This is a genomic window from Proteus sp. fly-1067 (assembly GCF_040139345.1).
Taxonomy (GTDB): Bacteria; Pseudomonadota; Gammaproteobacteria; order Enterobacterales; family Enterobacteriaceae; genus Proteus; species Proteus vulgaris_B.
In genome coordinates, this window is record NZ_JBEEUL010000001.1 from 799,189 (window position 1) to 856,859 (window position 57,671).

At 36.6% G+C, this 57,671-nt stretch carries 54 protein-coding genes and 2 pseudogenes; 28 read left to right on the forward strand and 28 right to left on the reverse strand.

The features are described 5' to 3' along the window. Window positions 1-133 precede the first annotated feature (133 nt). From rsxD to ABN217_RS03675, 6 genes are all read left to right on the forward strand, one after another. Window positions 134-1,210 carry an electron transport complex subunit RsxD gene (rsxD, locus tag ABN217_RS03650; RefSeq protein ID WP_109408770.1) on the forward strand — a complete coding sequence of 359 codons (1,077 nt, stop codon included), beginning with the start codon at window positions 134-136 and terminating at the stop codon, window positions 1,208-1,210. Between the two features lie 18 nt (window positions 1,211-1,228). Then, the gene (rsxG, locus tag ABN217_RS03655) at window positions 1,229-1,855 is read left to right on the forward strand and encodes an electron transport complex subunit RsxG (RefSeq protein ID WP_196553101.1); all 627 of its coding nucleotides are present in this window, start codon (window positions 1,229-1,231) and stop codon (window positions 1,853-1,855) included. Between the two features lies 1 nt (window position 1,856). After that, window positions 1,857-2,561, forward strand: coding sequence for an electron transport complex subunit E (locus ABN217_RS03660; protein WP_036937069.1), 705 nt, complete (start codon window positions 1,857-1,859; stop codon window positions 2,559-2,561). A gap of 12 nt (window positions 2,562-2,573) precedes the next feature. Continuing rightward, window positions 2,574-3,212, forward strand: a complete 639-nt coding sequence (gene nth, locus ABN217_RS03665; protein ID WP_109408768.1) for an endonuclease III — start codon at window positions 2,574-2,576, stop codon at window positions 3,210-3,212. Window positions 3,213-3,325: 113 nt separating this feature from the next. Then, window positions 3,326-5,272: an exoribonuclease II gene (locus tag ABN217_RS03670; RefSeq protein WP_349459080.1), complete on the forward strand. Its 1,947-nt coding sequence runs from the start codon at window positions 3,326-3,328 to the stop codon at window positions 5,270-5,272. A gap of 173 nt (window positions 5,273-5,445) precedes the next feature. Next, window positions 5,446-5,994: an RNA 2'-phosphotransferase gene (locus ABN217_RS03675; RefSeq protein ID WP_349459081.1), complete on the forward strand. Its 549-nt coding sequence runs from the start codon at window positions 5,446-5,448 to the stop codon at window positions 5,992-5,994. A gap of 72 nt (window positions 5,995-6,066) precedes the next feature. Here ABN217_RS03675 and ABN217_RS03680 read toward each other — a convergent pair whose 3' ends face one another. The 6 genes from ABN217_RS03680 to pgpB form a co-directional block, all read right to left on the reverse strand. Beyond that, window positions 6,067-6,477, reverse strand: coding sequence for a hypothetical protein (locus tag ABN217_RS03680; protein WP_340896437.1), 411 nt, complete (start codon window positions 6,475-6,477; stop codon window positions 6,067-6,069). Between the two features lie 101 nt (window positions 6,478-6,578). Beyond that, window positions 6,579-6,902 carry a stress response translation initiation inhibitor YciH gene (yciH, locus tag ABN217_RS03685; RefSeq protein WP_072068012.1) on the reverse strand — a complete coding sequence of 108 codons (324 nt, stop codon included), beginning with the start codon at window positions 6,900-6,902 and terminating at the stop codon, window positions 6,579-6,581. 78 nt (window positions 6,903-6,980) lie between these two features. Continuing rightward, window positions 6,981-7,709: an orotidine-5'-phosphate decarboxylase gene (pyrF, locus tag ABN217_RS03690; protein ID WP_196553105.1), complete on the reverse strand. Its 729-nt coding sequence runs from the start codon at window positions 7,707-7,709 to the stop codon at window positions 6,981-6,983. Between the two features lie 45 nt (window positions 7,710-7,754). Beyond that, entirely contained in the window at window positions 7,755-8,924 is a 1,170-nt protein-coding gene (lapB, locus tag ABN217_RS03695; RefSeq protein WP_196553106.1) for a lipopolysaccharide assembly protein LapB, read from the reverse strand. A gap of 12 nt (window positions 8,925-8,936) precedes the next feature. After that, a complete protein-coding gene (locus ABN217_RS03700) occupies window positions 8,937-9,254 on the reverse strand; it encodes a lipopolysaccharide assembly protein LapA domain-containing protein (RefSeq protein ID WP_196553107.1) in 318 nt (105 codons plus the stop codon). 159 nt (window positions 9,255-9,413) lie between these two features. Next, complete coding sequence (gene pgpB, locus ABN217_RS03705) at window positions 9,414-10,133, reverse strand: phosphatidylglycerophosphatase B (protein WP_164526288.1); 720 nt, start codon at window positions 10,131-10,133, stop codon at window positions 9,414-9,416. 265 nt (window positions 10,134-10,398) lie between these two features. Between pgpB and ribA the strand changes: the two genes are divergently transcribed. Together ribA and nlpA are read left to right on the forward strand one after the other, a co-directional pair. Further along, window positions 10,399-10,998, forward strand: a complete 600-nt coding sequence (gene ribA / locus ABN217_RS03710; RefSeq protein ID WP_072068007.1) for a GTP cyclohydrolase II — start codon at window positions 10,399-10,401, stop codon at window positions 10,996-10,998. Window positions 10,999-11,244: 246 nt separating this feature from the next. Continuing rightward, window positions 11,245-12,060 (forward strand): lipoprotein NlpA, encoded by an 816-nt coding sequence (nlpA, locus tag ABN217_RS03715; RefSeq protein WP_196553108.1) that lies wholly within the window; start codon window positions 11,245-11,247, stop codon window positions 12,058-12,060. Window positions 12,061-12,167: 107 nt separating this feature from the next. On the opposite strand, the gene acnA is transcribed toward nlpA, so the two are convergent. Next, on the reverse strand, window positions 12,168-14,840 hold the full coding sequence (acnA, locus tag ABN217_RS03720; protein WP_197269237.1) for an aconitate hydratase AcnA: 2,673 nt from the start codon (window positions 14,838-14,840) through the stop codon (window positions 12,168-12,170). A 219-nt stretch (window positions 14,841-15,059) separates the two neighbouring features. Between acnA and ABN217_RS03725 the strand changes: the two genes are divergently transcribed. Next, window positions 15,060-15,890: an Evf family palmitoylated virulence factor gene (locus tag ABN217_RS03725; protein ID WP_196553110.1), complete on the forward strand. Its 831-nt coding sequence runs from the start codon at window positions 15,060-15,062 to the stop codon at window positions 15,888-15,890. Between the two features lie 60 nt (window positions 15,891-15,950). Here the strand turns inward: ABN217_RS03725 and cysB are convergent, their stop codons facing one another. The 3 genes from cysB to topA all read right to left on the reverse strand — a co-directional run bounded on the left by cysB (window position 15,951) and on the right by topA (window position 20,443). Next, the gene (cysB, locus tag ABN217_RS03730) at window positions 15,951-16,925 is read right to left on the reverse strand and encodes an HTH-type transcriptional regulator CysB (RefSeq protein WP_072068003.1); all 975 of its coding nucleotides are present in this window, start codon (window positions 16,923-16,925) and stop codon (window positions 15,951-15,953) included. Window positions 16,926-17,163: 238 nt separating this feature from the next. Next, complete coding sequence (gene sodC, locus ABN217_RS03735) at window positions 17,164-17,688, reverse strand: superoxide dismutase family protein (protein WP_197269238.1); 525 nt, start codon at window positions 17,686-17,688, stop codon at window positions 17,164-17,166. 157 nt (window positions 17,689-17,845) lie between these two features. Continuing rightward, complete coding sequence (topA, locus tag ABN217_RS03740) at window positions 17,846-20,443, reverse strand: type I DNA topoisomerase (RefSeq protein WP_072068002.1); 2,598 nt, start codon at window positions 20,441-20,443, stop codon at window positions 17,846-17,848. 307 nt (window positions 20,444-20,750) lie between these two features. On the opposite strand from topA, the gene ABN217_RS03745 reads away from it, so the two are divergent. Then, window positions 20,751-20,999, forward strand: a complete 249-nt coding sequence (locus ABN217_RS03745) for a YciN family protein (protein WP_072068001.1) — start codon at window positions 20,751-20,753, stop codon at window positions 20,997-20,999. A 480-nt stretch (window positions 21,000-21,479) separates the two neighbouring features. Here the strand turns inward: ABN217_RS03745 and sohB are convergent, their stop codons facing one another. Next, on the reverse strand, window positions 21,480-22,526 hold the full coding sequence (gene sohB / locus ABN217_RS03750) for a protease SohB (RefSeq protein ID WP_072068000.1): 1,047 nt from the start codon (window positions 22,524-22,526) through the stop codon (window positions 21,480-21,482). Window positions 22,527-22,739: 213 nt separating this feature from the next. On the opposite strand from sohB, the gene ABN217_RS03755 reads away from it, so the two are divergent. Together ABN217_RS03755 and cobO are read left to right on the forward strand one after the other, a co-directional pair. Continuing rightward, on the forward strand, window positions 22,740-23,501 hold the full coding sequence (locus tag ABN217_RS03755) for a YciK family oxidoreductase (protein WP_349459114.1): 762 nt from the start codon (window positions 22,740-22,742) through the stop codon (window positions 23,499-23,501). 19 nt (window positions 23,502-23,520) lie between these two features. Next, window positions 23,521-24,111 (forward strand): cob(I)yrinic acid a,c-diamide adenosyltransferase, encoded by a 591-nt coding sequence (gene cobO, locus ABN217_RS03760; protein ID WP_196553113.1) that lies wholly within the window; start codon window positions 23,521-23,523, stop codon window positions 24,109-24,111. Between the two features lie 27 nt (window positions 24,112-24,138). On the opposite strand, the gene ABN217_RS03765 is transcribed toward cobO, so the two are convergent. The 4 genes from ABN217_RS03765 to rnm all read right to left on the reverse strand — a co-directional run bounded on the left by ABN217_RS03765 (window position 24,139) and on the right by rnm (window position 28,097). Next, the gene (locus tag ABN217_RS03765) at window positions 24,139-25,089 is read right to left on the reverse strand and encodes a hypothetical protein (RefSeq protein ID WP_196553114.1); all 951 of its coding nucleotides are present in this window, start codon (window positions 25,087-25,089) and stop codon (window positions 24,139-24,141) included. Window positions 25,090-25,265: 176 nt separating this feature from the next. After that, window positions 25,266-26,189 (reverse strand): 23S rRNA pseudouridine(2605) synthase RluB, encoded by a 924-nt coding sequence (gene rluB, locus ABN217_RS03770; protein WP_036937111.1) that lies wholly within the window; start codon window positions 26,187-26,189, stop codon window positions 25,266-25,268. Between the two features lie 402 nt (window positions 26,190-26,591). Further along, window positions 26,592-27,212, reverse strand: coding sequence for an L-threonylcarbamoyladenylate synthase (locus tag ABN217_RS03775; RefSeq protein WP_072067997.1), 621 nt, complete (start codon window positions 27,210-27,212; stop codon window positions 26,592-26,594). A 24-nt stretch (window positions 27,213-27,236) separates the two neighbouring features. Beyond that, on the reverse strand, window positions 27,237-28,097 hold the full coding sequence (gene rnm, locus ABN217_RS03780; protein ID WP_072067996.1) for an RNase RNM: 861 nt from the start codon (window positions 28,095-28,097) through the stop codon (window positions 27,237-27,239). Between the two features lie 308 nt (window positions 28,098-28,405). Between rnm and ABN217_RS03785 the strand changes: the two genes are divergently transcribed. The 6 genes and pseudogenes from ABN217_RS03785 (at window position 28,406) to ABN217_RS03810 (ending at window position 35,562) form a co-directional block, all read left to right on the forward strand. Continuing rightward, window positions 28,406-29,983, forward strand: a complete 1,578-nt coding sequence (locus ABN217_RS03785; RefSeq protein WP_349459082.1) for an anthranilate synthase component 1 — start codon at window positions 28,406-28,408, stop codon at window positions 29,981-29,983. Beyond that, window positions 29,983-31,576, forward strand: a pseudogene (trpD, locus tag ABN217_RS03790) (bifunctional anthranilate synthase glutamate amidotransferase component TrpG/anthranilate phosphoribosyltransferase TrpD). The gene ABN217_RS03785 and the pseudogene trpD overlap by 1 nt, the downstream one beginning before the upstream one ends. 4 nt (window positions 31,577-31,580) lie before the next feature. Beyond that, complete coding sequence (gene trpCF, locus ABN217_RS03795; RefSeq protein WP_349459083.1) at window positions 31,581-32,936, forward strand: bifunctional indole-3-glycerol-phosphate synthase TrpC/phosphoribosylanthranilate isomerase TrpF; 1,356 nt, start codon at window positions 31,581-31,583, stop codon at window positions 32,934-32,936. A 39-nt stretch (window positions 32,937-32,975) separates the two neighbouring features. Further along, window positions 32,976-34,166 carry a tryptophan synthase subunit beta gene (gene trpB / locus ABN217_RS03800; RefSeq protein ID WP_036937130.1) on the forward strand — a complete coding sequence of 397 codons (1,191 nt, stop codon included), beginning with the start codon at window positions 32,976-32,978 and terminating at the stop codon, window positions 34,164-34,166. Continuing rightward, window positions 34,166-34,972 carry a tryptophan synthase subunit alpha gene (gene trpA / locus ABN217_RS03805; RefSeq protein ID WP_349438916.1) on the forward strand — a complete coding sequence of 269 codons (807 nt, stop codon included), beginning with the start codon at window positions 34,166-34,168 and terminating at the stop codon, window positions 34,970-34,972. The genes trpB and trpA overlap by 1 nt, the downstream gene beginning before the upstream one ends. 275 nt (window positions 34,973-35,247) lie before the next feature. Beyond that, window positions 35,248-35,562, forward strand: coding sequence for a BON domain-containing protein (locus ABN217_RS03810; protein WP_072067989.1), 315 nt, complete (start codon window positions 35,248-35,250; stop codon window positions 35,560-35,562). 673 nt (window positions 35,563-36,235) lie between these two features. Here the strand turns inward: ABN217_RS03810 and ompW are convergent. Beyond that, window positions 36,236-36,883 carry an outer membrane protein OmpW gene (gene ompW / locus ABN217_RS03815; RefSeq protein WP_072067988.1) on the reverse strand — a complete coding sequence of 216 codons (648 nt, stop codon included), beginning with the start codon at window positions 36,881-36,883 and terminating at the stop codon, window positions 36,236-36,238. Between the two features lie 433 nt (window positions 36,884-37,316). Between ompW and ABN217_RS03820 the strand changes: the two genes are divergently transcribed. Further along, the gene (locus ABN217_RS03820) at window positions 37,317-38,087 is read left to right on the forward strand and encodes a YciC family protein (protein WP_072067987.1); all 771 of its coding nucleotides are present in this window, start codon (window positions 37,317-37,319) and stop codon (window positions 38,085-38,087) included. A 110-nt stretch (window positions 38,088-38,197) separates the two neighbouring features. Here the strand turns inward: ABN217_RS03820 and ABN217_RS03825 are convergent, their stop codons facing one another. Next, on the reverse strand, window positions 38,198-40,015 hold the full coding sequence (locus ABN217_RS03825; RefSeq protein ID WP_349459084.1) for a SulP family inorganic anion transporter: 1,818 nt from the start codon (window positions 40,013-40,015) through the stop codon (window positions 38,198-38,200). Between the two features lie 310 nt (window positions 40,016-40,325). Here ABN217_RS03825 and ABN217_RS03830 point away from each other — a divergent pair. Continuing rightward, window positions 40,326-40,874: pseudogene (locus ABN217_RS03830) on the forward strand (septation protein A); the annotation flags it as partial. Between the two features lie 205 nt (window positions 40,875-41,079). Continuing rightward, window positions 41,080-41,511, forward strand: a complete 432-nt coding sequence (yciA, locus tag ABN217_RS03835) for an acyl-CoA thioester hydrolase YciA (protein ID WP_072067984.1) — start codon at window positions 41,080-41,082, stop codon at window positions 41,509-41,511. Window positions 41,512-41,624: 113 nt separating this feature from the next. Here yciA and tonB read toward each other — a convergent pair whose 3' ends face one another. Next, window positions 41,625-42,344 carry a TonB system transport protein TonB gene (gene tonB, locus ABN217_RS03840; RefSeq protein WP_196553121.1) on the reverse strand — a complete coding sequence of 240 codons (720 nt, stop codon included), beginning with the start codon at window positions 42,342-42,344 and terminating at the stop codon, window positions 41,625-41,627. A gap of 113 nt (window positions 42,345-42,457) precedes the next feature. Then, window positions 42,458-42,640, reverse strand: a complete 183-nt coding sequence (locus ABN217_RS03845; RefSeq protein WP_072067982.1) for a YciY family protein — start codon at window positions 42,638-42,640, stop codon at window positions 42,458-42,460. Between the two features lie 306 nt (window positions 42,641-42,946). Here ABN217_RS03845 and cls point away from each other — a divergent pair, with 306 nt between their 5' ends. After that, window positions 42,947-44,407 (forward strand): cardiolipin synthase, encoded by a 1,461-nt coding sequence (gene cls, locus ABN217_RS03850; protein WP_072067981.1) that lies wholly within the window; start codon window positions 42,947-42,949, stop codon window positions 44,405-44,407. 115 nt (window positions 44,408-44,522) lie between these two features. Then, entirely contained in the window at window positions 44,523-44,846 is a 324-nt protein-coding gene (locus ABN217_RS03855) for an HI1450 family dsDNA-mimic protein (RefSeq protein ID WP_115349680.1), read from the forward strand. 357 nt (window positions 44,847-45,203) lie between these two features. Here ABN217_RS03855 and ABN217_RS03860 read toward each other — a convergent pair whose 3' ends face one another. The 5 genes from ABN217_RS03860 to ABN217_RS03880 form a co-directional block, all read right to left on the reverse strand. Next, on the reverse strand, window positions 45,204-45,635 hold the full coding sequence (locus ABN217_RS03860; RefSeq protein ID WP_196553122.1) for a carboxymuconolactone decarboxylase family protein: 432 nt from the start codon (window positions 45,633-45,635) through the stop codon (window positions 45,204-45,206). 170 nt (window positions 45,636-45,805) lie between these two features. Continuing rightward, window positions 45,806-46,087, reverse strand: coding sequence for a hypothetical protein (locus ABN217_RS03865; protein ID WP_072067979.1), 282 nt, complete (start codon window positions 46,085-46,087; stop codon window positions 45,806-45,808). 182 nt (window positions 46,088-46,269) lie between these two features. After that, window positions 46,270-46,725, reverse strand: coding sequence for a GNAT family N-acetyltransferase (locus ABN217_RS03870; protein ID WP_197269243.1), 456 nt, complete (start codon window positions 46,723-46,725; stop codon window positions 46,270-46,272). A 229-nt stretch (window positions 46,726-46,954) separates the two neighbouring features. After that, window positions 46,955-47,494, reverse strand: coding sequence for an Ail/Lom family outer membrane beta-barrel protein (locus ABN217_RS03875; protein WP_197269244.1), 540 nt, complete (start codon window positions 47,492-47,494; stop codon window positions 46,955-46,957). A 326-nt stretch (window positions 47,495-47,820) separates the two neighbouring features. Further along, entirely contained in the window at window positions 47,821-48,357 is a 537-nt protein-coding gene (locus ABN217_RS03880) for an Ail/Lom family outer membrane beta-barrel protein (protein WP_072067976.1), read from the reverse strand. Between the two features lie 452 nt (window positions 48,358-48,809). Here ABN217_RS03880 and gloA2 point away from each other — a divergent pair, with 452 nt between their 5' ends. Beyond that, window positions 48,810-49,199 carry an SMU1112c/YaeR family gloxylase I-like metalloprotein gene (gene gloA2 / locus ABN217_RS03885; protein WP_196553125.1) on the forward strand — a complete coding sequence of 130 codons (390 nt, stop codon included), beginning with the start codon at window positions 48,810-48,812 and terminating at the stop codon, window positions 49,197-49,199. A 46-nt stretch (window positions 49,200-49,245) separates the two neighbouring features. Here gloA2 and ABN217_RS03890 read toward each other — a convergent pair whose 3' ends face one another. After that, window positions 49,246-49,845: a pentapeptide repeat-containing protein gene (locus tag ABN217_RS03890; protein ID WP_196553126.1), complete on the reverse strand. Its 600-nt coding sequence runs from the start codon at window positions 49,843-49,845 to the stop codon at window positions 49,246-49,248. 67 nt (window positions 49,846-49,912) lie between these two features. After that, window positions 49,913-50,209 (reverse strand): putative quinol monooxygenase, encoded by a 297-nt coding sequence (locus ABN217_RS03895; RefSeq protein ID WP_072067973.1) that lies wholly within the window; start codon window positions 50,207-50,209, stop codon window positions 49,913-49,915. A 484-nt stretch (window positions 50,210-50,693) separates the two neighbouring features. Between ABN217_RS03895 and leuE the strand changes: the two genes are divergently transcribed. Together leuE and ttcA are read left to right on the forward strand one after the other, a co-directional pair. Then, on the forward strand, window positions 50,694-51,335 hold the full coding sequence (gene leuE / locus ABN217_RS03900; RefSeq protein ID WP_349438910.1) for a leucine efflux protein LeuE: 642 nt from the start codon (window positions 50,694-50,696) through the stop codon (window positions 51,333-51,335). A gap of 307 nt (window positions 51,336-51,642) precedes the next feature. Beyond that, on the forward strand, window positions 51,643-52,566 hold the full coding sequence (ttcA, locus tag ABN217_RS03905; protein ID WP_196553127.1) for a tRNA 2-thiocytidine(32) synthetase TtcA: 924 nt from the start codon (window positions 51,643-51,645) through the stop codon (window positions 52,564-52,566). A 310-nt stretch (window positions 52,567-52,876) separates the two neighbouring features. On the opposite strand, the gene zntB is transcribed toward ttcA, so the two are convergent. Then, window positions 52,877-53,860, reverse strand: coding sequence for a zinc transporter ZntB (zntB, locus tag ABN217_RS03910; RefSeq protein WP_196553128.1), 984 nt, complete (start codon window positions 53,858-53,860; stop codon window positions 52,877-52,879). Window positions 53,861-54,206: 346 nt separating this feature from the next. On the opposite strand from zntB, the gene ABN217_RS03915 reads away from it, so the two are divergent. Both ABN217_RS03915 and ABN217_RS03920 read left to right on the forward strand, forming a co-directional pair. Next, on the forward strand, window positions 54,207-54,548 hold the full coding sequence (locus ABN217_RS03915; protein ID WP_072067970.1) for a DUF4377 domain-containing protein: 342 nt from the start codon (window positions 54,207-54,209) through the stop codon (window positions 54,546-54,548). Between the two features lie 258 nt (window positions 54,549-54,806). Beyond that, window positions 54,807-55,367 carry an Ail/Lom family outer membrane beta-barrel protein gene (locus ABN217_RS03920; protein WP_196553129.1) on the forward strand — a complete coding sequence of 187 codons (561 nt, stop codon included), beginning with the start codon at window positions 54,807-54,809 and terminating at the stop codon, window positions 55,365-55,367. 618 nt (window positions 55,368-55,985) lie between these two features. Here ABN217_RS03920 and ABN217_RS03925 read toward each other — a convergent pair. Then, window positions 55,986-57,605 (reverse strand): peptide ABC transporter substrate-binding protein, encoded by a 1,620-nt coding sequence (locus tag ABN217_RS03925; RefSeq protein ID WP_284551680.1) that lies wholly within the window; start codon window positions 57,603-57,605, stop codon window positions 55,986-55,988. Window positions 57,606-57,671 lie beyond the last annotated feature (66 nt).

Sequence of the window (57,671 nt, forward strand, 5' to 3'; positions counted from 1 at the left end):
TGTTGAATGCGCTGAAGCCGAAGAAGTCGATCCGCGCAAAGCTGCTGTCGCTGCGGCTATTGCCAGAGTAAAAGCGAAAAAAGAAGCCGAACAACGTCGTGCTAAAGAAGAAGTTACCTTGGACTAATCACAGATGAAATTTAGACCGATACAAAATAACAACAGTAAATTAAAAATTGCGAGTTCCCCTTTTACGCATAATCAGCAATCCACCAGCCAAGTTATGCTATGGGTAACATTAGCGGCACTACCTGGGATCATCAGTCAGATCTATTTTTTTGGTTTAGGCACTATTTACCAAATTATATTAGCCATTATCGTTGCGCTTGTGGCTGAAACTGTGTGCGTAAAACTCAAAAAAGAAGATCCATTACTTTACCTTAAAGATAACTCCGCACTGCTTACTGGTGTATTACTAGCAATTAGTATTCCGCCTTTGGCACCATGGTGGATCATTGTCTTAGGTACATTTGTTGCTGTCGTTATCGCAAAACATATTTATGGTGGTTTAGGGCAAAATCCATTTAACCCCGCAATGGTAGGTTATGTGGTTTTACTAATTTCATTCCCAGTACAAATGACATCGTGGATGCCTCCTGTTGAATTACAAGCTGTCTCTTACAATGTCATGGATAGTTTAAGTATCTTCTTTACAGGTCATACATCATCAGGTTTAACACTTGAAGATTTAAGACGCTCTGTTGATGGCATTACACAAGCTACACCTCTTGATAGTTTTAAAACTGGATTACTCACTCATTCTATTGATGAAGTGTTAGCAACACCTATTTTACAAGGTGAATTTGCCGGTATTGGATGGCAATGGGTGAATGTCGCTTATTTAGTTGGTGGATTAGTTCTGCTCTATAAACGCATTATTAGCTGGCATATCCCTGTTGCAATGATCTCAATGTTAGCCTTATGTTCTGTTATTAGTTGGGGTATCGATCCTACTCGTTACTCACAACCCTTATTACAAATTTTCTCAGGGGCAACAATGTTAGGAGCTTTCTTTATAGCGACAGATCCTGTAAGTGCCTCTACAACCCCTAAAGGCCGTTTAATTTATGCGGGCATGATAGGCTTATTAGTATGGGTTATCCGTGTTTATGGTGGATATCCAGACGCTGTTGCATTCTCAGTATTACTTGCCAATATCGCCGTACCTTTAATCGATAGCTATACACGCCCTCGTGTTTATGGGCATTAATGTGCCAAGGAGAAAATGATGATCGAGATCTTAAAACGTCATGGGCTAACATTAGCTGTCTTTGCGGCTTGTACAACAGGTTTAACCGCTGTGGTATACCACTTAACCGCAGACACCATTGCAGAGCAAGTGGCTATAGAAAAACAAAGATTATTGGATCAGGTGATCCCCAAAACAATGTATGACAATGAGCTTTCTAAAGATTGTTATCTACTTACGGCACCTGAATTGGGGAATTCAAAACCTCATAAACTTTATGTAGCGCGTTTAGAAGGTAAACCCGTTGCAGCAGCCTTAGAATCTACTGCACCAGATGGCTATTCAGGTGCAATTGAACTTCTTGTTGGCGCTGACTTTAAAGGTAACGTTCTAGGTGTTCGTGTAACTGCACATAACGAAACTCCTGGTCTGGGTGATAAGATTGAAACGCGCATCTCCGATTGGATCACAACACTGAGCCATAAATTCATTTCCAGTGAAAACGATCCACATTGGGCGGTAAAAAAAGATGGTGGCGATTTTGATCAATTTACAGGTGCGACGATCACCCCCCGTGCTGTCGTTAACTCATCAAAACGCACAGCATGGCTAATACAATCATTACCAGAGAAGCTAGAAACGCTCTCTGTCTGTGAGGCGAATTAATATGAACTCCATTAAAACGCTCTTTGCTCAAGGGTTATGGACAAACAACTCAGCTCTAGTGCAATTACTTGGCCTATGCCCTTTACTTGCGGTTTCTTCTACAGCAACTAACGCGCTAGGCTTAGGACTTGCGACAACATTAGTGCTATTTTGCACTAATGTGGCAGTTTCAAGTTTACGTCGTTGGGTTCCTTCTGAAATTCGTATCCCAATTTATGTTATGATAATCGCGTCTGTCGTCAGTGCTGTGCAATTACTGATCAACGCATACGCCTATGGTTTATACCAATCGTTGGGGATCTTTATTCCATTAATAGTCACCAACTGTATTGTTATTGGCCGTGCTGAAGCCTTCGCCGCTAAAAATGAAGTCTTTCCTTCTGCCATTGATGGGTTAGCAATGGGATTAGGGGCAACAGCCGCACTCTTTGTGTTAGGCGCGATCCGTGAAATTTTAGGTAACGGAACATTATTTGACGGTGCAGATTTACTGTTAGGTGAATGGGCTCAAGTATTAAGAATCGAAATAGTTCATTTAGATTCACCCTTCTTACTTGCCATTTTACCGCCAGGTGCTTTTATCGGTTTAGGCTTTATGTTAGCGGGAAAATACCTTATCGATGAAAGACAGAAAAAGCGCAGCGCTTCGACAATGAAAACTTATGAAAAAGAGCAAGGCTGTGGTAGTCATATCGTTAAAAATTAATTTGTGAGCATAATGAATCAAGCAAAACGTATTGAAATTCTAACTCGGTTGCGTGATAACAATCCGCAACCTACGACAGAGCTAAAATTTGACTCTCCGTTTGAACTATTGATCTCCGTGTTACTCTCTGCACAAGCGACCGATGTGAGTGTCAATAAAGCAACCGCTAAGCTTTATCCAGTTGCCAACACACCACAAGCTATCCTGAATTTAGGAGTGGATGGACTTAAAAAATACATTAAAACCATTGGCCTATATAATACCAAAGCTGAAAATGTGATTAAGACCTGTCAAATTTTGGTGGATAAACATCACAGTGAGGTTCCTGAAAACAGAGAAGCCCTTGAAGCTTTGCCAGGTGTTGGTCGCAAAACTGCAAATGTTGTTTTAAACACCGCATTTGGCTGGCCAACAATTGCTGTCGATACACATATCTTTAGAGTGAGTAATCGTACAGGTTTTGCCCCCGGCAAGAATGTCAATGAAGTTGAGCAAAAACTCTTAAAGGTTGTTCCGGCAGAATTTAAAGTTGATTGCCATCACTGGCTTATTCTTCATGGTCGTTATACCTGTATTGCACGAAAACCACGGTGTGGCTCTTGTATTATTGAAGACCTGTGTGAATTTAAAGAAAAAACAGATCCTGAATAAAAATTTGCCGATTTGTCTGTTTTTCTGATGCAATATTACTTGCGTCGCTACGCACAATCGAATAAAACTATTGCCCACTTTTATTATTAAAACTGCCGACTTTCCGGAAAAATATGTTTCAAGACAATCCGCTGCTTGCACAGCTAAAACAGCAACTCCATGCCCAAACACCGCGCGTGGAAGGCCTTGTAAAGGGAACAGATAAAGGCTTTGGCTTCCTTGAAGTTGATGGTCAGAAAAGCTATTTTATTCCCCCTCCGCAAATGAAAAAAGTGATGCACGGCGACCGTGTAATTGCCGCTGTTCATACCAATAACGACAAAGAATCAGTTGAACCTGAAGAATTAGTTGAACCCTTTTTAACTCGTTTTGTCGGCCGTATTCAGAAAAAAGAAGGTGATAACCGTCTGTGGATAATACCAGACCATCCTCTACTAAAAGATGCTATTCCTTGCCGACCAGCCCAAAGCTTAACCCATAGTTTTGTCGATCAAGATTGGGCTGTTGCGGTCATGCGTCGTCATCCACTGAATAAAGGTGATAAAGGTTTTCAGGCAGAAATTACCGACTATATTACAGATAAAGACGATCACTTCGCCCCTTGGTGGGTAACCCTAATGCGCCATCAACTTGAGCGCGATGCACCAGAAATGGGCAACGAAGCACTTACATTACATGATGCGTTACCTCGTGAAGATCTGACTTCTCTCTCCTTTGTCACTATTGATAGCGCATCAACAGAAGACATGGATGACGCACTCTTTATTCGTAAAGAAGAGAATGGTCAATTAACGCTCTTTATCGCTATTGCCGATCCTACGGCTTATATTCTGCCAAATAGTGAATTAGATAAAATTGCGGCACAACGCGCACTAACTAACTATCTGCCGGGCTTTAATATCCCAATGTTGCCTCGTGAGCTATCTGATAACATCTGCTCATTACGCCCTAATGAAAAGCGCCCAGCACTAGTTTGCCAAGTCAGCATTGCACAAGATGGTGCATTACATGAAGATATTCACTTCTATTCAGCATGGGTAGAATCAAAAGCTAAACTGGTTTATGACCATATTTCAGATTGGTTAGAAGGCGGTAACAGCGATTGGAAACCAGAGAATGACATCGTTTATGAACAAGTAATGTTATTAAAAGAGATGTGTGAAAAACGTCATGAATGGCGTGAAAAACATGCTCTGGTCTTTAAAGAACGCCCTGATTACCGCTTTATTCTCGATGAAGGCGGTAATGTATTAGATATCGTGGCTGAAAATCGTCGTATTGCAAATCGTATTGTCGAAGAAGCAATGATCACTGCCAATATCTGCGCAGCTAAAGTATTAGCGAAAAACTTAGGCTTTGGTGTCTATAACGTTCACACTGGTTTTGATCCACTTTATATCGATCAAGTTGTACAAACTTTAAAAGATAATGGCATTGAAACCACTTCTGAAAGTTTGTTAACCCTTGAGGGTTTCTGCCAATTACGCCGTGAACTCGATAACCAACCGAATCAATTTCTTGATAGTCGTATTCGTCGTTATCAAAACTTTGCCGAAATCAAATCAGAGCCAGGTCCACACTTTGGTTTAGGGCTAGAAGCATATGCAACATGGACATCACCGATCCGTAAATACAGTGATATTTTAAACCATCGGTTACTGAAAGCGATTATCAGTAAAGAACCTGCTGAAAAACCACAAGAAGAAGATGGTATTCGCATTGCAGAACGCCGTCGTGCTAATCGTATGGCTGAACGAGATGTAGGTGATTGGTTATATGCACGTTTCTTAAAACCTTTTGCGGGTACTGAAACGCCATTTAACGCTGAAATTATCGATATTACGCGTGGTGGTATTCGTGTTCGTTTAGTTGAAAATGGCGCAGTAGCCTTTATTCCAGCTCCTTTCTTACATGCTGTACGTGATGAAATTCAATGCAGTCAAGAAACGGGTACAGTGATTGTGAAAGGTGAAAGTGCTTATAAACTCAATGATATCATTCCTGTTCGCATCGAAGATGTAAAACTTGAAACACGTAATATTGTTGCTCGCCCTATCTAATTAGTCTGTAGTCGGTATACAATAAAACTGATGGTTCATTTTGAGCCATCAGTTTTTTTATACCTCTTATCTTTGCTAGAAATTTAAAGGGAATAAAAAGGAATATTTTTATGGTATTAAGGAAATAAAATACTCACACCATAAATTTAGTAAATCACAAATGGATTGAATTAATGAAAGATAAAGTACAAATTAGCCGTTTTTTAAGCTATATATTGCGACACGCTCCTGAAAGTATCGGTTTATCACTTGATGATCAAGGATGGGGTGAAATATCACAATTGATCTTGTTAGCGCAGAAAAAAGGCACGCCACTAACCATTGAACTTATTAACGATGTGGTTAAAACGAATGATAAAAAACGTTTCGCTATTTCAGAAGATGGGCTTTTTATTCGTGCCGTTCAAGGACACTCTCTTAAGACTACCGTTGATTACCAAGCTATTACTCCTCCTAAAATACTTTATCACGGCACAGCAACTCGCTTTATCGACAGTATTTTTAATCAAGGTTTAATACCTAATGGTCGCCAATATGTTCATTTATCACAAGATCACAAAACAGCCGTGAATGTCGGCAATCGTCATGGAAAAGCTGTTGTTTTAATTGTTGATAGTGAAAAAATGTTTAGTGACGGTTTTGAATTTTATCAGGCTGATAATGGCGTATGGTTAACACTTTCCGTGCCTGTGAAATATCTAAAAATCGAAGAGAAAGAATAAAATGAAATATAAGCAATTAGGTGACATTGTCACCTATAATCTTGCTTATGCTGTTCTCTATTTGACTAATACTTAATCAGGATGACCAGTAATGGTTATTTTAGTACCCTTCTGATCTTCTTCTAACAACATTTCGGTAAAACCACCTGCAAACTGCTGTTCTATTATTAATTTTTTCGGGTTTTCCCAATTATAGTCAACAGAGACTGCATCATTTGTGTACTCTTTTTGGGCGTTGTTATTCACTTTAATGACTTTTTCAAGATAAGTTTCATCGTGTTCATCCACATATTTTTTATACGCATCAGTGATTGAAAGCCCCGCATAAATACAGTTGGTTATTGCCCCATGCTCGTAGACTTCATCCATTGTCTGCTCTGGTGAAGAACAATATTTATCATGAACAATCACTTTATCCATTTTACTTTCTGCCAAAAGCACAGAAGAATACAGCAATGTTACGATCATCAAATACGCTTTCATAAAATACCTTTAAAAAGACAGCTATTAATGACAATAAAAAATGCGCTAATCTCAATAGAAAATCAGCGCATCATTATTCATTTCGTTGCTAGCTAACTAAATCAGCCACCAGCCAGTTTAACTTTCATTCCTTTGGCTTCTAATAGCGATTTAATTAAATCACGTTTATCACCTTGGATCTCAATTAAACCGTCTTTTACACTACCACCACAGCCACATTTTTTCTTCAGTTCGGCAGCAAGCTTGGCCAGCTCAGCATCATCCAGATCGATACCTGAAACAACACAAACACCTTTACCTTTGCGCCCACTAGTTTGACGCTGAATACGCACAATGCCATCACCGACAGGACGTACAGGCTTTTGTTCTTCTTCTTTAATGCGACCCGCATCTGTGGAATAAACCAAACGAGAGTTATTATCCATGTTAATTACATACCTTGTATATATTCGTCATACTTTTAAGATCCAGTGCATTGCCAACTTAGCTAAACCTTGAATTATTTAGAGTATAGAACGATTAATTTGTTGTAATGTTTCAAGAGGATTATCACTACGTGTAATAGGACGTCCAATCACCATATAATCAACGCCTGCAGCAATGGCTTGTTCTGGTGTCATTACTCGACGCTGATCACCGACATCACTCCCTGCTGGGCGAATACCTGGTGTCACTAATAAGAAATCATCACCACAAACTTGTTTAAAACGTGTCGCTTCATGTGCAGAGCAAACAACACCATCAAGACCACAAGATTTTGTCAGCAATGCCAAGCGCTCCGCTTGTTCTGCTGGTGTTAATGTTATACCCAATTCAATCAGATCAGATTTATCCATACTTGTTAACACCGTTACGGCTGTTAAAAGTGGTGCATCTTTGCCATAGGATGTAAGGCTCTCTTTAGCTGCACGCATCATGCGACTGCCTCCACTAGCATGTACGTTCACCATCCATACGCCTAAATCAGCTGCGGCTGCAACGGCTCTTGCAACTGTATTTGGAATATCATGAAATTTTAGATCCAAGAAAATATCAAAACCGTCTTTTTGTAACTGTGTGACAAATTGAGGTCCAAAACGGGTAAACATCTCTTTACCTATTTTTAAACGGCAAGATGAGGGATCGATACGTTGTGCAAAATCTAATGCACTTTTTTGATCTTCATAGTCTAATGCCACAATAACGGGCGCGCAGGTGAACTCGGGCGATTTTTTATCACAATGAAATGACATTTTAGGGCCTTTATTTATAAAGAGACTATTAAAAAAGTGACATCGTCACTGACCATCTAAACCGCGAATAGGTTTAACGGTATCCCATGAACGACAGGATGGACAATGCCAATATAATGCATGAGAGGTAAAACCACATTTATGACAACGATAATCTGGTTTGGTACGAATTTGTTCACCAACCATATAACGCAATAAGATAAGACTTTCTTTAGCACGACCTTCTTCTGCTTCAGCTAAATGGTAACGCATTAAGCGATAGAAAAGTCGCATTGTAGGATGGCGTTCTAATTGTCGATTAATATAAAGCTGAGCGGCTTCAATACCTTCTTTGGCTTCAATAATATCCGCAAGGTAAAGTTCAGCAATTGCACCGCTATTACTATCAACACATTGGCGTAAATACGCCTCCCAACGAGAATTATCTTCTTGTGTCTGGAAACATTCAAAAAGCATAGGCAGTGTTTCACTCACCATTTCTTTATCTTGCTCGATAACTTTCATCAGCACTTCAATGGCTTTTTGTTTCTCATCACGAGCAATATAAATACGTCCATACATAATTGAAACACGAGCACAGAGAGGATCTGCTTGGCCTGCTTTTTGTAGAAAATTAAGTGCACTATCAAGATTATCACTACTCATTTCTTGAAGTGCCAACTCACAGTAAAAATGTGATATTTGTTCTTTTAATTCATGCTGACCTAATTTTACTAATTTTTCAGCTGTTTCGATGGCTTTGCTCCAATCGCTAGTTAACTGGTAAATAGCCAGCAAAGATTGTAACGCACTTTGGCGAAACTCTTGCTCATCAATAAGTTGCTGAAACATATTTTCAGCTCGATCGTAAACACCCGCAGCAACATAGTCACGGCCAAGTTGTTGAACAGCAAGGAGGCGTTGCTCAAAAGAAAGCGCCGCACTTTCCATTAAGGATTGGTGAATACGAATTGCGCGTTCAACTTCACCACGAGAGCGGAAAAGATTGCCTAACGTAAGATGTGCTTCAAAAGCAGAACTATCTTCTTTAAGCATTTCAAGGAAGAGATCAACTGCTTTATCTTGTTGATCTGAAAGTAAGAAGTTAACACCTGCCACGTATTCTCGTGACAGGCGATCAGCATTCTGCTGTTTATCCTGTTGAGCGCCACGACGCCCCATATACCAGCCGTAAGCTGCCGCGACAGGTAGTAACAGAAACAGCAATTCTAGCATCAGCTATCGTCCTTATTTCGTAGCAGAAGCAACCGTTGGGCGACTTTCTTGACTTTCTTGTTTGTTTTGAGCACTTTCAAGACGTTTAATCTTACGTTTTGCTCGGCCTAATGATAAACGGGCGCGCAAATAGAAAACACCACTTACAATCCAACCAAGAATAAAGCCTACACCAAACAGTGTGGCTAACAAGGTAGAAATACGATATTCACCTTGAGCAATAAGGTAATTGAATGTGACTACCTGATCGTTATTTGAGCCTAAAGTCATGGCAATGACCACGATGGCAAAAACAAGAATAACCAAAATAAAAAGTAGGACTTTTTTCACATTATTTCCTTTTTTATTCTCTTTTCTTTAGTGGACAGATAAAGGTAGCATTTTCACTGCGCACAAAGAAAGTCATTTCTTAGAATCAACTGATTTTCGTATATTTTTTCACATAAATACTGAAAAAGACATTCTGTATCTCAAAAATAAGGGCTATCGTCAGGATTTGAGTAATAAACGTCGCTCAATCACCTTAAATGCACACCAAACCAGCACAGTACTAATAAGAATACCTACAATCACATCGGATGCCCAGTGCATTCCCAACACAATACGCCCTACAGTGACATCGATTCCCCATAATAACCCGAGTGTTGCCAAAAAATAATGACGGCACAACATAAAAAGGACAAAAACAAACAAGGCGAGTGTTGCTGCAAATAAGCTATGCCCTGATGGAAAAGCATAACCGGTTTCCGCTTTCCAATGTTTAAGTTGCCATCCTGGGATCACAGGAGAATTTGCCAATCCATTTTGGAGCAATTGTTCCCGCTCTGATCTGGAAACTTGATAAAATTCCTCTGATGTAATGTGTAAATTGCTACTGACCCAAATAACATAAGGACGAGGTTCTTTGACTGTATTTTTAACTGCAACCTTAATTAATTGCCCAACGGCTAAGGTCGCAATAATTATCACGGCTAATTGAATAAAGTTATTACGTTTTAATTTTAAAGCCATAAACAGTAATACTAAAAACACAATAACACTAATGGCTCCCCAAGGTTTAGCTGCACTGTCTGCTATCCACAATGTGCTTATTCCCCCTAAAGGATGGTCAGTCGGTTGCCATTGCCAACCCAGCATTAACACTACACTAGGTATGCTCAAGAGCAATATACTGCCTAATAAAATTAATATTGTTATCTTCTTATTCAAATATCTACCCTTCTCAAATACAAATACTGTCTTTCGTTTATCTTTGAAGTTTATCAGTATAAACGATGCTCGTTTAGCAATAAATCATTATGCACTAAGGCTCAAAATCTGATAATTTGTGGTGGTGTGAATTTATAAGTGTGTGTTAACCCATTTCCTTGCCTATCAGACATGGAAACATTTCAGTGTTTTATTTCTCTTTGTTCTCGTTATAAAGTGTATAATCTTGAACGAGAGTTTCACCTGAAATTATGAGTCAAAAATAATGAAATTAAGACGTATCGCAGAAGCAAAACTACCTACTCCTTTTGGTGAGTTTTTAATGGTCGGTTTTGAAGAAATCGCAACAGGTAAAGATCACGTCGCCCTAGTCTATGGCGATATCTCAGGCTCAGAACCTGTATTATCTCGTATTCATTCAGAATGCTTAACGGGTGATGCCTTATTTAGTTTGCGTTGTGATTGTGGCTTCCAACTTGAAGCTGCACTTTCACAAATAAGCAAAGCAGGCCGTGGTGTCTTACTTTATCATCGCCAAGAAGGCCGGAATATTGGTTTACTGAATAAAATAAGAGCTTACGCATTACAAGATAAAGGATTAGATACCGTTGAAGCAAACCTCGAATTAGGTTTTAAAGCTGACGAACGCGATTTTACCCTTTGTGCTGACATGTATAATCTATTAGGTGTTCATGAAGTGCGGTTATTAACCAATAATCCGAAAAAAATTGAAATCATGAAAACCGCAGGCATTAATGTTATCGAGCGAGTTCCTTTGATTGTCGGGCGTAATCCAAGTAATGCTCATTATCTTGATACTAAAGCCGATAAAATGGGCCATCTTTTATTTAAGAAAGCGCAATAATAAAGTAACAGCACAGCATTAATTATTTTCAAATCCGAGTCTAAGTTGCTCGGATTTTCTATTTATTCCTTTTATTCTATTACTTTATAAATTAATTCTTTATCTATTTTTCTTTTCTTACATCTGATTTTACACCTTTTTTATCATTAAATTATATCATGTGAAAATTTATCATATGCGATTTCATTGACTCTCTATCGGTTCCTAAGTTATTTATTAATAAATAAATTTTGATAGGAATGCATTATGCCATTACATTTTTCTGGTAGGATTTTCAGCGCGCTATTATTAGTAGGAACATTATTAACAGGATGTGATAATAACGATAAAAACAGCTATTCAATCAAAGTTGGTGTGATCAATGGTGCTGAACAAGATGTGGCTGAAATTGCCAAAAAAGTGGCTAAAGAAAAATATGGCTTAGAGGTTGAATTAGTAGGTTTTAGTGGCTCATTATTACCAAATGATCCCACAGCGAATAAAGAATTAGATGCTAATGTTTTTCAACATCGTCCTTTTCTTGCTCAAGATAATCAATCTCGTGGTTATAATTTAGTGGCTGTTGGCAATACCTTTGTTTTCCCTATGGCTGGCTATTCAACAAAAATTAAACACCCTTCTGAGTTAAAGTCTGGTGACACCATTGCAGTTCCTAACGATCCAACCAATTTGGGCCGAGCTTTACTGTTATTAGATAAAGAAAAACTTATCACATTAAAACCAAATAGTGGCTTATTACCTACGGCTATTGATATTATTGATAATCCTCTTAAATTAAAAATTATGGAGCTAGAGGGCGCACAATTACCACGAGTGTTAAACGATCCTAAAGTCACCGTTGCCATTATTAGCACCACCTACATCCAACAAATTAATTTATCTCCGACAAAAGACAGTATTTTTATTGAAGATAAAAACTCACCTTACACCAATATTATTGTGGCAAGAGAAGATAATAAAGACGCTGATAATGTACGTGATTTTATCAAAGCTTATCAATCTCCCGAAGTTGCAACAGCCGCCGAAACCATTTTTAATGGTGGCGCAGTTCAAGGTTGGTAAAATTTATTAGCTTTTTTTATGACATACTCCACTTAAACTACCTAAATAAACGCCTCATTAAACTTTTATAATGAGGCGTTTGTTTTTAGATTAAACCGTAAAACGAATTACAGCATATTACGAATAACATAATGTAATATGCCACCGTGTTGGAAATAAGCGAGTTCGGTTTGTGTATCAATACGGCAACGCGCCATAATAGTTTCAGTGCGATTATCCGCAAAAGTAATATTAACCGCGACATCTTGGCTTGGTGTTAATGCATTAAGTCCGGTGATCTCAATTTTCTCATCACCTTTTAAGCCTAATGTTTGACGTGTAACACCTGCGGGGAATTCTAACGGTAAAACACCCATACCAATCAAGTTAGAACGATGAATACGCTCAAAAGAACCCGCAATCACGACACGAACACCTAATAAACGCGTTCCTTTTGCGGCCCAGTCACGGCTAGAGCCTGAACCATACTCACTCCCTGCAATGATCGCCAGTGGGGTGTTTTCTTGCTGATAACGCATTGCAGCATCATAAATTGCTAACGTTTCCCCTGTTGGAATATGTTTGGTAAAACCACCTTCAATTCCCGGAACCATTTCATTACGAATACGAATATTGGCAAAGGTGCCTCGCATCATAACTTCATGATTACCACGTCGAGAGCCGTAGGAGTTAAAATCTTTCGGTTCTACCCCATGTTCACGCAAATAACGCCCTGCGGGACTATCGGCTTTAATGTTTCCAGCAGGTGAAATATGGTCAGTTGTTACCGAATCACCTAAAATTGCCAAGATACTGGCTTGATGAATATCATTAATTGGTGCTGGCGTTTTCGTCATTCCTTTAAAGAAAGGTGGATGACGAATATAAGTAGAATCTGCCTGCCAAGTATAAACTGGCGTATTTTGTGTTTTCAGTGATTTCCATGTTTCATCTCCCTCAAACACCGCAGAGTACTCTTTATGGAACATCTCCGTTTTCACTTTTTCAACAGCATCCGCAATAGCCTTACTGTCAGGCCAAATATCTTTTAAGTAAACAGGGTTACCCTGCTTATCTTTACCTAAAGGCTCTTTAGTAAGATCGATACTCATATTTCCTGACAATGCATAAGCAACCACTAGCGGAGGCGAAGCTAACCAGTTGGTTTTCACTAATGGATGGATACGACCTTCAAAGTTACGATTACCTGATAATACCGCTGCAATAGTTAAATCATTGTCTTTAATTGCGCTTTCAATTGGCGCTAATAAAGGCCCTGAATTACCAATACAAGTAGTACAACCGTAACCCACAAGATTAAAACCTAACTCATCAAGATAAGGCGTTAATCCCGCTAAATTAAGGTAATCTGTGACGACTTTAGAGCCGGGTGCTAAAGAGGATTTAACCCAAGGCTTACGTTGCAATCCTTTTTCTACTGCATTTTTAGCCAGTAACCCCGCAGCCATTAAGACATTTGGATTTGAAGTATTTGTACAGGATGTGATTGCGGCAATAACGACAGCGCCATCAGTGAGTTTAAATTCAGGATAATTATCAATTTTTACTTCAGGAAAGTGTGAAAGTGGTTTCTTGTTTGTTTCAAGCTCCACTGCCGCTTTAAATGCATTAGGAACACTTGCTAAATTTACTCTATCTTGAGGACGTTTAGGTCCAGCTAGGCTTGCTTCAACGGTTCCCATATCAAGAGATAATGTAGAGGTGAAGATAGGCTCATCACCTGTATGACGCCATAAACCTTGTTCTTTACTATAAGCTTCAACTAAAGCAATTTCTTGCTCTTCTCGCCCAGTTAAACGCAAATAATCAAGCGTAATATTGTCTATTGGGAAAAAGCCACATGTTGCTCCGTATTCTGGCGACATATTAGCTATTGTTGCCCGATCAGCTAAAGGTAATGAGGCTAAACCATCTCCGTAAAACTCAACAAATTTTCCTACTACACCGTGGGCTCGTAACATTTGGGTGACAGTAAGCACAAGATCTGTTGCTGTAATACCTTCTCGCAGTTTGCCTGTCAGTTTAAAACCAACAACATCAGGAATAAGCATTGAAATAGGCTGACCTAACATTGCTGCTTCAGCTTCAATACCTCCAACCCCCCAACCTAAAACACCGAGGCCATTAATCATGGTTGTGTGAGAATCTGTTCCTACTAAGGTATCTGGATAAGCTACATAGCGACCATCTTTTTCTTCAGACCAGATAGCTTTACCTAAATACTCAAGGTTTACCTGATGGCAAATCCCTGTTCCTGGTGGCACAACACGAAAACGCTCAAACGATTGCTGCCCCCAACGCAAGAAAAGATAACGTTCATAATTGCGTTCCATTTCTATTTCAACGTTTTCAGCAAATGCATTTTTACTTGCGTATTCATCAACCATCACAGAGTGATCGATAACTAAATCAACAGGCGACAATGGATTAACCTTTTCCACCTGTCCGCCTAATGATTTTACTGCTTCTCGCATTGCGGCTAAGTCAACAACAGCAGGTACACCTGTAAAATCCTGCATTAAAACCCTTGCTGGTCGATAAGCTATTTCACGAGATGCATGAGCTGTTTTTTGCCAATCAACTAACGCCTTAATATCATCTTCAACAACCGTATCATTATCGAGATAACGTACTAAATTTTCTAACAGTACCTTCAGAGATTTAGGAAGACGGGTAATATCACCTAATTGACGAGCAACTTCAGTAAGGCGGTAATACTCATATTCACGTGATCCAACTAAGAGCGTGGAATGACTCTCTTTTTTCAAGTGTAACGACATAGCTCCTCCTTCTTATTTTTATACTGACAGCATGTTTAAACCATCAAAATAGGTAAGGTTATCTATTAAACATATCATATAACTTATAATTTGGCTTAAGGATCACACAATTTGTTAACGTAATGTTATGGCCGTCATGGTGTTAATAAATTTTAGTCTCAAGATTTTCATCTAATTAGGATTTAATAACGGAGTTATAACTATGAAAGGATGAAATTTATGAATAATAAACAATCTGAGTTACTAAAGAATATAATGAGTGCCGATCATTACTTTGCTGAACCTATCACGCCTCCTTTCCCGCAAACTTTATCGATAAACCCATTACATTCTCAAAATCTAAAAGATACTGAAGGCTTGGTACAATTTATTATCGCCTCACCAAAATTGTTTGAAGAATTTGAAATAGAAAAAATGTTAAAACTTAAAAATATTCAAATTGGACTTATTTCTATCATAGCGAACCATCTTGCCGCATTAAAAAAGGAAGACAACGAAGCCTATTATCGTCCTGAACATTGGTTAGAGACGCTGAATCATCTTCCTCTTTTAGGACAAAATAAGGTGGAAACAAGAAATCTCCACAAACAGACATTTGATCTTTCGGTTGCTCAAGCTTTTATTCAGTTATTACTCGGTACAGCGATTAATGCCACCTCACCTGCTTTAAGTGAGTTTATTGATTTTTTACGTACTCAAGGCCAAAAAATAGAAATTGGATTACGACAATCATTAGATAGTTATCAAACAATAACCGTTGCAGGAGTGACCGAGATCCTTAATCATAACAACCACCTTATTTTTGTACCTAAGTTAAAAATCCTGAGCTTACGTTTTTCATATCAATCAGCAAAAATGCTCCTTGCCAGTTGTATTGGACGTAAATTTACTGTGTCTTTAGAGTACAGCACGATCACCTCTATCTTTGATGCTAATGCACTAGATGATCCGGAAATTAATCAACAGTTTTATGATTTTTTAAATAAATATCGTCAACTAAGAATTACAAAATCAGACGCTTTTTTTAGTGGGGATTTTTATTTGAAATAAGTTATGCGGGGTTAAGATTGATGATTACGCTTGAAGGCGGGAATTACCCGCCTTTCAGTATTAAACTAATGGCAATTCAATATCTTTAAATAGCTCTTCAATTTCTTCATGTGTTCGCAATGTAACTGCTTGTTCAATTAAATTACGAGTTAGATGTGGGGCAAAACGCCACATAAAATCATACATATAACCACGTAAGAAACCACTGCGGCGGAACGCAATTTTCGTGGTGCTGTAGCTAAACTTATCGCGCATATCAATCGCCACCAAATCACTGTCTAGCACAGGATCAAACGCCATACTAGCAATTACACCAATACCTAAATGCAATCTTACATACGTTTTAATGACATCAGCATCTGTTGCAGTGAAAACAATTTTAGGTTTTAAACCTACTTGGCCAAAAGCATCATCAAGATCAGAACGCCCTGTAAAACCTTGGGTATAAGTCACGATGTCGTAACCAGCAAGCTCTTTCAGTGTGACTTCTCTTTTTTGTGCTAAAGGATGATCTTTAGGAACCACCACAATACGATTCCATCGATAACAAGGTAGCATTACTAAATCGTTATAAAGATGCAGTGACTCTGTCGCAATAGCGAAATCACTTTTACCTCTGCAAACATCTTCAGCTATTTGTGTTGGTGAACCTTGATTCATATGTAATGAAACATCAGGATAACGCTCAATAAAGCCTTTTATCACAGGTGGCAATACATAACGAGCTTGAGTATGTGTTGTTGCAATAGACAGTGAACCTCTATCTGGATAAGTATGTTCCCCTGCGGCAGAGCGGATAGCTTCTGTTTTTGATAAGATTTCTCTAGACAGCCTAACAATCTCTTCACCTGCGGGTGTCACATGCGTTAAATGTTTACCACTACGAGAAAATATTTGTATACCTAATTCATCTTCTAACATGCGGATCTGCTTACTTATCCCCGGTTGAGATGTATACAAACGCTCTGCCGTGGTTGATACATTTAAATCGTTATTCACCACTTCAACGATATAACGCAACTGTTGTAATTTCATAGAGAGGCTATCCCTTCAACAAAAGACTTATTATTCCGTTATTCTATTTATATTCATATAACTAAAAAGAATAATAAAGATGTAATATATAACCACTATATCACTTATTTCATTTCGGTCTAACGTAATTAATAGGGTTATTTAGGTTTTGTTATATCGAATGGTTATAAGCTATAAATAAGCATAAAAAAAGCTGACTAAATGTCAGCTTTTTTTCTAGAACAATAATGGCTTTAAATTATTTAATTACACCGCATGCCATTCTTGCACCACCACCGCCAAGCGCTTCTGGATTATCTGAATAGTTATCACCACCGACATGCACCATTATGGCTTTATCTTTCACTTGCTCAAGTTTAGTTAATTTTGGCGCTAATACTGCGTAATCAGCAACACCTTTAACATTAACAACCAATCCAGGTAAATCACCTAAGTGCCCTTCTTTATTATAAGGCCCCAAATGAACACCCGTTTTTTCAGGATCTAAATGACCACCCGCTTTTAAAGCAGGGACAGGTTTACCCTCTTTCATATCTGGCTCACAAGAGCCATTAGCATGAATATGAAAACCATGCACACCGGGGGTTAATCCTGTCAATTTTGGAGTAAATAACAGCCCATAATCGGTTTCTGTGATGGTAACAACACCAATATCGTTACCTGCACCTGTAGGAAGCGCTTCTTTCAACGTGACATCTAATGTGGCTGCACTCACCACTGAGGTGAAGAGTAAACTAGAGAGTAACAAAGGCATCAGTTTCATAGTATCTCCGTCTTATTATTAGCAAAGTAAAATATCAGACAAATAGAAATTAACCACTTATACTGTTTCAATGTACATTAATTAGCATATCTTCTTCATACAAAAAAAGCGACTAACTCTCATTAGTCGCTTTTTTATTTATCGAGTGATACCAATGTTATTTGGTTTTTTCAACCCATTTACCATCGATATAAAACGCAGACCAACCCGTTGCTTTGCCATCTTTTTCAGAAGAAACATATTGTTGTTTAGTTTTACGACTAAACCGCACAATAGTTGGATTTCCTTCTGGATCAGCCACAGGCGCTTCAGCTAAATAACGCATTTTCTCTGCTAATCTGTCTTTAAAGCGAACCAATTCTTCTACTTTTGGTGCGCGCGTTTCTCTTGATTTAGGGAAAGTATTTGCGGCTAAGAATACACCCGCGGCACCATCACGTAAGACAAAATACGCATCAGATTTTTCACACGGCAACTCAGGAAGCGGTACAGGATCTTCCTTCGGTGGCGCAATTTCACCACTTTTTAAGATTTTACGGGTATTTTTACATTCATCATTGGTGCAACCCATGTATTTACCAAAACGCCCCATTTTCAGATGCATTTCAGAGCCACATTTATCACACTCTATGACAGGCCCTTCGTAACCTTTTAAGCGGAACTCACCCTCTTCGACTTCATAACCATCACATGCCGGATTATTACCACAAACATGTAATTTACGATGCGTGTCAATCAGGTAGCTGTCCATTGCAGTACCACATTTCGGACAACGACGACGTGCACGTAATGCGTTAGTTTCTGCATCTTCCCCTTCAAGAATATTCAATAATTCATCTTCAGGGATAAGGTTAATAGTCTGTTTACAACGTTCTTTTGGTGGCAATGCGTAACCTGAGCAGCCTAAGAACACCCCCGTTGTTGCCGTTCGAATTCCCATATGACGAGAACATGTCGGACATTCAATTGAGGTAATAACCATTGGGTTTGGTCGCATTCCGCCTTCTTCAGGATCTTTTTCAGCCACTTCGAGTTGCTGACTAAAATCTGAGAAAAACGCATCTAATACCGCTTTCCAATTTTCTTCATTATTCGCAACATGGTCGAGGTGATCTTCCATTTGCGCAGTGAAATCGTAATTCATTAAATCGCTAAAATTCTCTTCTAAGCGATCAGTAACAATTTCACCCATTTTTTCTGCATAAAAACGGCGATTTTCAACTTTTACATAACCACGATCTTGAATAGTGGAAATAATAGACGCATAAGTTGAAGGACGACCAATACCGCGTTTTTCTAATTCTTTAACTAACGTAGCTTCACTAAAACGTGCTGGTGGCTTAGTAAAGTGTTGAGTTGGCTCTAATTCAACTAAAGCAAGTTTTGCGCCAACATCAACAGCCGGCAACGTCTTATCTTCATCTTTATTACGCATTGCCGGCATCACTTTCGTCCAACCTGCAAAACGTAGAGTACGACCTTTAGCACGTAATTTATAATCACCTGATTCGACTGTTAATGTCGTTGAATCATATTTTGCTGGTGTCATTTGACACGCCACAAATTGATTCCAAATTAGTTGATATAATCGTTTGGCATCGTTATCCATATCTTTTAAAGATTCTGCGATAACGTTGATATCCGAAGGACGAATAGCTTCGTGCGCTTCTTGCGAATTTTCTTTGCTCGAATAAACATTTGGCTCTTTCGGCAAATACTTAGCACCAAATTGCTCACTAATATAATCACGCGCCATTTGAATTGCATCCTGACTTAAGTTAGTCGAGTCAGTACGCATATAGGTAATATAACCAGCTTCATAAAGGCGTTGAGCTAGCATCATTGTCTTTTTCACACCAAAACTTAAACGCGTACTTGCCGCTTGTTGTAAAGTTGATGTGATAAGTGGTGCGCTTGGTTTGCTTGATGTTGGTCTATCTTCACGATCTTTTACTGTGAAGGTTGCATTTTTTAATGCATTAACCGCAACCTGTGTTTCATCAGATGAAACAGGATTGAAGGCTTTATCATTATAATGCGTGACTTCCATACGCAATGGTTGTTCATCAGGTGTTAATAATGATGCGTGTAACTGCCAATATTCTTCAGGAACAAAGGCTTTAATTTCACGCTCACGTTCAACCAATAGACGAACAGCGACAGATTGCACTCGACCCGCAGATAATCCACGAGCGACTTTTTTCCAAAGTAAAGGTGAAACCATATAGCCCACAACACGATCCATAAAACGACGTGCTTGTTGCGCGTTAACGCGGTCTATATTTAACTCACCTGGAGTTTGGAAAGCTTGTGTAATAGCATTTTTCGTGATTTCGTTAAAAACCACTCGACTAAATCTTTCATCATCACCGCCGATAACTTCGCGTAAATGCCACGCGATAGCTTCTCCTTCGCGGTCAAGGTCCGTTGCGAGATAGACATGATCAGCTTTATCAGCCAATGCTTTTAGTTCAGCCACAACCTTTTCTTTGCCGGGTAGAATTTGATAGTTCGCATTCCATCCATTATAGGGGTCTATTCCCATACGGCTGACTAAGGCTGATTTCTCATCCTTTTTAACTTTTTTCACGCCTTTCGTGGCGGATGAGTTTTCGCTCTTCTGGCTGCCAGAACCACTCTTGGGCAAATCACGAATGTGACCCACGCTAGATTTAACTACGTAGTCATTGCCAAGATATTTATTGATCGTTTTGGCTTTTGCCGGGGACTCCACGATTACAAGAGCTTTACCCATAATTACCTTTACCTAATTAAACTTTGTTATGACGGTATTGTTTAATACCCTCAACTAAAAAAATGTTTAAAATCTCTTTTTTATATTGCGTTAGTTTTGCAATATATCAACCTGTTTTTATTCAAAGCTTTTGTTTGAGCTCAAAACTCATTACTTTTTTTGAGGTATTTTAATCACCTCACTGCTTTGATCGGGCAACGGGCAAATTATATTTGCTACATATAGCGTAGCTAAGCTTTTAAAAATGCCACACTCTACCTGATAAAAAGTGAGGCGCAACAAATTATTTTTCTAAGGAGCACAAATTATGTCAACACAAACTACACCGATTACAACAGAGATGCTACTTGAAAAAGCGAATAAAATCATATGTGAACATGAAGATTATTTACAAGGTATGCATGCAGATTCTGTTGAACAAAAAGGTAATGTCCTCGTATTTAAAGGCGAATTTTTTTTAGATGAGCAAGGTTTACCTACAGCAAAAAGCACTGCGGCTTTTAATATGTTTAAGCATTTAGCACATGTGTTATCAGATAAGTATCATTTAGAATAATCGCCGTTAGGATTATTTCACACTTAATCTCACTATCGAGAAAGAGGCGTTACTTGCCAGTTATTGCTTTTTCAAAAAAATAACTAGCATAAAAAATCACATACAAAGAATAAAAATGCAAAAAAGGAAGGCGATTTATTGTTTTCTGATGTTTATGATTATACCTACCTATTAATATAATCAGTAATATCAATTATTTTTATTTTGTTTTTACCGCTATATTGGCACCTCCTAGAAAGAGGAAATATTTACCCTGTTGTTGTTAAGCAATATCAATTATTTCTTTGATTGCCAGTGAATACTTCACTGGCTTTTTTTTGCCTTATTGCAATACGATTTGCCAATAAGACATCAAAATAGCGGTTTGAAAAATTCAAGAAGTGTTGATAAACAAGAAGGGAAAATAACAGCGATACCAAGCTTTAAGTTTTAAATTCTCGGTATCGCTAAATAAAGCTTAATCTTGTGTACTCGTTTGGGTTATAGCAATGGTTTTTTACTTCTTTGAACCCAGCGCATCATCAATTTATCAACGCTTTCCATTGCACCGCCCGTCACACGTTCAACCATTTTCTTTTTAAGAACATATTGAACAGAAAAGACTTCATAGTCGTTAATGTGATTAATTAACCAGTCATCACTCACACCAACTTCATCAATTAAGCCTTTATTCAATGCTTCTGTGCCGTACCAATATTCTCCAGTCGCGACACTATCAATATCAAGTTGAGGGCGGTATTTATGTACAAAAGATTTAAATAACAAGTGTGTTTCATTTAAATCTTGTTTAAATTTCTCACGACCTTCTTCTGTGTTTTCACCCAACAAAGTTAATGTACGTTTATATTCACCAGCAGTATGTAACTCAACATCAATATCATTTTTCTTAAGCAATCGGTGAATGTTAGGGATTTGAGCAACGACACCAATTGAGCCAATAATCGCAAAAGGTGCTGCGACGATTTTATCAGCCACACAGGCCATCATATATCCACCACTTGCGGCGACTTTATCGACAACCGCAGTAAGTTTAATGCCTTTTTCTTTTAAACGTGTTAATTGCGCAGCAGCTAGCCCATATCCATGAACCATACCACCTGGGCTTTCTAAACGGAGTAAAACTTCATCACCGGTTTGGGCAACAGAAAGAATGGCACTGATCTCTTCACGTAATGCACCTACTTCATGCGCATCCATACTACCATTGAAATCAAGAACATATAAACAAGGTTTTACAACGCCTTTCTTACCTTCTTTCGCATTGTTTTTACTTTGTTTATTTTCTTTTTTCTGCTGTTTTTTAAACGCTTTGTACCAGACCTTTAATTCAGCATCATCCATTCTCGCTTGTTGCATTACCCGCTGTTTTTCTTCATAAGCTTCAGCAAGATCTGTCACTTTTAACGTGCCTTTTCGATTTTGCTTCTTATTTCCAATAACGATAAAAAACAACACAATAGCGATAATAGCCACGACAACCGTGGCGATCTCTGCTAAAAACAGTCCATATTGTAAAATATACTCCACAAAGACCTCTTTTTAAGGTTAATAACACTGACTAAAACCAATATGCCTAGTTTAACGAAATTCTGCTCTAGCGCTAGTCACAAAGGCATAATTATGGGCAATACCATAAAGAAAATAGCCATAAATTGTAAACAAAAAACTAGACTAAACTGGTCGCTAGACAAATAAGACGTTACACTTTATTTACTTTTTACTAGACAGGATATCAATATGTTGCAATATCAACCGGATTATAGCGTGCTAAAAGATAAAATTATTCTAGTAACTGGTGCTGGTGATGGCATAGGAAAAGAAGCCGCACTAACTTATGCGCAATATGGCGCAACACTTATCTTATTAGGCCGTACTTTATCAAAACTTGAAGATGTTCAAGAAGAAATCATTACATCAGGAGGACAACAACCGATGTTGTATCCCCTTGATTTACTTACAGCAACTGAAAATGATTTTCAGCAATTTGCTGATACGCTTGTTAAACGCTTTCCTCACCTTGATGGTGTGCTACAAAATGCAGGTCTGCTAGGTGTTGTTGAACCAATCATTAATCAACCAAGTAACCTTTGGCATGATGTTATGCAAGTTAACGTCAACGCGACATTCATGCTGACTAAAGCACTGTTACCTTTAATGCTAAAAGCCCCTCATGCAAGTCTTATTCTCACCACATCCAGTGTCGGGCGCCAAGGTCGTTACGGTTGGGGCGCTTATTCTGTTTCCAAATTCGCAACAGAAGGCTTTATGCAGGTACTCAATGAAGAATATAACGATAGCACCTTACGAATTAACTGCATTAATCCTGGTGGCACTCGTACCGCAATGAGAGCCAGTGCGTTTCCTGATGAAAATGCACAAAAGCTAAAAACACCTAAAGACTTAATGCCGTTGTATCTCTACTTGATGAGTGATGACAGCATTGATGTAAAAGGACAATCTTTAGATGCCCAACCAGGCCGTAAAGCTGGCCCTGCTGAATAACATAAACTCGAGGTCAAAAATGAATGATGCACAACACCAAAAACGCCAACAACGTTTAAAAGAGAAAGTAGATACCCGAATTGAGCAAGCTCAACGAGAACAAGGTATTTTGATGATATTTACAGGTAATGGTAAAGGTAAAACGACGGCAGCGATGGGCACAGCGACACGTGCTGTTGGTCATCAAAAAAAAGTCGGTGTTGTGCAATTTATTAAAGGAACATGGGAGAACGGTGAACGTAATTTATTAGAACAATTTGGTGTGCCTTTTTATGTCATGGAGACAGGCTTTACTTGGGAAACTCAAGATAAAAGTACTGATACAACTGCTTGCTTAAATACATGGCAATATGCACTCAAACTGCTTAACAACCCAGAGTATGATTTAGTTATCCTTGATGAAATTACCTATATGATTAGCTTTAACTATTTACCATTAGATGAGGTTATTTCAGCGATTAGCTCTCGCCCTGCGCACCAAAACGTTATTATTACAGGGAGAGGCTGCCATAGAAAATTAATTGAGTTAGCTGATACGGTGACAGAAATGCGTCCTGTCAAACATGCTTTTGATAGTGGGATAAAAGCACAACAAGGCATAGATTGGTAACTCTGAGTAACAAGCGCAATCTAAACATTACATAAGAATGGGCTCTCCTAAAATACCCGCACCAAATATGCGTCCATTTTTTTTAATAAAATCTAAATACATCTCTCTATCAACAAAAATATGTCTTCTTATTTGTTGATCATAGAGTATTGCCATCTTCATAATATGTTTATGATACTCATCATAAAATAATATTCTTTCAGTAGAGTTTCTCGATGTTAAATATTTTTTAACTATTTCGTGGATACTTATTGCCTCTTTCATTAAGTTTTCATCACTGAAACTAAAGTTAGCTTCTAACGGAGATAAACTATCTGTTCGTGTATTATTTTCATCGATCCAGTTAAATTGATTTTCTGCTTTATATTGGGTTAATAAATCACGCTCTGAATAAAATTTAATACCATAGGGAAACTTAATAATATATTGATGGAAATCATTTTTTGTAAAACATTTGGTCAACACATTTACTTTTTCATTACCTTCCCAATCAGATAAATAAGTAGGTAATGATTCATCGATTGGAATATCACAATTAAATATATTATTATCAATAAAGAGAGAATCTGAGCTATTTATCGCACCTCTTAAAAGTATACCATTTACCCATACAGTACGCTCCTCTATGTGCATCTCTTCAGATGGAGTATATTCTTGTTTAAATAATGCTGTAAAACTATAATATATATCCCTATTAGGATTAATTATGCCGCCCCGATTTCCCGGATAAACCATAAATATACTTTGTTTGCCTTGCCCATCAACAAGTACATGTTCACCATTATTTAGTTTGATTTTTTTTACTTCACCTTTTCCCATTACAAATTTAATATTATCAATTTTAAACTCTAAAAGTTCTAATTGGTTATTACTGATGTAGAAAACACCATTTTGCTTTTCTCTTATTGCGGGATAATCACACCCCGTGACTAAAGAGGTTATATATAATGCTGCTATCAAATAAAAATAACGATACATATTATTTTGAATACCTTATCGTTAAATATCAATTTATATCGTGGAAACAATATAACTATCATAGATATATTTATAATAAAAATAAAGTCATCAAAAAAGAGGCTCCCAATGTTTATTGGTTGCCTCTTAATGAAAAATGATATTTTAATTTAAATTAATAAATAATTATTCGAAAACTACTTATTATTTCCAGCTGACTGACGACGACTTGACGCTCTTTTTGCAGGTGACGTAGAGGTACGAGCTGATATTTTAGTATGACGCTTAACCGCACGACGAATTTGATTTGCTTTAATTCGACGTTGGTCTTTTTCTACCGCCACTTTTGTTACTGTCTCATCATTTAATTCAACCAGTTGACGCAAGTAGTTAATCTGCTCTAATCCAAGTTCTACCCAACCACCACGTGGTAAGCCTTTAGGTAAATCAATATCACCATAGCGAACACGAATAAGACGACTTACTTGAACACCAACAGCTTCCCACATACGGCGAACTTCGCGGTTACGGCCTTCTGTCAGTGAAACGTTGTACCATTGGTTAATCCCTTCACCACCACGATAAGAAACAGAGCGAAATGATGCTGGGCCATCTTCTAATTGCACACCACGAGTTAATTGACGAATTTTAGCGTCATCAATTTCACCGAAAACACGAACTGCATATTCACGTTCAACCTCACGGCTTGGGTGCATTAAACGGTTAGCTAATTCACCATCTGTTGTAAATAACAATAATCCACTGGTATTCACATCAAGACGACCAACAGCGATCCAGCGAGCACTGTTAAGACGAGGAAGACGTTGGAAAACGGTAGGACGGCCTTGTGGGTCACTACGAGTGCACAGTTCACCTTCAGGTTTGTAATACGCTAACACTCGACAAACATCTTTTTGGGCTTCGCGAATATTTAAAATACGACCATCTAAGCGGATTTTTGCTGTTGTGGTGACATCAATACGATCACCTAATTTTGCTTTTGTACCATCAATGCTGATACGTCCTTCTTGAAGGTAACCCTCAATCTCACGACGAGAGCCGTGGCCAGAACGAGCCAGAATTTTTTGTAATTTTTCAGTACGTTGCGATTTATCGCTCATGAAACAACCTCATGTGTCGCCTTCACAGGCGTCATAAAAATAGAATTAATTTTTAAAAAAATCAATTAAGTAAAAAATAACCCATGTTTATTAAATTCACTCATAAACATAGGCTTATTGATTCAATAGTGAACAATGTTGATGCTTTTCACATCAACATTGTGATAAATAGTCTCGATAAAATAGCATGACGGTTTTACTTCTTTTTGTTATGTATAGTAGCGTTTCAACGAAAACGCGCATTGACATAACCGATTTTAAAAACAAGCACCGTGATTTTTATCGCAATGTATAAATTTAACACAAGCGGTAAATCCCTTCACCTTTTATCTCTTTATCTCACGATAAATTTCTTTATTATGCATCTATCGAATCGATATTTAGTTTAATCGGCCAAATCATTTACTGAAATGGAGTAATATCTCCAGTGCCTTCTCGGATTATCACCGGGCTATCTTCTGTTAAATCAATGACTGTTGTAGGCTTTTGACCTAAATAGCCGCCATGGATCACTAAATCCACTTGTTTGCTTAATAAATCGTTGATTTCTTCAGGATCAGACTCTGCAAAATCATTACCTGGTAAAATCAGGCTAGTTGACATCAATGGCTCACCAATATTTTCTAACAATGCTAATGCAATAGGGTTAGAAGGAACACGTAAGCCAATCGTTTTACGTTTATCATTCATCAAACGTTTTGGTACATCTTTAGTTGCTTTTAAGATAAAGGTGTAATTACCTGGAGTGTTATTTTTTATTAATCGAAATACCACGTTATCAACATAAGCGTAATTAGCGATTTCTGATAGATCGCGACACATCAGTGTGAAATTATGGTTTTTATCTAATTGACGAATACGACAAATCCGCGTCATTGCATCTTTATTTTCTAAGCAACAGCCAATAGCATAGCCAGAATCTGTTGGATAAATCACCACTCCGCCTTTGCGTAAAATATCAGCACTTTGTTCAATTAAACGAGCCTGCGGATTATCAGGGTGAATATAAAAAAGTTGGCTCATACATCCCTCAACGAATATCTAATGTTACTCCTGCCATAGCGACCAAACTGGTTCAACGCCACCGGGTAACCATAAATTACGCCCCAACTCTATCCACGAGCAAGGACGATGAAAATCAGAACCTAACGAAGCTTTTAACTCATAAGATTGAGCTAATGCTGCGTGTTGTTCCCGTTCTTGTGGTGGTTGTTGGCATTGTGCCACTTCGATTGCATCACCACCTTGTTGTTTAAAATAAAGTGTTAATCGTTTTAACCATTTAGAAGATAGACCATATCGGCCCGGATGTGCTAACACTGCAACACCACCAGCAGCATGAATTGCTGTGACAGCGTCACCGATCGAGCACCATTGCGGGGGTACATAGCCCGTTTTTCCTTTCGCTAAATAACGTTTAAATACTTTATTAACTGAGGCAACATGTCCGTCATTCACTAAAAAGCGAGCAAAATGCCCTCTTGTTACTTGCCCACCATGCGCTAGCGCTTTAGCACCTTCAAAAGCATTGGCAATACCTGCTTTTTCTAATCGCTCACCTATCATTATCGCACGTGTTTCACGACATTGACTTTGTGATGAAAGGAGCGATTTCATCGCGTTATGGTCGATATCCATATTTAATCCAACAATATGGATTTCTATATTCTCCCACAAAGTCGATATTTCGACACCTGATATCAGAGTAAGAGGCAGATTTTTTTCTGTAATATAATGGTTAGCAGGTGCAATGGCCGCTGTTGTATCGTGATCCGTGATCGCTAAAACATTAATTTGACGCTCTATCGCTCTATCAACCAGTTCTTCTGGTGAAAGCTCGCCATCTGACGCGGTAGTGTGGCTGTGTAAATCATAAATCACTCTTAAATCAGATAGCCCTTCAGTCATCACGTCTCCCTTTTTACCTTAGCAAGATAATAATTTTTAAAGAGTATGCCATAAAGTACTTGACGAACCTAACGCAATCCAGTTTACTAGTACGCAACACGAGCTAGTTCACTTTCTATTTATCTGTCGTTGGCTGTAAGGAGATCTTATGAATATCAATCAACATCTTATCGCTCTTTGGTGGCGCAACACTCTTTTATGGGCGGTTTGATCTCCGGCTTAACGTCAGTGATATCTAAAACCCGCCTACGCGGGTTTTTTTATGCTTTAAAAACAGTAAATAAAGAAAATAATATAGAGCGATAACAATGAATACATCACTTGCATTCCCATTTAATACCAAGGCAACGCCACTGCCTTATCACAGCGAACCAGCTTTGCTTTTCAATACATTATGTGAAAATCAACACTACACATTATTGTTAGAATCTGCACAAATCGACACTAAAGCAAACTTAAAAAGCTTATTAATTGTTGATAGTGCATTACGCATCAGTGCAGTAAAAAATCAAGTCACTATTGATGCATTAAGCGTTAATGGGCAAGCGTTATTGCCAACATTAAAAATCGCACTAAAAGAAAAAGCTAGTTTAACGTTAGAGAGCGACAAACAGTGTGTTTTTAATTTTGCAACGCCTTCACAAGAGACTGATGAAGAAAGCAAATTAAAATCAGCTAGCGTATTTGATGCGTTACGTTTCTTTCTTGTTAATAAAGACACTAAAGATGCAAACTTTATCTTTGTTGGTGGCTTATTTGCGTATGATTTAGTCTGCGGATTTGAGTCTATTCCTGAATTAGAAAGTGATTTTTCTTGCCCTGATTATTGCTTTTATTTAGCTGAACAATTAATCGTGATCGACCATCAAAATAAAGATAGCCAGTTGGTTTCTATTGCATTTACTGATGATAAAACAGAATGTCAACGCCTCACTTTACGACAAACCGAATTAATTTCGCTAGCTAAACAACCATTAAAACACCCTATTCGCCCCGCTTTAACAGCAGAGGGTTCAGCGATACACGCCAATATGGACGATAAAGGCTATGGTGATATCGTTGAGGCAATGAAAACCTATATTCGTCGTGGTGATATTTTCCAAGTCGTGCCATCACGTCGTTTTCAAGTAGCTTGCCCTTCACCACTTGCTGCATATCAAGTGTTGAAACAGAAAAACCCAAGCCCGTATCTGTTTTATATGCAAGATGCTCTATTCACTGTTTTTGGTGCATCACCAGAAAGCGCACTGAAATATCAGACCAGTGATCGCCAAATTGAAATTTACCCTATTGCAGGAACTCGTCCTAGAGGACGCAATGCCGATGGTTCAATTAATGCAGATTTAGATAGCCGCATTGAGCTAGAAATGCGTACTGACACCAAAGAACTTTCAGAGCATTTAATGTTAGTTGATTTGGCGCGTAATGATTTGGCTCGTATTTGCCAAGCTGGCAGTCGCTATGTTGCAGAACTAACAAAAGTTGATCGTTATGCTTTTGTGATGCACTTAGTCTCTAGAGTGGTAGGTAAATTACGTGATGATTTAGATATTTTCCATGCTTACCAAGCATGTATGAATATGGGAACACTATCAGGTGCCCCTAAAGTCAGTGCTATGCAATTAATTGCTCGTTATGAAAAAACGAAACGTGGTAGCTATGGTGGAGCCATTGGTTATTTTACTGGCGCTGGTGATTTTGATACTTGCATAGTTATTCGCTCTGCTTATGTTGAAAATAATATTGCTACTATTCAAGTCGGCGCTGGGATTGTGCTCGATTCTGATCCCAAAATGGAAGCGGAAGAAACCCGCAATAAATCACAAGCTGTAATTAATGCCATTTTGCAAGCTCACACAGAAGTACAAATGCAGGAGGCTTGCTAATGGCAACTATCTTACTTCTCGATAACATCGACTCTTTTACCTACAACTTAGTCGATCAACTGCGTAGCCTCGGTAATACCGTCGTCATTTATCGCAATAGCGTCACAGCCGATTTTATTGAACAGAAATTACATGAACTAGATAACCCTATTTTATTGTTATCTCCGGGGCCTGGCACACCTTCACAAGCTGGTTGTATGCCTGAACTATTGAAGCGTGTACTCGGTACATTACCTGTTGTTGGCATCTGTTTAGGCCATCAAGCCATCATTGAAGCTTACGGTGGAAAAGTTTCTTCATGTGGAGAGATCTTACACGGTAAAGCGACATTGGCTGAACATGATAACAATGAGATGTTTGTTAATTTACCCAACCCTTTACCTGTTGCACGCTATCATTCGCTTTCTGGAGAACACGTTCCCGAACAACTTATTATCAATGCGTGGTGCGATAACACTGTTATGGCGGTGCGTCACCGTCAACATAAAACCTGTGGTTTTCAGTTTCATCCAGAATCAATTTTAACCACCAAAGGCGCACAACTTTTAGAACAAACAATCGCATGGGCATTAACTCCTAAAGGAGACGCATAAAATGGAAACTATCTTCAACAAATTATTTAGCGCGCAGCAGTTAACATTAGAAGAAAGCCAAACTCTGTTTAGCGCGATTATCCGTGGTGAATTAACAGAATCACAATTAGCCGCTGTATTAATTAGTATGAAAATGCGTGGTGAACATCCACAAGAAATCGCCGGTGCTGTACGAGCATTACTTGAAAATGCACTGCCATTTCCTCGTCCTGATTACACTTTTTGCGATATTGTTGGTACTGGTGGTGATGGCGCAAACAGCATCAATATATCAACCGCTAGCGCATTCGTAGCGGCAGAAGTCGGTATTAAAGTTGCCAAACATGGCAACCGCAGCGTATCTAGTCGCTCAGGCTCATCCGATTTACTCGCTGCTTTTGGTATTCCATTAGATAGAAGTGCAGATGATGCACGTCAATTATTAGATGAAGTAGGACTTTGCTTTTTATTCGCACCGCAGTATCACAGTGGTTTTCGTTTTGCAGCCCCTGTGCGCCAGCAACTAAAAACACGCACCTTATTTAACGTACTAGGTCCCTTGATTAATCCAGCTCGTCCACCATTAGCATTAATTGGTGTTTATAGTCCTGAGTTATTAATGCCTATTGCAGACACACTAAAAGTATTGGGTTATGAACGTGCCGCAGTGGTACACAGTGGTGGTATGGATGAAGTGTCATTACATGCTCCGACTCAAGTCGCTGAATTACGTAATGGTGAAATTACACGTTACGAACTCACACCAAGCGATTTTGGTCTTCGTCCTTGTTCAATGGCCGATTTGGAAGGTGGTACACCTGAAGTTAACCGTCAATTATTAGCAGATTTACTGCAAGGTGAAGGAAAAAGAGCACATACCGAATCTGTTGCAGCTAATGTCGCTTTATTAATGCGTTTACATGGGCAAGAAGATTTAAAAATGAATACTGAAGTTGCCATGCACGCCATTTATAGCGGTAAAGCAATAAATCGTGTCACTGCATTAGCAGCTAGAGGATAAAAACATGACCGTATTAAACGCCATTGTAAAAGATAAAGCAGAATTTCTGATTGCACGTAAAGCAAGCCAACCATTATCAGAATTTTCGCATCAAATAGTGCCATCAACGCGCTCGTTTTATCAGGCATTAACTCAGCCTAATACTGTTTTTATTTTAGAATGTAAAAAAGCATCGCCCTCAAAAGGATTAATTCGTGCTGATTTTGATCCCGCAACGATTGCTAAAATTTATCAGCCTTATGCCGCGGCAATTTCGGTATTAACCGATGAAAAATATTTTCAAGGGAGCTTTGATTATTTACGTCAAGTCAGCCAAGCCGTACATCAGCCAGTTTTGTGCAAAGATTTTATTATTGATGAATACCAAATCTATTTAGCACGTTTTTATCAAGCAGATGCCATCTTATTAATGCTCTCAGTCTTAGATGATGAGCAATATCACGCGCTATCGACGGTTGCTCATCAATTAAATATGGGTGTATTAACCGAAGTCAGTACAGAAGAAGAGCGTCAGCGAGCAATTAAGCTTAATGCTAAAGTTATTGGTATTAATAATCGCGATTTGCGTGATCTCTCTATTGATTTAGCGCGCACTCAACAACTAAGCCAAGGATCACCAAAAGATGCAATCGTGATCAGTGAATCTGGTATTCATACCCACCAGCAAGTCCAAGAGTTAAGTCAATATGCTAATGGTTTTCTGGTAGGTAGTGCCTTAATGTCACAAGAAAATATTGACCAAGCGGTGAGAGCGCTTGTTTTGGGAAAGCATAAAGTGTGCGGGTTAACTCGTACACAAGATGTAAAAGCAGTTTATGAAGCTGGTGCTTATTATGCAGGATTGATTTTCGCAGAAAAATCCCCGCGTAAAGTGACATTGTCACAAGCACAAGCGTTGATAACACAAGCCCCCTTAGCGTTTGTGGGTGTTTTTCAAAACCAACCCATTGCACTTATTTGTGACTATGCTGAAAAACTTAATTTATCTGCCATTCAATTACATGGGCAAGAAGATGCTCAGTTTATTGAGCAACTTAGACAAAAAATTCAACCTAACTGTGAGATTTGGCAAGCAATAAATATGGCAATCCACAATGATATTTCTCCCATTTCACACGTTAATAAATATGTACTTGATAATGGCACAGGCGGTACAGGAATAACGTTTAATTGGCAAAAAATTCCAAACTCAATACGTGAAAAAGCATTACTTGCTGGTGGCCTTAATAGTGAAAACTGTTTAGATGCAGTTAAAACAGGCTGTATCGGGCTTGATTTTAACTCTGGGGTAGAATCGGCTCCTGGCATAAAAGATGCACAACGTCTAGATCAAGTGTTTGCACAATTACAGCGAAACTAAATTTCATAAAAATAAAATTTTAAACAGGATGACATCACAATGAGAAAACTTAACCCCTACTTTGGCGAATTTGGTGGCCAATATGTACCTGAAATCTTAATTCCTGCATTGGATCAACTCGAACAAGCTTTTATTGATGCACAAAACGATCCGTCATTTCAGCAAGAATTCCAAGATTTATTAAAAAATTATGCAGGCAGGCCAACGGCATTAACCCTTTGTCGTAATTTAACAGAAGGTACGCGAACTCGTTTATATCTAAAACGTGAAGATTTACTGCATGGTGGCGCTCATAAAACTAACCAAGTATTAGGTCAAGCATTACTGGCAAAACGTATGGGGAAAACCGAAATAATTGCAGAAACAGGTGCGGGTCAACATGGTGTTGCCACTGCTTTGGCCTGCGCATTACTTAATATGAAATGTCGTATCTATATGGGTGCAAAAGACGTTGAACGTCAATCACCAAACGTCTTTCGTATGCGTTTAATGGGTGCTGAAGTTATTCCCGTTCATAGTGGTTCATCTACCTTAAAAGATGCCTGTAATGAGGCATTACGTGACTGGTCTGGTTGTTATGACCGCGCTCACTATTTACTAGGAACCGCAGCGGGCCCGCATCCTTATCCAACAATTGTACGTGAATTCCAACGTATGATTGGTGATGAAGCTAAAGCGCAGATCCTAGAGCGTGAAGGTCGTCTACCCGATGCAGCTATCGCTTGTATTGGTGGTGGTTCTAACGCTATCGGTTTATTTGCTTCATTTATTCCTGAAACGTCAGTGCAACTGATTGGTGTCGAGCCCGCAGGTAAAGGTATTGAAACAGGTGAACATGGCGCACCACTGAAACACGGTAAATTAGGGATCTATTTTGGGATGAAATCCCCTATTATGCAGACAGATGAAGGCCAAATTGAAGAATCTTATTCAATTTCAGCGGGTCTTGATTTCCCATCAGTTGGACCACAACACGCACATTTAAATAGCATTGGTCGCGCTGATTATGTTTCTGTTACAGATGATGAAGCAATAGAAGCATTTAAAGCACTTTCTCGCCGAGAAGGAATTATTCCAGCCTTAGAATCTTCTCATGCTCTAGCTTATGCACTTAAATTAATTGCACAAAATCCTGATAAAGAGCAATTACTTATTGTGAACTTATCAGGACGTGGCGATAAAGACATTTTTACTGTAAACGATATTTTAGCAGCAAGAGGAGAAATCTAATGAGCCGTTATCAAAACTGCTTTAATGCATTAGCACAAAAACAACAAGGTGCATTTGTTCCCTTTGTAACATTAGGTGATCCTTCTCCTGAGCTGTCACTACAAATTATTGATGCGTTAATTGAAGGTGGTGCCGATGCTTTAGAGATTGGTATTCCTTTTTCCGATCCTCTTGCAGATGGCCCTACTATTCAAGGTGCTAATTTACGAGCCCTCAATGTTGGTGTAACACCCACCGATTGCTTTGCTCTATTAACTAACATACGTAAAAAACATCCTAATATTCCTATTGGCCTATTAGTTTACGCCAACCTTGTTTTTAGTAATGGGGTTGATAACTTTTATGGTAAATGCCAACAAGCTGGTGTCGATTCTGTCTTAATTGGTGATGTGCCCTTACGTGAATCAAAAGAGTTCAGAGAAGCAGCACAGCGAGCGAATATCGAGCCTATTTTTATTTGCCCGCCTAATGCTGATGATGAGCTTTTACAAGAATTAGCCATCTCAGGTAAAGGCTATACCTATTTACTCTCAAGAGCAGGCGTAACAGGAACAGATAAACGTGCTGAACAATCGCTAACGCACCTTACTGACAAATTAAAAACTTATAATGCGCCACCTGCATTACAAGGATTTGGTATTTCAGAGCCAAAACAAGTCAAAGAGGCTATTGCAAATGGGGCAACGGGTGCTATTTCAGGATCTGCCGTTGTACAAATTATTGAGAAAAATCTTCATCAACCTGAAGTGATGCTTAAAGCGCTTACTCAATTTGTCAAAGAAATGAAAGCGGCTACACTCGCTTAACTATCGTTACCGATCCGCTTTAGGAGAATAGTTTGCTATTTTTCTAAGCGGATTACTCTTAATTCATCATTTATTGACCCACACTTTTGAAGTCCATTTTTGGGGCTTAGTCCGCATGAAATGGTGCAATCTCTCTTCTTTCTCCATTTAAAGTACATAATCAATACCTATAAAAATTTGGCAATATTTTATTTTTTGCACATACTTTATAAAGCGCTTTATGTTTTCTTTTCAAAAATACTCAACCAATTACACAATGTATAAGGAGTTTGATAATGAAACTATGGGCAAAAATCTCCGCTGTCATGGCGGCATTATTGATGGCATTTACGTTGTCTGCATGTTCTCCGACTTCAACGTCAGAAGGTACTGGGGGTTATTTTGACGACTCTGTGATCACCACCAAAGTTAAAACAGCACTAATCGGTGAAAAAAATCTTAATTCAACACAAATTAGCGTTGAGACTTTTAAAGGTAAAGTTCAATTAAGTGGTTTCGTTTCTTCTCAAGCGGATGCTAATCGTGCCATTGAAACAACACGCAAAGTTACAGGTGTAAAAGGCGTTATCAATTCAATGGTTGTTCGCTGATCCCTTTTTTATTCTAGTCTTCCCTTAGCTTTATTTTTTAGACCACTTCGGTGGTCTTTTTCATTTATGAATTTATGTTTATTTGTACGGACTATCATAATACAGATCAATTTTTGCAAAAAAATCAAATCATTCAAAAATAGCCCGCTTTTGTCTCACCCTAAAAATAAACTCATAAAAAGAGCAAAGCAAAAGGTTCTCTAATCATTTTGCGTTCAATAACAAACCACTTAGTTATTATCTGTACGAAACTTTTCTAAGCCTTTTTATTTCTCTATTAATCTCATCTATCCGTTGATAGATAACACGCTTTTACTAAAATTAAATACAAAGATGCATTTTAAATGCATCTACAAAATACTCGATTTTATCGATTACAATGCTATTTATTATTAACAAATAGAAATAAATAATTCTCATTATATTTATAGTTGAGCTTTAAGATGCATATAAAATACACCTTAAAAGATATTTAAACATTATATGTTCCATTTTAAATGCATCTTTATTTATTTAACATTATTTAAAAATGACTCTTGTTTTAAGTATTAATAATAAAATGGTATCTTTTGATAATCTAAAAATGAGAGTTGTCTTGTGAATTTAAAACATAAAAAAAGCGAAGATAAACTTCGCTTTTTCATTATGAGATATTCTTTTAAAGAAAGAATAATTAGAAACGGTAGCCCACACCAAACATAAATACAAATGGGTCTAAACGTGTTTTAACATCAAAGTCTTTATTAGCAACTTCACTGTTGAATCTTGCTTTTGTTTCGATATTCATCCACCAAACAGAAGCATTCAGCATCCAATTTTTATCGAGGTTATAATCTAAACCCGCTTGTGCTGCAAAGCCCCATGAATCCTTAAGATCAAGCCCATTCAAGCCTAAGCCATCTACTGCTGGATTGTTATTGAATTTCTCATCAAAGAAAGTGGTAAAGTTAAGGCCAGCACCTAAATAAGGACGTAATTTATCTTCACCATTACCAAAGTAATATTGCGCCATTAATGTTGGTGGTAAATGTTTAACTTTTGCAATTTCGCCCACACCACTTAATGAAATTTTATGCTCAAATGGTGTTGCGGCTAATAATTCAACACCGATATTATCAGTGATCATATACCCAAAGGTTAAACCTAATTGAGTATTATTATTTACTCCAAAATGGTCGCCACCTAATATTGCATCAGAACCCGCATTAGGACGAACAGTTGCAGTACCTGCACGGAATAAAAAATCCCCCGCTTGGTGAGCAAAAGAAATAGAAGGCGCAAGAGTTGCAGCCGCTAAAATAAGCGCAGAAAGTTTTTTCATTATTTAACCCATTCCTGTAATAAGTAAAATCTCCGCTAAAAATATAACCATTTATTGATAATTATGATCTAATACCGATCACAACTTTGGAATTATTTTTGCAGAAAGTGTTATTTCTCTTTTTATTATTTATCAATACAATTATTTATAATTGATCCACATCAAATTACACATTAATACAATTTTTTCTTATAATTAAATTTATTTTTAGTAATATTTTTTGAATAAAAAACATCCTAAAAAGGCATATTTAAAAATAAAGTTATCTTTATGTTAAAATAATGTTTTGTTTAATTTAAATAATGAATGTACTGTGGCTGTTAATATCAAAAAATAAGCTTAGTAAGCGGTTTGATAGAAAATATCCCTTTTTGCTGTTGTAAAAGGTACAATGGCGCACATTGACTTAGTCTATTTTTATAGGAGCAGTTTCATGCCTACCACGGCACGCACAATCTACCGCGACAGCCTTAATTTTTATAAGAATGAACAACGTAGCATTGTTACTCTTTCCGCTATTCTTGCTGTTATTTTAGCGATCATTCATGTCTTAGTTGGTCCAACTCCCCAAGAGTACCAATTGATGATTGAATTTGTTGCCAATTTTAAAAACACACAACTTTCTTCTACTTCTCCTGCTGAATTAGAAGCTATGTCAAACAGTGTCGTGGGTGTTGCCAAAAAAGTCTTAGTGCTCTATTTATTTGAAACACTCCAGCAAAGTATTCTCGTGCTTACCCTACTGATGTTTGCTATGGCTATCTCCTCAGGTCATAGCGTCACTCTAGGTCAAACAGCTAATGCTAGCCTACCTCGCCTACCGAAAATGTTTTTATTGATTGTCTTATGCTCTATTTTGATTAGTGCGGGCTTTATGGTGATGATCATTCCAGGTATCATTTTGCTGATTGGCTTTGCATTAGCGCCAGTTGTGCTAGTACGCCAACAGAATATGGGAAGTGCTATTCGTTTAGGATGGAGAATAGGCTTTGGTGAATCAGGTTCACTTATCCCCGCATTAGGGATTTGGATCTTATTGCAGTTCGGTATTGGTTTTGTGGGTAATCTCACAATTCAATTGCCCGATATTATCCATAACTTCTTATTCTACTTTCTGAAAAACATGGCTTCAGCTTGGTTGATTATTTACTTGTTTCGCTTATTTATGCTGGTGGAAAATAAATACACAACGCAACAGCGTTAATCGCTCTATACCTTAGTTTTATCTATAAAAAATCCCGTGATAATTAACCGATTTTGAGGTTACGTCATATCACGGGATTTTTCTTTGTACAAAATACGCCTCAATAATGCTTAATCAGCACATTTTGGTGTCGGTATATTGCTGACTATTGTTGCCGTTGATGTATCCTCATCGTGGCTCTCAGCATCTTGTTTTAACGCCTCTATTCTTGCTTCTTTTTGTTTTTCTTTTATTTGTTGTCGGCTTTGATACAGTCGGATCACAAAATAGAGATCGGGAGCAATAATCAAATCATCTTCATTAAGTGAAATTTTATTACGTTCAATCCAACGATTTAATTCTGTTCTACGGCCAGCTAAAACCAATTTCACGCCTTTTATTCGTAACTCTCGTATTAGCTCATCAATAGCAGCAAACACGCTAACATCGTCATAGGTAAAGCTTACAGCTGCATCTACCGCTAACCATGCTGGCCGTCGAGGTGCGCTATCAACAAGTTGAAGTACCCGTTTTTTAAAATAGCCCACATTAAAATAAGTCAGTGGTGAATTAAACCGATACATCATTAAACCATCAATAGGTTCAATGCCATTATCTTTATTCATTGAGTGAACCATACCTTGTTCATCAACACCCAATAATTGATCGCTCGGACGAAAAACAATACGCAAAAATTGTAACAAACCTAATAAAACGGCAAAACCGATACCGTTAATTAGCCCTGCCAATAACACGGCTAATAAGGTGAATGATGCCAATGTAAATGCTTGTTTATTACGTTTACGATAAGACCAAATATGACGAATACTCAATAATGACCATGAAGAGACAATCAACACAATCCCCAATGATGATAATGGAATATAGGCGAGAAAATCGGTCATAAATAATAGTACTAGCAAAATAACCAGTGCTGCGATAATAGAAACTAATTGCGTTTTCCCACCAACAGAATCATTGACTGCAGTACGGCTACTTGCCGCACTTACCGCAAATCCTTGAGAAAGCGCGGCCGCAATATTGGCAATACCTAACGCTTTTAACTCTTGGTCTGCATCGACATCATAACCATTCTTACTGGCAAAGCTGCGGGCAGTCATCATAAAACTAACAAAGCTAATAACCGCCAAGTTTATAGATGGAACTAACAATTCTCTCAAGACACCTGGATGAAATCCCGTCATGGATACAACAGGTAAAAACAGATCAACATTACCTGCATCTTTATCTACGATAGCAATGCCAAAGCTTGCTAAATCAAATTGCCAACTTAAATACGTCATCACGACCATAGCAATTAAAGGTGCTGGCCAACGGCTTCGAAAATACCGAATACCCAATAATAACGCTAATGTTATCGCAGACATTAACACGGTGGGTAAATGCGCATCCATTAATCGAAATGGAACTTCAATTAATTTTTCAATTAAATGATCAGGTGATGTATCAAAACCAAATACTTTACTGATTTGCCCAACCATAATAGTGATCGCGACACCATTTAAAAGCCCCTGCAAAATAGGTCGAGATAGAAAATCAGTAAAAGCCCCTAGCCGAAAATGGCTGGCTAAAATACACCAAAATCCCGTCATTGCCGTCATAATAATTGCAAGTTGCCATCTAGCATTCTCATCACCAGCAGATAATGGAATAACTACAGCAGCAATAACAGCACAGGTTGCTGCATCAGGCCCTGTAATTAGCTGACGCGATGTGCCAAACAACGCATAAATAATCATCGGAAAAATACAGGCATATAACCCAACAATCGGGTTAATCCCTAATAATTCGGTATAAGCAATTGCGACCGGCAATGCAACGGCAGCAACAGAAAGCCCAGCTTTTAAGTCATAGCCAAAATAATCACGCTTATAATTAAACAATAAGCCTAATCCTGGCATCCATTTTATTATTCTTTTTCCGTTCATTGATTTCCTCTTATCAGAAATACTTTTTTATATTTATGCATTCATCAAAAAGTGGCGATAATGTTGATGAGTTACTGAATCATATACTAGAGTGATATTTAAATCCTCTTTCATAACTTAAGCTTTAACTTCAGCTATCCCTAAATGCAATTACGTTGATTTTTCATTGAGTTATTTTAGAGAAAAACAGTGCTTTTTATATAAATCAGCACTTCATAATTAAAGATATGCAATTGTTTACCCATTTTCTGTCGCTTTGCATTAGAATAGCCTAGTTTATGAATTTAATTACCATAGGTTCCTATTTGTTATGAAAAATGGCTGGCTTAAGCAATTACTTGATTTCGCTCCACTATTAGTGTTTTTTATCTTCTATAAATGGCAAGATATTTTCTACGCTTCAGGTGCGTTAATTGTCGCCACGTGGATTTCAGTCGGCTTGACGTGGCTTATGTTCCATAAAGTTGAAAAAGCACCACTCATTACGGCTATTGTTGTCACTATTTTTGGCTCATTAACTATCTTCTTCCATTCTGCAGATTTTATTAAATGGAAAGTCACTGCCATATATGCCATTTTTGCTGTTGTATTAATTGGTATGCAGCTATTTACACCTAAAACATTAATGGAAAGAATGTTAGGTAAAGAGCTTGCCATGCCAGCGGTTAATTGGAAAAAAGTAAATATAGCTTGGGTGATTTTCTTTTTTGCTTGTGCCTTAGGTAATATCTACGTGGCATTCTCTTTACCTGAAGAGACTTGGGTTAATTTTAAAGTCTTCGGTTTAACCATTTTGACCTTTATCTTTACTATCGCCAGTGTAGTTTATATCTGGAATAATCGTTTACCAGAAGAACAAACTGAAGAAGAAGCCACACAAAATACTGAACACACATTATCAGATGATATGACAAAACAAGCATCTAAACCGTCATCACACGATGCTCATTCAAAATCTGAGTAATCACATTTATTTTATTGGGAGATGTACACTCATCATATTTAACTTGAAGTAGATGAGTAGATGTCTCCTTGGTTTAAACATTTACAGATAATAATTCTCCATGACTGAACAACAATCTTTGCCTAATGGTGAGCTCGTTTTACGTACCCTTGCCATGCCTGCTGATACAAACGCCAATGGTGATATTTTCGGTGGCTGGTTAATGTCTCAAATGGACATCGGTGGTGCAATTTTAGCAAAAGAAATTGCGTTAGGTCGTGTCGTTACTGTTAGTGTAACAGGCATTACCTTTCTTAAACCTGTTGCGGTTGGCGATGTCGTTTGCTGTTATGCACGTTGCTTAAAAACAGGTAATTCTTCAATTACTGTGAATATTGAAGTCTGGGTTAAGAAGGTTGCAACTGAACCTGTTGGACAACGTTATCGTGCAACTGAAGCGGTGTTTACTTATGTTGCTGTTGATGAAAACAATGCAGCTCGTCGCTTACCTGAAGGTAAAGCACACTTCACATTAACAAGTACAATGGAATAACAAGCTCGTCGATTAAAACAAATGATATGAAGACACTGACATTTTAAACACTAAAAAAGGCACTGATTAAAGTGCCTTTTTATTTATCTGAGATCTAATATCTACATTGTATTTTAGCTTGCTGAAACACCTGTTAATTTAAACTCGATAACGATAACTTTCCCTTTATAAGGAATTTTTTCATATCGCCATTGGCGCATGGCTCTTTTAATATCACGTTCAAACACATTTTTAGGATCAGCAGAAACAATTTCTACATTATCGACTCGCCCATCAGCATCAACGTCAAAACGTACTTTCACTGAACCTTCAATACCGACTGCTCGTGCACGTGAAGGATATTCGGGTAAACCTTGGCGTACAACGTTAGGTACTCTACCTTCGCCACTGCTTGCTACTGCGACAGGTTTCTCATCACCTTTATCACTTGGCTTAGCCGTTGGATTAAGATTTTTAAGATCATTGCCTTTATTAACCACTAAAGGTTGTGGTCGTTCAACAGGCGGCTTAGGTTTGTCAACCGGTTTTGGCTTAGGTTTAGGTTTTGGTTCTGGTTTTTTCTCTATCGGTTTTTCAATAACAGGTTTTACATCAGGAATAGGCTCTGGTTCGGGTTCAGGCTCAGGCTCGACAACTGGCTCCGGTTCTGGCGGTGTGACTTCTTCAACCACAGGTTCTGGTTCGCCAGCAGGTTCATCCGCAGCAAATGCCAACATTTGTATAGAGATAGGCTCCGGTGTAACGACCTCGTCCTCTACAACATAGAACATTGCTGCTGCAACCAAAGAGGCATGCAGGCAGAGTGATATGAATACCCAAAGCTTCCAACGCATAACTTGTCTTATTTCACCTAAAGAAAAAACAATGCCCCTAGTTTAAATGCAAATAGCAATCATATTCAATAACGTTTATCAAAATGATTGATATAAACAGTTAAAAAGTGAAATTATGAGTTCCATTCAATCTGCTGTACAAATAAAAGTGCTCTGTGTTTTTTTGAAGTATCCAGTTTACGCATCTTATAAATTCGGAAATTACGACGAGATTGCCCTTCTAACCATCGACGACGTTTACGTATAGCTTGTCTCATCATTCGCCAACGAGCTACTTCAGTCCTACTGTGTCTCATGCTATCAGCACCTATTTTTTCGAATAAGTGGTGTATTATAAGACGTTCATTTTGTGATCCAAGAGGTGATTTATGATTTGCTTAAATTTCATTCATTCTTTGAGCATTTCTCACAAAGGAAAAATAAATAAAACATCGTATCTTATTGCTTATTTAATGCTTATATCTTAACAAAGAGATTTGACAGAGATAATAATCCTGATTTAATAACAACATTCGGCAAATAACAAAAATAATGAACTATTTTTAGTAAATTGCCTTTAAGCTTATCCATGCGATTCATTTTCAACGGAAAATAGCTCTACTATGACAACATTTTATACTGTATTAAGTTGGCTAACCTTTTTCTTCTATTGGCTATTAATTGCAGGGGTCACATTTCGTGTCCTAATGCATCGACGTCCTGTCACCTCCACAATGACTTGGCTATTGATAATCTATATTCTGCCATTAGTCGGTGTTATTGCTTATTTTGCCTTTGGTGAATTACATCTTGGTAAACGGCGTGTTGAACATGCTAAGCAGATGTGGCCTTCTGTTGTTGCTTGGCTCGAAGACTTAAAAAAATGTAAGCATATTTTTGCAACGGGTACTAGTGATGTTGCAACACCTCTTTTTCAATTAACCGCTAAACGCCAAGGTATAAAAGGCGTTAAAGGGAATAAAATTGAGTTGTTAACTACCTGCGAAGATTCGTTGAACTCAATCACGCGAGACATTAATAATGCCCGCGATAATATTGAAATGGTTTTTTATATTTGGCAACCTGGTGGTTTAGTCGAAGAAGTGACAGATGCTTTAATCAAAGCCGCTAAACGGGGTGTAAAATGCCGTATCATGGTTGACTCTGCTGGAAGCTGGAATTTCTTTCGAACCAAAGGCCCTGATGTAATGAGAGCCGCGGGTATTGAGTTTGTCGAATCACTCCATGTTAATTTATTCCGTTTTTTCTTACGCCGAATGGACTTACGCCAGCATCGAAAAATTGTATTGATTGATAACTATATTTCCTACACCGGAAGTATGAATATGGTTGATCCTCGTTATTTCAAGCAAGATTCAGGTGTAGGACAATGGATTGATATCATGGTCAGAATGGAAGGCCCTGTTTCTACTACTTTAGGTATGATTTATGCCTTTGATTGGGAAATGGAAACAGGTGAGCGCCATTTACCTCCCCCTCCTGATGACAACATTATGCCTTGTGAACAAGAAAGCGGTCATACAACACAAGTGATTGCTTCAGGTCCAGGCTTTCCTGATGAACTCATCCAGCAGTCATTAATTACCGCCATTTATTCAGCAAGAAAAGAATTGGTTCTTACAACACCTTATTTTGTGCCTAGTGACGATCTTGCCCATGCAATCTCAACCGCAGCAATGCGGGGTGTTGAGGTAAGTATTATTGTGCCTCGTAGTAATGATTCTTTCCTTGTACGTTGGGCAAGTCGTGCATTTTTTACAGAAATGCTCGAAGCAGGTGTGAAAGTCTTTCAGTTTGAAGATGGCTTATTACATACCAAAAGCGTAATGGTTGATGGGCAACTCAGCATGGTCGGCTCTGTTAATCTTGATATGCGAAGCTTATGGTTAAACTTTGAAATTACTGTCGTCATTGATGATGAAGGTTTTGGTAGCGACTTAAGCATTGTACAATATGATTACATTGCTCGTTCTACAGAATTAACATTAGATGAATGGGAAAAGCGACCGTTCTTCAATCGCGTTTTAGAACGTATCTGCTATTTCTTTAGCCCTCTGTTATAACAGAAATATTGTTATCAAGAAGGTAAATAGGATCTGCGATAGAATACTTTGCTAAATTCGCAAAAATGCGATACAAACAACGCGATAATCATTGGAATAATAAACAGGCATTACCATGAATGAACCAACCTTGATCAGTGAAGATGACGCTCTAGAACAAGCGTATGATCTCTTTTTAGCTCAAGCAGCTGATAATTTAGATGTTGCAGACCAATTACTCTTTAATCTGCAATTTGAAGAAAGAGGTGCAGCCGAAGTGGTTCCATTAGGTAATGATTGGCAATTCATTGTTGGTCTGCCAGTTACACCTGCTCGCTTTAGTGAAGTGATTATTGGCCTTGCACCTGATGATAATTCAGATATTGATGATATTTTTGGGCGTGTACTGATTAGCCGTGATCCTTTAAATCCCATGTTCCATATTATCTGGAAGTCATAATATCTTTTCACTATCTTCGCCAGCTCATATTTAGGCTGGCGATTTCTATTTCAAATAGCCAATAAAATGAACTCAAGCCATCTTCTTACCGATACGATTTTTACACTCGCTCTCTTTGGCGCATCTTATTGGTATATCTGCATTGTTCTTATTATTGTGATGTTTTATGGTGTAATAAAAACCCAAAAAATGTTATTACGCATCTTTTTTATTCTTTTCGCTTTAGTTTTTGCTTATATACCGTTAATGCAATATCTCTGGTAAACATACAACAGAAAAAATTAAAAGCGCTATTAAGATCAGCGCTTTTTCCATACTAAATTGTCTTGCCATGCTTATTACCCTAAATACAGATAATTACTGACGTAAACTCACTGCAATACGATTAAAGGCATTCATTAATCCGATTGCCAATGTTAAATCGCTCATTTCTGTATCTGAAAAATATGCTTTCACTTGTTGATAGATATCATCATTGGTATTTTTTGCGGAAATTTGACTTACAGCATCAGCCCATAATAATGCAGCTCGTTCTTTCTCTGTAAATCGCTCACTGACCTGCCAACCATTTAATGCATCTAATTTATTTTGGGCAACACCATGATGACGTAACGAAGTACTGTGCATTTCTAGGCAAAAAGCACAACCATTGATTTGAGAGACTCTTAAATAAACAAGTTCAATCAACATAATATCAAGTGAGCTACTTTCTAATGCTGTTTTACATTGAATTAAGCCCGCATAAGCTGCGGGACTAAGTTTTGGGTAAGATAAACGCAATTTTGACATAATATTCTCACAATAAAGGCAAACAAATTACATGCTGGATATAAAAACAGTACCAATGTAAGCGATTTATAGTAATGAGTTTATCAATTTTGTGGTATTACACCTTAAAACAATGAATTAAGTATTTATATCTAATGTATTATTTTCTATTAAACGAATTATAATGCTATTTATTCAAAACATCTTGATGAGTGAGTAATAGTTAAAAACATTATACCTTCACGACTTAATGTGCTGTCTTTTTTGATGGGGGATGATTGGATCATTCTATCTATTTCAGAGGAAGAAAATTTATTGTCCACTTCATTATAAAAACACAAACATTGATCTTTAGTGACAATGCTATAGACATTTAATGTATCCAGACAATATTCAATAACTGCATTTTCTTGTGATTCTGAACAAGCAGGTAGCACAAATAAAGATAAAATAACAACAACTATTTTCTTCATGACGATTCCATAACTATATGAAATTTATTTAATTATGAAAAAATTATTCCATGAAAGTGAAGGAATTATCACGACATAAATCAAATTAAAGTGAATAATTGATCTTTATGAAAGGGAAAGAGAGAGTGTTTTTTATTTCCCTCTCTCATTTTAGTAATACATTTTTTTATTTCGTTCTTTGTTTAGTATTTATACTTATTTTTGTTTAATTTTAAATGTAGTAGTGGAAAAGGATTTCCTTGACCATCTAATTCAGAACGCCCTATTTGCTCAAACCCGATATGCAGATAAAAGCCAACTGCTTGAGGATTTTGTTCATTAACATCTAACTCATCAATATTGAGTATATTTATTGCAAAATTTATGAGCAATTTACCACAACCATGACCTCTAGAATCAGCATGAACAAATAGCATTTCGAGCCTATTTCCCGCTGTACCTAAGATCCCATGAATAGTTTTATTTTCATCTATCGCAATATAAGTATTAAGCATAGGGAAATACTGTTCTAAAATATCTTTTTTAAGCGATGAAATAATATCTTCAGACAAAAATGTATGTGTTGCCCTAACTGAAGACTCCCAAACTAAGATCATCTCATTATAATGTGATGATTCTGCTTTTATAACTGTTAACATGTTGATCCTCCAAATCCCACATCTCAAAGATATTTTACTTACAGATAATTTATTCTGTTAAAAAGCGGATAATTGATTATTATAAATTAAAAACTTAACATTAAATACTTATTTTATAATATTTTTGAACATCATTACAACAATATTGATTGAAATATTAATATAGAAATTAATTAAATAAAAAGACCATATATCATGGTCTTTAGAATAAGGATTGTTTAATATAATATTAGAAGCGATAACCCACGCCGAGTACCCAAGTTCCCAAATTAGCATCATTCACTTTTGAATATTCATAAGATGCATCAATTGCGATATTAGAGATTGGATTTATTTGAAGACCTACACCATAACTTAAAGACGCTTTTTTTTCATGATGATTTTCAATATCATCTTTATATTTAGCACTAATAATACTCGTACCAATTAAACCATAAATATTTATGTATTCATTAAATCGGTAACTAGGTCCAGCAGTAAGTAAATAATAATTAAAATTACTCTGAGCGTTCATTTCATCCTGAACATCATAGCAATAATATTTTTTATGATTATAAATAATTGAGCCAATAATACCAAAGCTCTCATTTAATTTACGATCATACTTAATATTAATCCCTTTAGGTGCCCCATCTACCTTATCACCATCGATTTTTATCTGAGTTTGCGCATAACCAAGGGATAAGGTGTTTTTTAAATTAGCAGATGCATTAAATGTTATTATTGATAAAGCAATAGCTACAATTGGAGTTACTAATTTGTTTTTCATTAAATTCCTCTATGTTTTTAAATCGTTAAAGTAATTAAGTGAATATAATTTAAACCAATAAGAAGTTAGTGTTATAACGCATAAACTCTCAATTAAAATAATAAAGCAAAAAAAAATTTATAAGAATATTTTATTTCTTACATTCTAAAATATAAAATAATTACCTTGGAAAAACGATTGTTTAACAATTTAAAATCAATAAAGTTAAAATACAAAGCATGATAAACCGAGGGAAATAATTAATTTTAATATTATTAAATATAAATATAAATATAAAAAGCCACTTTAATGTGGCTTTCTAAGAAATAGAATATATTAAGACAATATTAGAAGCGGTAACCCACACCAAGCACCCAAGTCCCAAATTTAGCATCATCTAGCTTTGAATATTCATAAGATGCATCAATTGCGATATTAGGAATTGGATTTACTTGAAAACCTACACCATAAGCTAATGACGTTTTATTATAGTCACCGCGATAATCATAAAACTTATCTTCTTGATTAACATGACCAAGACCGATTAACCCATAAGCACTAAAGTAATCATTGAAACGATAGCTAGGACCCGCTGTTAATGAAACATAATCAATTTCCGTGGTTCCTATTTTGCCCCAATAACTATAGAAATCATATGTTAACTTTGTATATGTGAGTGAGCCAATAACGCCCCAATTATTATCAAATTCATGATTGTATTTAAAGTTAACTCCTTTAGGATTATCCTCAAATTTATTACCTTCGAATTTAATTGAACTTTTAGCATACCCTACTGAAAGAGTATTATTCAATGCAGCATGTGCATTAAAAGAAAGTGTAGAAATTGCCAACATTGAAGTAGAAATAAGTAAAAAACGGTTCATCTTTATTCTCTATATAAAATGAAAAAACAGAAAAATAGAGCTAAATTTAGCTCTTTTATCAAACTGGAATAAATCCAATAAATTTATTTTTAAATAATACTTTATTAATAAATTATTTACAAAGGCATCATTATCATTAAGGGTAAAATTAAAAGTCTATCTTTATTAAGAGTAAACATACATTATTTTACACCATCATTAATTAAATAATGAGTCTATATTTTTAGGTGTGAATTTATTTTAAATATTATTTTATTCACTATAATTAAAAGCAAATTATTCAACACTAGAAAGAAAAAACTATTATATAGGTTAAGGAGAAACAAATTATTACACATGGTAGTTTTAAAGGTAATAAATTAATTTAAGTTTAAAAATTAATCTATTGTTGTTAACTTTATTTAGCATCATAATAGGTGGGAATTTCTTACTAGATTAGAGCGCTACTATTTATGCTAAAACTCAATAAAATCCATCATGTTGCGATTATTTGTGTCGATTATGAAGTGAGTAAACATTTCTATTGCAATATTTTGGGATTAACGTTACTTAAAGAAAATTATCGTGAAGCAATACAATCATGGAAAGCAGAGCTTGCATTTGGGGATAATTACCAAATTGAGCTATTTAGTTTTCCAGCACCACCTCCACGCTTAAATTATCCAGAAGCCTGTGGCTTACGCCATCTTGCTTTTAGTGTCGATAATGTTGAAGAAAGTATTCAATATCTACAACAACATGGTATTACATGTGAGCCAATACGAATTGATCCTGGTAGTCATAAGCAATTTACTTTTTTTCAAGATCCCGACGGATTGCCTCTAGAATTATATTGCGCATAAACCATACTAAAAAAGCCACTTATTTAAGTGGCTCTTTCTGACAATTTTAATCGACTAATTTAATATCGAGATATCGCAATAAATCAAGAGCTTCAAATTTTGAAAACTTTGCTTTTGCAATTTTATTTTGACGAATATCAATATCAAATGAATGTGAATCTGTAAAATCTACAGCCTCAATATTTGTCTGCATAAACAAGCTATTTGTAAAATCAGATCCTATCATTATCGACTTATTAAGTTCTGCATTTCTAAAATCGACATCATGCAATCGGCAATCATCAAAAACAGATTCATAGAGTTTTAAACCAAAAAAATTACATCCACTTAAAATACTACTTTTAAAGCTTAATTGTGAATAGAGATCAAACCGAGGCCAATGTGCTTTAGTCCAATCAATACCAACGAGTTTACACCCTATAAATTCTGTATTAGAAAAACGAGTATTCGGTATATATGCTAAACTTAAATTACAACGATCAAATAAACAATTAACAAATTTACAGTGTGATAAATTTACAGATGAAAAATCACATTGATGGAATTCGCATTGTTCAAAGGTAATATTTTTAAATTCCCCTTCTGCCACATCAAGTTTATTAAATGTTTTGTCTAAATAATCCTGGTTGTTTTCTATACTTTCCATAATTTACTCCGATATATTTTATGCTAACAAATAACTCTCCTAAAAAAGTAGGCTAGTGCTCTTCCCTTTACTTTTCATCAAAAGCATTCCCCATAAGTAAAAATTTAGGCTCGGCTTTTTTATAGGCATCAATCATAGGAACGAGCCGCTGAAAATGTTCACTGGCACAATGAATATCAAGAGCAGCATGATCAGGCCATTGCTCAATAAAAACAAAATGACCTGGGTCCTTTTCATCAATATATAAATCATAACTAATACAAAGAGGTTCTTTCTTTGTCGCTTCCACTAATTCACGGTAGAGTGGTAAAACAATTTCAATCGCTTCTGTTTTAATAAATTCTTCAGCAATCACTTTTAGCATGATGTTTCCTTGATCGACTTAATAAGCATTAACTGTATAAACATACAGATAAATATAGTCGAGTTACCTAAAGAGATCTATCATCTTTACATAAGAAAAAAGCAATATTAAAAAGATGAAAATAACATCGTTAAAGCAGATATATTCTTTTTAAGTGTTCACTTTCCAGCTAATAAGTGAACAGTCTTACTTTTTGGGCAAACTCATCAATTTTCTCTGTTGTATTTTTGCCTTTAAAACATATTTTATATCTCTATCAATACGTTATCTTCTTTTTAAGAGCACACCTATTTTGAAAGGAAAGATAGAAGTAGTGCTAAGATCTCTTTGAAATAACAAAGAAATTTTTTTGTTGAATAAATAGCAGTGATCATCAAACATTTATTATTAATTTAAATGAAAATATACGTTTTAATAGGAGCGATCCTCTTTATATAATAATGGTTCATGAAGTTATACGAAGAAGTCAGATTTGGGGGTTAACGTGTGGTTTGAACAATTTGGCGTACTCAATATTTGGACATACCTTGCTGGTATGTTCTTTATTATTCTTGTTCCTGGACCTAACACACTTTATGTACTAAAAACAAGTGCATCTGGCGGTGTCAGTGCAGGTTACCGTGCAGCATTTGGTGTCTTTTTAGGTGATGCAATTTTGATTTTCCTCGCCTTTATTGGTGTCGCCTCTGTAATAAAAGCCTCCCCAGTTCTCTTTACTATTGTCCGTTTTTTAGGTGCTTTTTACCTTCTTTATCTGGGAATAAAAATTATTCATTCAACTTTTTTTTCCAAAAAAACACATGCTGAACAAACAGCGAATATACAAAAACATATTTTTAGAAAAGCACTCACATTAAGTTTAACCAATCCTAAAGCAATCTTATTTTATATTTCATTTTTTGTGCAGTTTATCGACTTTAATTATGCACATACAGGGTTATCCTATTTAATCCTAGCCTCTATGCTTGAGGCTTTTAGTTTTATCTATCTCTCTTTTTTAATATTTGGCGGTGTAGCGCTTGCTCGATTCTTCGGCTCTCGCAAAAATATTGCTAAGTTAGGAAATGGTGTTATAGGCATTTTCTTTATGGGTTTTGCTACAAAATTAGCGACATTATCATCATAATTAAATGTAGTAAAAAATGAGAAAAAACGGCAATCATTGACGAATTGCCGTTTTTTATTTCCATGTTTAACTAGTTCTGATATCGCTTAACTGCAGTTATCTATATCGAAACTACCCTAGCATCTGGTATCATTGGCGACTTATCAATTTTCTTGCCATAAATAACTTTGTTTTTCAAATCGTCCAGTATTTGGGTCTTAAAAGCTTATTGATTGATAAAGTTTTTAAGGGTTCAAAACGTAACATGAAAACAAAGCCTTGGTTAGCAAGTTACAGAATAATCAGCAACGATATAGAACCGTAAAAAATGAGCATCCCAAAAGAGCAGTATAATTTCAACAAACTCCAAAAACGCTTACGCCGTGATGTTGGGCAAGCTATCGCTGACTTTAATATGATTGAGGAAGGCGACAAAATCATGGTCTGCCTTTCTGGTGGTAAAGATAGTTACACACTACTTTCCATCTTAATGAATCTGCAAAAAAGCGCACCAATTCATTTTTCACTTATTGCCGTCAATTTAGATCAAAAACAACCCGGATTTCCTGAGCATATTTTACCTGAGTATTTAAATGAACTTGGTGTGGAATATAAAATTGTTGAAGAAAATACCTATGGAATTGTCAAAGATATTATTCCTGAAGGTAAAACAACTTGCTCGTTATGTTCACGTTTACGTCGTGGTATTTTATATCGCACAGCGACAGAACTCGGCGCAACGAAAATTGCTTTAGGTCATCATCGTGATGATATTTTAGAAACGTTATTTTTAAATATGTTTTATGGTGGCAAACTTAAAGGCATGCCACCTAAATTAATGAGTGATGATGGCAAACATATTGTTATTCGCCCTCTCGCTTATGCACGTGAAAAAGACATTGAGCGTTTCGCACAAGCCAAACAATTCCCAATTATTCCATGTAACCTTTGTGGCTCTCAACCTAATCTTCAACGCCAAGTAATTAAAGAGATGTTGAGAGATTGGGATAAACGTTATCCAGGACGCATTGAAACGATGTTTAGAGCAACACAAAATATTGTTCCATCACATCTGTGTGATACTCAATTATTTGACTTTGCCAATATCAAACATGGTGATGAAGTTATTAATGGTGGTGACTTAGCATTTGATAAAGATGAGATCCCTGCTGTACCGGTGATGTTTCAAGAAGAAGATGACGAGCGCCCAGACTTTAGCCAGAATAAATTAGATATTGTTGAAGTTAAATAGGCCTCTATCACCTAAGCCTTATTGTCTTAGAGGCTTAGGATTTTTTTGATAAAATAATCGCCAACAATAATTTTAAGCAAAAAAAAACCGATGTTAATAAACATCGGTGTAATAATGGTCAATTATTCTGTATTAAGAACTCAATATGAGAAAAACTACAATTATGGAGCACAACGTTCATCGCTCAACGTTGTATTCACCTGCGAGAGTTATAATGCCAGATGTTCTATTTTAAAAAATTGATATATCTCAAACAGGGTAAGAGAATTCTTTTTTAAATCCATTTAGTTACGATTAATTTTCTGAATTTTTACAACCATCTACTACGCTTTAACCACCAAGTAACAATCACAATCAAAACAAAGAGAGATAAACAAAAAATGGTAAAACCATAAGGAAATTCATTTCCAGGTATTCCGCCTAAATTGACACCAAATAGTCCTGTTAGAAATGTTGTTGGTAAAAATAACATCGCCATTAATGACATAGTGTAAGTACGTCTATTCATCGCATCAGCCATCATTGATGTTATTTCATCAGCGATTACTGCTGTACGAGAAATACTACTGTCCAAATCCTCTAAACGTCGAGAAAGTCTTTCCGATATTTCAAGCATTGTGACTCTATCGCTATCACTCATCCACGGTAGCTTTTCGATAGAAAGCCTTGAAAATACATCTCGCTGTGGTGCCATATAACGACGTAAGACAATCAGCTGTTTTCTTAATAAGGCAAGCTCACCTCTCGCCGGTATTTGTTGATCGAGGATCATATCTTCTAATTCAATTAATTGATCATGCAGCGTTTCAACAAACTCCCCTATTTCATCGGTCACAGCATCTGCCATGGTAATAAGCCAATCACCACTGCTTTCAGGTCCATTGCCTAACTCTAATGTATGAATAACTGAATCAACCGAATTAACACGACGATGGCGACTTGAAATAATAGTTTGACTGTTAATATAAATCCTGAATGCAACTAGTTCATCAGGTCGGTCATTAGGATTATTATTAATTGTTTGTAAGTTGATAATGACACCTTCACCAATACGCTGTGCTTTAGGTCTTACGTTTTCAGCTAATAATACATCTTTAGCAATCGGTGGAAGTAATTCTGTATCTTGGATCCATTGTGCACTTTGTGGCTTGCGATAATCTAAATGTATCCAATATGGGGTTTCATTTGAAACAACTGTTTTTGGTGTTATTTCTATTGCTCCCCCATGTCCATCAAGTTGTGTGGCATAAATTGCATCTGAATCTTGCAAAATAGAGTCATTAATTGTTTTCACTTAGTTTCCTCCATACTCTTGCTTTAGTCGCAATAGATTAATTCATCATCTCTTTATCTAATTATTTTCAAAGCTTTATTTTATACTTTTTTCTAGTCCACTGTATATCAACACTATTTTTGTATAGTTAATCTAAAGCTTCTATTTATATTTCCCACTTTAGGATTATTACACTAAATCCAATTCGGATAATTACGTTAGTATATTAATACTGAAAATACCTATAGATAACTTCCTTTATTTATAGAAAAAATTTTATCTACTGTAATTTATAATAATTAGCTCCCTAGTGTATACTAAATATTATCTTATACATTTATTGCAACCTAAAAATAAGGTCATGAATATGAAAAAATTTCTCGCTATTCCTTTATTTTTACTTTTAGTCGGATGCAATGATGCAACATCGACTGAAAGTGCTAATACTGCCTCTACTTCTGATACAACAAAAACACTTCTGGTCGATTCACAACTTTATGACTGTGTCGGTGTTGCACCAATGAAATGCATGAAGGTGAAAGAACTACCTTCAGGCGAATGGTCCCTTTTCTATCAGAATATTGAAGGTTTTGAATATAAAGCAGGTACTGAATACACATTAAAAGTAAATGTTACAGATATTCCTAATCCCCCAGCTGATGCACCTAGTGTAAAATATACACTGGTAGAAATTGTCGATAAAAAGTAATTTTTTACTTAATTCAAGCTCACAATAGGCCGTATTCACTATTGTGAGTAATTCATCTATTAATATTATTTTTCTGATAGTTATTATTAACAAATTGATAAAATTTATTAATAAGCTATTTATGTAATCTCATTTTTTATTATTTATTATAGATAAGTCTGCTAATTTTTTTTAAGAGTAATTTCAATCAATTAACATTGAAATCGTGTTTGAATTTACTAAAAATAGAGTTCTTTACATCAACATAGAAACTCTATAATGAATAAATTAGTCTTTTTTTTAATTAGTTTCGCTTTATCTTATTCTTCTACATTGCATGCTAATAATGAGGCAAATACCGTCTATGGCGGTTATATGCATGGAAAAATAAAAGGTGATACAGCAAAGGGGATGATTGTCAGCTATCGTTATGAGACAGGAAATACGTGGGGAATATTAGTTTCTCTACTGCATTTAAATTCAAATCATAAAGAACCCTTTAAAGATCCTCGTTTTATCACACCATCAATAAAACAATATAAAACTAAAACTACAGCTCTATTAATCGGTCCTACTTATAGAATAACACCGACCTTTTCTGTTTATGCCCAAATGGGGCCCAATAAATTAAAACATAAAGAAGATAAATTTCATCCTGAAATAGAGGTAACAGACACACATATTGTTGAGACAACAAGTGTTATTGGTCAAATAGGTATCGATTATCACCCAACAAAAGAGATTGCAATTAACTTTGGCTATCTTTATTCCGATGTCACAGCAAACAAACGTCACATTGAATTAAATAGCATACAATTATCTTTAGGTTATCGTTTTTAAATCACCCTGAAAAACTATAGTTTTATTTAACAATAAATAGAATGCTAATAGGTGGATTTATCTATAAAAGGCTTAAATATAGTAATAAACACATCAATTTTTATTGTATTTAAGGAATTATACCTATAAATAATATGAAATATAATATTTAACATCGGACACATTGCACAATTAGTCAAAACAAAGTGGCAAAAATGTATTAACATCTCTTCTGCAATGTTTATTCCTTTTGAGTCTCCTTCTGTTTTTATAACAGAGGGACTTTTTTTTTATACATATATTATTAATTGCCGTAACAGTTAGATACAATAAAAAGCGTGCAAACAGGGCATTAAAAATATAATTTATATCCAGACAATAAATTAATCTGCTTTATTTTGCTACGCCCCTTTTAAAAGGGGTTCTTTTTTTATTTATATACCCTCTTATTTTATACACCTCCATTTATTCAAAATTAATACTGAAAACAAGAATTTTTTAGTTTTCTTTTTTGTTTTTAAATAAAAAAACACCTCAAAGTAAGGTATTAACTTTGAGGCATTATCTATTTTCTCTTACTATTTTATACAGCCTCATTTCACCAATGGCTAATTTCAAGTAATCTATTTCATTACTATTTTAATGCTTTAATATATACAGCGTATGGCTATAGGCAACATCTTCAGGATTCTCAATGGGATAACCCTTCAACCAAGGTTTTATCAATCGTCCATTAGTATATTGATAAATAGGTGCTATTGGCGCATCCTCAGCGATAATTTGCTCTGCTCGGTTATATAAACTATTTCTTTCATTTGCATCAATCGCCATGCCTGACAATGTCAAAACTTCATCATATTGCTTATTTTGATATTTAGGTATATTGCCTGCATGTTTAGAGCCTAATAAACTTAAGAAAGTAGAAGGTTCATTATAATCACCAACCCATGATGCTCTTATCACATCAAAATCCCCTGAGTTTCGGCTGTCTATATACGTCTTCCATTCTTGATTGCGTAGTTCGACTTTAACCCCTAGCTTTTTCTTCCACATAGAAGCGACTGCAATGGCAATTTTCTGATGATTTTCCGAATTATTATATAACAATGATAATTTTAATGGATTATGAGATCCATATCCTGCTGCTGCCAACAGTATCTTGGCTTGGCTATCTAACTCATCTTGATTATATTCATCGTAAATAGTTGATTCTGGTGTAAAATTAGCCGTAACATCTGGTGTGAAACGGTTTGCTGGCTTTTCACCAGTGCCTAACACTTTATCGGTAATGATTTTTCTGTCTATTGCCATTGCCAACGCTTTACGTACACGAATATCTTTTGTTGGCCCTGATTGAGTATTAAAAGCATAATAATATGTTCCTAATTGATCTGGTATATAAACCTCATTAGGAATATCTTTCATTAGTTTATGGTATAAATTTTTAGGAAATGACTCTGTTATATCGATATCACCCGCTAAATAGCGTTTAGTTGCATGTGATTCATGGTTTATCGGTACAAAAGTGACTTTTGTTAATACTGTATTTTTATGATCCCAATAATAAGGATTAGGCGTTAATACAATTTTTTCATTAACCACTCTGTCTGTTAAAACAAAAGCACCATTTCCAACTAAATTACCAACCTTGATCCAACCAACACCATATTTTTCAATGCTATGGCGAGGAACTGGGTATAAAGAAAAATTCGTTGTCAGACTTGGAAAATAAGAAACGGGCCGCTCTAACGTCACTTTTAACGTTTTTTCATCTATTGCTTCTACACCCAATGAGCTTGGTTTTAATTTTCCATCAATAATTTTTTGAGCATTCTCAATAGAAGCGAGTGAAGCATACCATGCAAAAGGTGAAAGATTTTTAGGGTCAACTAATCGTTGCCAACTGTAAACAAAATCAGCCGCGGTGACTCTTTCTCCATTAGACCATTTTGCATTATCACGCAAAGTAAAGATCCATACACGATTATCTTCAGTACGCCAACTCTGAGCGACGCCAGGAATAGCTCGCCCATGTTCATCTTCTATCGTCAACCCTTCAAATAAATCACGTTGCACTTGAGCTTCTGTTAAACCAACGGCATTAATAGGATCAAGTGACGCTGGTTCATCTTTTAAATGTCTAACCACTTCTTGTTTTTTATCAAGTATCGTTCCAGCTGGTACTACCGCCGCATTTACCTGCGATAGGAATAATCCTTGAACGACAAGTGCACATGAAATGACGAATATTTTGCGCATGACTGTTTCGTCCTGTAATCTGTATGAGAATGAACTGCATAATTATAAGAGCCTGATAAAAAGGCA

What these genes read in the sequence shown, in the direction of transcription:
- rsxD (WP_109408770.1), top strand. Translation starts at nt 134, where the DNA reads ATGAAATTTAGACCGATACAAAATAACAACAGTAAATTAAAAATTGCG.
- rsxG (WP_196553101.1), top strand. Translation starts at nt 1,229, where the DNA reads ATGATCGAGATCTTAAAACGTCATGGGCTAACATTAGCTGTCTTTGCG.
- ABN217_RS03660 (WP_036937069.1), top strand. Translation starts at nt 1,857, where the DNA reads ATGAACTCCATTAAAACGCTCTTTGCTCAAGGGTTATGGACAAACAAC.
- nth (WP_109408768.1), top strand. Translation starts at nt 2,574, where the DNA reads ATGAATCAAGCAAAACGTATTGAAATTCTAACTCGGTTGCGTGATAAC.
- ABN217_RS03670 (WP_349459080.1), top strand. Translation starts at nt 3,326, where the DNA reads ATGTTTCAAGACAATCCGCTGCTTGCACAGCTAAAACAGCAACTCCAT.
- ABN217_RS03675 (WP_349459081.1), top strand. Translation starts at nt 5,446, where the DNA reads ATGAAAGATAAAGTACAAATTAGCCGTTTTTTAAGCTATATATTGCGA.
- ABN217_RS03680 (WP_340896437.1), bottom strand. Translation starts at nt 6,477, where the DNA reads ATGAAAGCGTATTTGATGATCGTAACATTGCTGTATTCTTCTGTGCTT.
- yciH (WP_072068012.1), bottom strand. Translation starts at nt 6,902, where the DNA reads ATGGATAATAACTCTCGTTTGGTTTATTCCACAGATGCGGGTCGCATT.
- pyrF (WP_196553105.1), bottom strand. Translation starts at nt 7,709, where the DNA reads ATGTCATTTCATTGTGATAAAAAATCGCCCGAGTTCACCTGCGCGCCC.
- lapB (WP_196553106.1), bottom strand. Translation starts at nt 8,924, where the DNA reads ATGCTAGAATTGCTGTTTCTGTTACTACCTGTCGCGGCAGCTTACGGC.
- ribA (WP_072068007.1), top strand. Translation starts at nt 10,399, where the DNA reads ATGAAATTAAGACGTATCGCAGAAGCAAAACTACCTACTCCTTTTGGT.
- nlpA (WP_196553108.1), top strand. Translation starts at nt 11,245, where the DNA reads ATGCCATTACATTTTTCTGGTAGGATTTTCAGCGCGCTATTATTAGTA.
- acnA (WP_197269237.1), bottom strand. Translation starts at nt 14,840, where the DNA reads ATGTCGTTACACTTGAAAAAAGAGAGTCATTCCACGCTCTTAGTTGGA.
- ABN217_RS03725 (WP_196553110.1), top strand. Translation starts at nt 15,060, where the DNA reads ATGAATAATAAACAATCTGAGTTACTAAAGAATATAATGAGTGCCGAT.
- cysB (WP_072068003.1), bottom strand. Translation starts at nt 16,925, where the DNA reads ATGAAATTACAACAGTTGCGTTATATCGTTGAAGTGGTGAATAACGAT.
- sodC (WP_197269238.1), bottom strand. Translation starts at nt 17,688, where the DNA reads ATGAAACTGATGCCTTTGTTACTCTCTAGTTTACTCTTCACCTCAGTG.
- topA (WP_072068002.1), bottom strand. Translation starts at nt 20,443, where the DNA reads ATGGGTAAAGCTCTTGTAATCGTGGAGTCCCCGGCAAAAGCCAAAACG.
- ABN217_RS03745 (WP_072068001.1), top strand. Translation starts at nt 20,751, where the DNA reads ATGTCAACACAAACTACACCGATTACAACAGAGATGCTACTTGAAAAA.
- cobO (WP_196553113.1), top strand. Translation starts at nt 23,521, where the DNA reads ATGAATGATGCACAACACCAAAAACGCCAACAACGTTTAAAAGAGAAA.
- ABN217_RS03765 (WP_196553114.1), bottom strand. Translation starts at nt 25,089, where the DNA reads ATGTATCGTTATTTTTATTTGATAGCAGCATTATATATAACCTCTTTA.
- rluB (WP_036937111.1), bottom strand. Translation starts at nt 26,189, where the DNA reads ATGAGCGATAAATCGCAACGTACTGAAAAATTACAAAAAATTCTGGCT.
- ABN217_RS03775 (WP_072067997.1), bottom strand. Translation starts at nt 27,212, where the DNA reads ATGAGCCAACTTTTTTATATTCACCCTGATAATCCGCAGGCTCGTTTA.
- rnm (WP_072067996.1), bottom strand. Translation starts at nt 28,097, where the DNA reads ATGACTGAAGGGCTATCTGATTTAAGAGTGATTTATGATTTACACAGC.
- ABN217_RS03785 (WP_349459082.1), top strand. Translation starts at nt 28,406, where the DNA reads ATGAATACATCACTTGCATTCCCATTTAATACCAAGGCAACGCCACTG.
- trpCF (WP_349459083.1), top strand. Translation starts at nt 31,581, where the DNA reads ATGACCGTATTAAACGCCATTGTAAAAGATAAAGCAGAATTTCTGATT.
- trpB (WP_036937130.1), top strand. Translation starts at nt 32,976, where the DNA reads ATGAGAAAACTTAACCCCTACTTTGGCGAATTTGGTGGCCAATATGTA.
- trpA (WP_349438916.1), top strand. Translation starts at nt 34,166, where the DNA reads ATGAGCCGTTATCAAAACTGCTTTAATGCATTAGCACAAAAACAACAA.
- ABN217_RS03810 (WP_072067989.1), top strand. Translation starts at nt 35,248, where the DNA reads ATGAAACTATGGGCAAAAATCTCCGCTGTCATGGCGGCATTATTGATG.
- ompW (WP_072067988.1), bottom strand. Translation starts at nt 36,883, where the DNA reads ATGAAAAAACTTTCTGCGCTTATTTTAGCGGCTGCAACTCTTGCGCCT.
- ABN217_RS03820 (WP_072067987.1), top strand. Translation starts at nt 37,317, where the DNA reads ATGCCTACCACGGCACGCACAATCTACCGCGACAGCCTTAATTTTTAT.
- ABN217_RS03825 (WP_349459084.1), bottom strand. Translation starts at nt 40,015, where the DNA reads ATGAACGGAAAAAGAATAATAAAATGGATGCCAGGATTAGGCTTATTG.
- yciA (WP_072067984.1), top strand. Translation starts at nt 41,080, where the DNA reads ATGACTGAACAACAATCTTTGCCTAATGGTGAGCTCGTTTTACGTACC.
- tonB (WP_196553121.1), bottom strand. Translation starts at nt 42,344, where the DNA reads ATGCGTTGGAAGCTTTGGGTATTCATATCACTCTGCCTGCATGCCTCT.
- ABN217_RS03845 (WP_072067982.1), bottom strand. Translation starts at nt 42,640, where the DNA reads ATGAGACACAGTAGGACTGAAGTAGCTCGTTGGCGAATGATGAGACAA.
- cls (WP_072067981.1), top strand. Translation starts at nt 42,947, where the DNA reads ATGACAACATTTTATACTGTATTAAGTTGGCTAACCTTTTTCTTCTAT.
- ABN217_RS03855 (WP_115349680.1), top strand. Translation starts at nt 44,523, where the DNA reads ATGAATGAACCAACCTTGATCAGTGAAGATGACGCTCTAGAACAAGCG.
- ABN217_RS03860 (WP_196553122.1), bottom strand. Translation starts at nt 45,635, where the DNA reads ATGTCAAAATTGCGTTTATCTTACCCAAAACTTAGTCCCGCAGCTTAT.
- ABN217_RS03865 (WP_072067979.1), bottom strand. Translation starts at nt 46,087, where the DNA reads ATGAAGAAAATAGTTGTTGTTATTTTATCTTTATTTGTGCTACCTGCT.
- ABN217_RS03870 (WP_197269243.1), bottom strand. Translation starts at nt 46,725, where the DNA reads ATGTTAACAGTTATAAAAGCAGAATCATCACATTATAATGAGATGATC.
- ABN217_RS03875 (WP_197269244.1), bottom strand. Translation starts at nt 47,494, where the DNA reads ATGAAAAACAAATTAGTAACTCCAATTGTAGCTATTGCTTTATCAATA.
- ABN217_RS03880 (WP_072067976.1), bottom strand. Translation starts at nt 48,357, where the DNA reads ATGAACCGTTTTTTACTTATTTCTACTTCAATGTTGGCAATTTCTACA.
- gloA2 (WP_196553125.1), top strand. Translation starts at nt 48,810, where the DNA reads ATGCTAAAACTCAATAAAATCCATCATGTTGCGATTATTTGTGTCGAT.
- ABN217_RS03890 (WP_196553126.1), bottom strand. Translation starts at nt 49,845, where the DNA reads ATGGAAAGTATAGAAAACAACCAGGATTATTTAGACAAAACATTTAAT.
- ABN217_RS03895 (WP_072067973.1), bottom strand. Translation starts at nt 50,209, where the DNA reads ATGCTAAAAGTGATTGCTGAAGAATTTATTAAAACAGAAGCGATTGAA.
- ttcA (WP_196553127.1), top strand. Translation starts at nt 51,643, where the DNA reads ATGAGCATCCCAAAAGAGCAGTATAATTTCAACAAACTCCAAAAACGC.
- ABN217_RS03915 (WP_072067970.1), top strand. Translation starts at nt 54,207, where the DNA reads ATGAAAAAATTTCTCGCTATTCCTTTATTTTTACTTTTAGTCGGATGC.
- ABN217_RS03920 (WP_196553129.1), top strand. Translation starts at nt 54,807, where the DNA reads ATGAATAAATTAGTCTTTTTTTTAATTAGTTTCGCTTTATCTTATTCT.
- ABN217_RS03925 (WP_284551680.1), bottom strand. Translation starts at nt 57,605, where the DNA reads ATGCGCAAAATATTCGTCATTTCATGTGCACTTGTCGTTCAAGGATTA.